General features: G+C 67.0%; 49 protein-coding genes, 1 tRNA gene and 1 pseudogene (2 of these 51 running past the window's edge). 32 read left to right on the top strand and 19 right to left on the bottom strand.

Going from position 1 to position 56,951, the window contains the following annotated elements:
* Positions 1-48 carry the beginning of a BLUF domain-containing protein gene (locus tag AC2A1N_RS09780; protein WP_242891441.1) on the bottom strand. 396 nt of this gene lie to the left of the window's left edge, so 48 of the gene's 444 nt are visible here — the first part of the coding sequence; its start codon is at positions 46-48; its stop codon lies off the left edge, out of view.
* Positions 49-143: 95 nt separating this feature from the next.
* Positions 144-1,145 (bottom strand): transcriptional regulator FtrA, encoded by a 1,002-nt coding sequence (ftrA, locus tag AC2A1N_RS09775; RefSeq protein ID WP_242891443.1) that lies wholly within the window; start codon positions 1,143-1,145, stop codon positions 144-146.
* A gap of 338 nt (positions 1,146-1,483) precedes the next feature.
* On the opposite strand from ftrA, the gene AC2A1N_RS09770 reads away from it, so the two are divergent.
* The 9 genes from AC2A1N_RS09770 (at position 1,484) to AC2A1N_RS09730 (ending at position 12,174) form a co-directional block, all read left to right on the top strand.
* Positions 1,484-4,060 carry a TonB-dependent receptor plug domain-containing protein gene (locus AC2A1N_RS09770; RefSeq protein ID WP_061477876.1) on the top strand — a complete coding sequence of 859 codons (2,577 nt, stop codon included), beginning with the start codon at positions 1,484-1,486 and terminating at the stop codon, positions 4,058-4,060.
* A gap of 149 nt (positions 4,061-4,209) precedes the next feature.
* Positions 4,210-4,791: an FMN reductase gene (gene msuE / locus AC2A1N_RS09765; protein ID WP_484372140.1), complete on the top strand. Its 582-nt coding sequence runs from the start codon at positions 4,210-4,212 to the stop codon at positions 4,789-4,791.
* A gap of 156 nt (positions 4,792-4,947) precedes the next feature.
* Positions 4,948-5,310, top strand: coding sequence for a DUF3088 family protein (locus tag AC2A1N_RS09760; RefSeq protein WP_061477874.1), 363 nt, complete (start codon positions 4,948-4,950; stop codon positions 5,308-5,310).
* A gap of 14 nt (positions 5,311-5,324) precedes the next feature.
* On the top strand, positions 5,325-6,302 hold the full coding sequence (locus AC2A1N_RS09755) for an MsnO8 family LLM class oxidoreductase (protein WP_061477873.1): 978 nt from the start codon (positions 5,325-5,327) through the stop codon (positions 6,300-6,302).
* A 19-nt stretch (positions 6,303-6,321) separates the two neighbouring features.
* Positions 6,322-7,665, top strand: a complete 1,344-nt coding sequence (locus AC2A1N_RS09750; protein WP_061477872.1) for an LLM class flavin-dependent oxidoreductase — start codon at positions 6,322-6,324, stop codon at positions 7,663-7,665.
* A 4-nt stretch (positions 7,666-7,669) separates the two neighbouring features.
* Positions 7,670-8,890, top strand: coding sequence for a M20 aminoacylase family protein (locus AC2A1N_RS09745; protein WP_082783258.1), 1,221 nt, complete (start codon positions 7,670-7,672; stop codon positions 8,888-8,890).
* Positions 8,887-9,438 carry a GNAT family N-acetyltransferase gene (locus AC2A1N_RS09740; RefSeq protein ID WP_061477871.1) on the top strand — a complete coding sequence of 184 codons (552 nt, stop codon included), beginning with the start codon at positions 8,887-8,889 and terminating at the stop codon, positions 9,436-9,438. Before AC2A1N_RS09745 ends, AC2A1N_RS09740 begins: the two co-directional genes overlap by 4 nt.
* Positions 9,435-11,180, top strand: coding sequence for an amino acid ABC transporter permease/ATP-binding protein (locus tag AC2A1N_RS09735; RefSeq protein WP_082783257.1), 1,746 nt, complete (start codon positions 9,435-9,437; stop codon positions 11,178-11,180). Before AC2A1N_RS09740 ends, AC2A1N_RS09735 begins: the two co-directional genes overlap by 4 nt.
* A 16-nt stretch (positions 11,181-11,196) precedes the next feature.
* On the top strand, positions 11,197-12,174 hold the full coding sequence (locus AC2A1N_RS09730; RefSeq protein WP_061477870.1) for an ABC transporter substrate-binding protein: 978 nt from the start codon (positions 11,197-11,199) through the stop codon (positions 12,172-12,174).
* Between the two features lie 174 nt (positions 12,175-12,348).
* Here the strand turns inward: AC2A1N_RS09730 and AC2A1N_RS09725 are convergent, their stop codons facing one another.
* Positions 12,349-15,468, bottom strand: a complete 3,120-nt coding sequence (locus AC2A1N_RS09725; protein WP_484372136.1) for a galactose-binding domain-containing protein — start codon at positions 15,466-15,468, stop codon at positions 12,349-12,351.
* Between the two features lie 225 nt (positions 15,469-15,693).
* Here AC2A1N_RS09725 and AC2A1N_RS09720 point away from each other — a divergent pair, with 225 nt between their 5' ends.
* A complete protein-coding gene (locus AC2A1N_RS09720; RefSeq protein ID WP_154350651.1) occupies positions 15,694-15,990 on the top strand; it encodes a hypothetical protein in 297 nt (98 codons plus the stop codon).
* 83 nt (positions 15,991-16,073) lie between these two features.
* On the opposite strand, the gene AC2A1N_RS09715 is transcribed toward AC2A1N_RS09720, so the two are convergent.
* Entirely contained in the window at positions 16,074-17,150 is a 1,077-nt protein-coding gene (locus AC2A1N_RS09715; protein WP_484372134.1) for an MBL fold metallo-hydrolase, read from the bottom strand.
* A 103-nt stretch (positions 17,151-17,253) separates the two neighbouring features.
* On the opposite strand from AC2A1N_RS09715, the gene AC2A1N_RS09710 reads away from it, so the two are divergent.
* A complete protein-coding gene (locus AC2A1N_RS09710; RefSeq protein ID WP_154350653.1) occupies positions 17,254-17,865 on the top strand; it encodes a TetR/AcrR family transcriptional regulator in 612 nt (203 codons plus the stop codon).
* On the opposite strand, the gene AC2A1N_RS09705 is transcribed toward AC2A1N_RS09710, so the two are convergent.
* Entirely contained in the window at positions 17,862-19,808 is a 1,947-nt protein-coding gene (locus tag AC2A1N_RS09705; RefSeq protein ID WP_484372131.1) for an EAL domain-containing protein, read from the bottom strand. The genes AC2A1N_RS09710 and AC2A1N_RS09705 overlap by 4 nt on opposite strands.
* 96 nt (positions 19,809-19,904) lie before the next feature.
* Positions 19,905-20,621, bottom strand: coding sequence for an SDR family NAD(P)-dependent oxidoreductase (locus AC2A1N_RS09700; protein ID WP_484372129.1), 717 nt, complete (start codon positions 20,619-20,621; stop codon positions 19,905-19,907).
* Between the two features lie 278 nt (positions 20,622-20,899).
* Here AC2A1N_RS09700 and AC2A1N_RS09695 point away from each other — a divergent pair, with 278 nt between their 5' ends.
* Positions 20,900-21,703, top strand: coding sequence for an APH(3')-II family aminoglycoside O-phosphotransferase (locus AC2A1N_RS09695; protein WP_484372127.1), 804 nt, complete (start codon positions 20,900-20,902; stop codon positions 21,701-21,703).
* Here the strand turns inward: AC2A1N_RS09695 and AC2A1N_RS09690 are convergent.
* Positions 21,676-22,101, bottom strand: coding sequence for a DoxX family protein (locus AC2A1N_RS09690; RefSeq protein ID WP_154350658.1), 426 nt, complete (start codon positions 22,099-22,101; stop codon positions 21,676-21,678). The two genes, AC2A1N_RS09695 and AC2A1N_RS09690, sit on opposite strands and share 28 nt — an antisense overlap.
* 144 nt (positions 22,102-22,245) lie before the next feature.
* Between AC2A1N_RS09690 and AC2A1N_RS09685 the strand changes: the two genes are divergently transcribed.
* The 3 genes from AC2A1N_RS09685 (at position 22,246) to AC2A1N_RS09675 (ending at position 24,971) form a co-directional block, all read left to right on the top strand.
* Positions 22,246-22,836 carry a TetR/AcrR family transcriptional regulator gene (locus AC2A1N_RS09685; protein WP_484372125.1) on the top strand — a complete coding sequence of 197 codons (591 nt, stop codon included), beginning with the start codon at positions 22,246-22,248 and terminating at the stop codon, positions 22,834-22,836.
* Complete coding sequence (locus AC2A1N_RS09680; protein WP_061477861.1) at positions 22,833-23,867, top strand: heparan-alpha-glucosaminide N-acetyltransferase domain-containing protein; 1,035 nt, start codon at positions 22,833-22,835, stop codon at positions 23,865-23,867. The genes AC2A1N_RS09685 and AC2A1N_RS09680 overlap by 4 nt, the downstream gene beginning before the upstream one ends.
* A 99-nt stretch (positions 23,868-23,966) precedes the next feature.
* Positions 23,967-24,971 carry a phosphotransferase gene (locus AC2A1N_RS09675; RefSeq protein WP_484372123.1) on the top strand — a complete coding sequence of 335 codons (1,005 nt, stop codon included), beginning with the start codon at positions 23,967-23,969 and terminating at the stop codon, positions 24,969-24,971.
* 19 nt (positions 24,972-24,990) lie between these two features.
* On the opposite strand, the gene AC2A1N_RS09670 is transcribed toward AC2A1N_RS09675, so the two are convergent.
* From AC2A1N_RS09670 to amaB, 7 genes are all read right to left on the bottom strand, one after another.
* On the bottom strand, positions 24,991-25,878 hold the full coding sequence (locus AC2A1N_RS09670) for a DMT family transporter (protein ID WP_005416295.1): 888 nt from the start codon (positions 25,876-25,878) through the stop codon (positions 24,991-24,993).
* Positions 25,879-25,907: 29 nt separating this feature from the next.
* Positions 25,908-26,969, bottom strand: coding sequence for a UDP-N-acetylmuramate dehydrogenase (gene murB, locus AC2A1N_RS09665; RefSeq protein ID WP_005416296.1), 1,062 nt, complete (start codon positions 26,967-26,969; stop codon positions 25,908-25,910).
* An 8-nt stretch (positions 26,970-26,977) separates the two neighbouring features.
* Positions 26,978-28,033 carry a quinone-dependent dihydroorotate dehydrogenase gene (locus AC2A1N_RS09660; protein ID WP_061477858.1) on the bottom strand — a complete coding sequence of 352 codons (1,056 nt, stop codon included), beginning with the start codon at positions 28,031-28,033 and terminating at the stop codon, positions 26,978-26,980.
* A gap of 8 nt (positions 28,034-28,041) precedes the next feature.
* Positions 28,042-28,812, bottom strand: coding sequence for a class I SAM-dependent methyltransferase (locus AC2A1N_RS09655; protein WP_061477857.1), 771 nt, complete (start codon positions 28,810-28,812; stop codon positions 28,042-28,044).
* A 4-nt stretch (positions 28,813-28,816) separates the two neighbouring features.
* A complete protein-coding gene (locus tag AC2A1N_RS09650; RefSeq protein ID WP_005413144.1) occupies positions 28,817-29,101 on the bottom strand; it encodes a DUF4190 domain-containing protein in 285 nt (94 codons plus the stop codon).
* A gap of 160 nt (positions 29,102-29,261) precedes the next feature.
* A complete protein-coding gene (locus tag AC2A1N_RS09645; protein WP_061477856.1) occupies positions 29,262-30,101 on the bottom strand; it encodes an SDR family NAD(P)-dependent oxidoreductase in 840 nt (279 codons plus the stop codon).
* Positions 30,101-31,633 carry an L-piperidine-6-carboxylate dehydrogenase gene (gene amaB, locus AC2A1N_RS09640; RefSeq protein WP_242891495.1) on the bottom strand — a complete coding sequence of 511 codons (1,533 nt, stop codon included), beginning with the start codon at positions 31,631-31,633 and terminating at the stop codon, positions 30,101-30,103. Before amaB ends, AC2A1N_RS09645 begins: the two co-directional genes overlap by 1 nt.
* A 183-nt stretch (positions 31,634-31,816) precedes the next feature.
* Between amaB and AC2A1N_RS09635 the strand changes: the two genes are divergently transcribed.
* Positions 31,817-31,893 (top strand) — tRNA-Arg (locus AC2A1N_RS09635).
* 91 nt (positions 31,894-31,984) lie between these two features.
* Here AC2A1N_RS09635 and AC2A1N_RS09630 read toward each other — a convergent pair.
* On the bottom strand, positions 31,985-32,245 hold the full coding sequence (locus AC2A1N_RS09630; protein ID WP_484372120.1) for a tyrosine-type recombinase/integrase: 261 nt from the start codon (positions 32,243-32,245) through the stop codon (positions 31,985-31,987).
* Between AC2A1N_RS09630 and AC2A1N_RS09625 the strand changes: the two genes are divergently transcribed.
* From AC2A1N_RS09625 to AC2A1N_RS09600, 6 genes are all read left to right on the top strand, one after another.
* Positions 32,244-32,600 (top strand): hypothetical protein, encoded by a 357-nt coding sequence (locus AC2A1N_RS09625; RefSeq protein WP_484372118.1) that lies wholly within the window; start codon positions 32,244-32,246, stop codon positions 32,598-32,600. The genes AC2A1N_RS09630 and AC2A1N_RS09625 overlap by 2 nt on opposite strands.
* Positions 32,601-32,623: 23 nt before the next feature.
* Complete coding sequence (locus tag AC2A1N_RS09620; protein ID WP_484372116.1) at positions 32,624-32,980, top strand: hypothetical protein; 357 nt, start codon at positions 32,624-32,626, stop codon at positions 32,978-32,980.
* Entirely contained in the window at positions 32,964-33,329 is a 366-nt protein-coding gene (locus AC2A1N_RS09615) for a hypothetical protein (protein WP_484372114.1), read from the top strand. Before AC2A1N_RS09620 ends, AC2A1N_RS09615 begins: the two co-directional genes overlap by 17 nt.
* A gap of 12 nt (positions 33,330-33,341) precedes the next feature.
* Positions 33,342-33,809, top strand: a complete 468-nt coding sequence (locus AC2A1N_RS09610) for a TetR/AcrR family transcriptional regulator (protein WP_484372112.1) — start codon at positions 33,342-33,344, stop codon at positions 33,807-33,809.
* Positions 33,810-34,180: 371 nt separating this feature from the next.
* Entirely contained in the window at positions 34,181-40,354 is a 6,174-nt protein-coding gene (locus AC2A1N_RS09605) for a CshA/CshB family fibrillar adhesin-related protein (RefSeq protein ID WP_484372110.1), read from the top strand.
* On the top strand, positions 40,351-44,040 hold the full coding sequence (locus tag AC2A1N_RS09600; protein ID WP_061477851.1) for a TonB-dependent receptor: 3,690 nt from the start codon (positions 40,351-40,353) through the stop codon (positions 44,038-44,040). The genes AC2A1N_RS09605 and AC2A1N_RS09600 overlap by 4 nt, the downstream gene beginning before the upstream one ends.
* A 66-nt stretch (positions 44,041-44,106) precedes the next feature.
* Here the strand turns inward: AC2A1N_RS09600 and AC2A1N_RS09595 are convergent, their stop codons facing one another.
* Together AC2A1N_RS09595 and AC2A1N_RS09590 are read right to left on the bottom strand one after the other, a co-directional pair.
* Positions 44,107-44,466, bottom strand: a complete 360-nt coding sequence (locus AC2A1N_RS09595; RefSeq protein ID WP_061477850.1) for a response regulator — start codon at positions 44,464-44,466, stop codon at positions 44,107-44,109.
* Positions 44,456-45,619 (bottom strand): two-component system sensor histidine kinase NtrB, encoded by a 1,164-nt coding sequence (locus AC2A1N_RS09590; RefSeq protein WP_484372107.1) that lies wholly within the window; start codon positions 45,617-45,619, stop codon positions 44,456-44,458. The genes AC2A1N_RS09595 and AC2A1N_RS09590 overlap by 11 nt, the downstream gene beginning before the upstream one ends.
* Before the next feature lie 151 nt (positions 45,620-45,770).
* Here AC2A1N_RS09590 and AC2A1N_RS09585 point away from each other — a divergent pair, with 151 nt between their 5' ends.
* The 5 genes from AC2A1N_RS09585 to AC2A1N_RS09565 all read left to right on the top strand — a co-directional run bounded on the left by AC2A1N_RS09585 (position 45,771) and on the right by AC2A1N_RS09565 (position 51,916).
* Positions 45,771-48,878: a response regulator gene (locus AC2A1N_RS09585; protein ID WP_061477848.1), complete on the top strand. Its 3,108-nt coding sequence runs from the start codon at positions 45,771-45,773 to the stop codon at positions 48,876-48,878.
* Positions 48,875-49,699, top strand: coding sequence for a CheR family methyltransferase (locus tag AC2A1N_RS09580; RefSeq protein ID WP_005416310.1), 825 nt, complete (start codon positions 48,875-48,877; stop codon positions 49,697-49,699). Before AC2A1N_RS09585 ends, AC2A1N_RS09580 begins: the two co-directional genes overlap by 4 nt.
* The gene (locus tag AC2A1N_RS09575; protein ID WP_049413816.1) at positions 49,699-50,274 is read left to right on the top strand and encodes a chemotaxis protein CheB; all 576 of its coding nucleotides are present in this window, start codon (positions 49,699-49,701) and stop codon (positions 50,272-50,274) included. Before AC2A1N_RS09580 ends, AC2A1N_RS09575 begins: the two co-directional genes overlap by 1 nt.
* Positions 50,271-51,404 carry a hybrid sensor histidine kinase/response regulator gene (locus AC2A1N_RS09570; protein WP_154350666.1) on the top strand — a complete coding sequence of 378 codons (1,134 nt, stop codon included), beginning with the start codon at positions 50,271-50,273 and terminating at the stop codon, positions 51,402-51,404. The genes AC2A1N_RS09575 and AC2A1N_RS09570 overlap by 4 nt, the downstream gene beginning before the upstream one ends.
* 83 nt (positions 51,405-51,487) lie before the next feature.
* Positions 51,488-51,916: a BLUF domain-containing protein gene (locus tag AC2A1N_RS09565; RefSeq protein ID WP_061477846.1), complete on the top strand. Its 429-nt coding sequence runs from the start codon at positions 51,488-51,490 to the stop codon at positions 51,914-51,916.
* A 15-nt stretch (positions 51,917-51,931) separates the two neighbouring features.
* On the opposite strand, the gene AC2A1N_RS09560 is transcribed toward AC2A1N_RS09565, so the two are convergent.
* On the bottom strand, positions 51,932-52,252 hold the full coding sequence (locus AC2A1N_RS09560) for an ArsR/SmtB family transcription factor (RefSeq protein ID WP_111201731.1): 321 nt from the start codon (positions 52,250-52,252) through the stop codon (positions 51,932-51,934).
* 83 nt (positions 52,253-52,335) lie between these two features.
* On the opposite strand from AC2A1N_RS09560, the pseudogene AC2A1N_RS09555 reads away from it, so the two are divergent.
* From AC2A1N_RS09555 to AC2A1N_RS09545, 3 genes and pseudogenes are all read left to right on the top strand, one after another.
* Positions 52,336-52,776: pseudogene (locus AC2A1N_RS09555) on the top strand (YeeE/YedE family protein); the annotation flags it as partial.
* On the top strand, positions 52,773-53,210 hold the full coding sequence (locus AC2A1N_RS09550; RefSeq protein ID WP_242891528.1) for a DUF6691 family protein: 438 nt from the start codon (positions 52,773-52,775) through the stop codon (positions 53,208-53,210). The pseudogene AC2A1N_RS09555 and the gene AC2A1N_RS09550, both read left to right, overlap by 4 nt.
* Positions 53,211-53,253: 43 nt before the next feature.
* Positions 53,254-54,306, top strand: coding sequence for a linear amide C-N hydrolase (locus tag AC2A1N_RS09545; RefSeq protein ID WP_049413806.1), 1,053 nt, complete (start codon positions 53,254-53,256; stop codon positions 54,304-54,306).
* On the opposite strand, the gene AC2A1N_RS09540 is transcribed toward AC2A1N_RS09545, so the two are convergent.
* On the bottom strand, positions 54,303-55,082 hold the full coding sequence (locus AC2A1N_RS09540) for a DUF6491 family protein (protein WP_242891530.1): 780 nt from the start codon (positions 55,080-55,082) through the stop codon (positions 54,303-54,305). The genes AC2A1N_RS09545 and AC2A1N_RS09540 overlap by 4 nt on opposite strands.
* Before the next feature lie 81 nt (positions 55,083-55,163).
* Here AC2A1N_RS09540 and AC2A1N_RS09535 point away from each other — a divergent pair, with 81 nt between their 5' ends.
* Positions 55,164-55,859, top strand: coding sequence for a helix-turn-helix transcriptional regulator (locus tag AC2A1N_RS09535; RefSeq protein ID WP_242891532.1), 696 nt, complete (start codon positions 55,164-55,166; stop codon positions 55,857-55,859).
* A 167-nt stretch (positions 55,860-56,026) separates the two neighbouring features.
* On the top strand, positions 56,027-56,951 hold the 5' portion of the coding sequence (locus tag AC2A1N_RS09530; RefSeq protein WP_005416320.1) for a DMT family transporter. It continues 26 nt past the right edge of the window; only the first 925 of its 951 coding nucleotides appear in the window; it begins with the start codon at positions 56,027-56,029; its stop codon lies beyond the right edge, outside the window.

The raw sequence follows: 56,951 nt of genomic DNA, 5'->3' as shown, positions 1-56,951 counted from the left end.
GGAAAGCCCAGCCGACATGTGGCTGGAGTAGGCAAATGCGTGGAGCATGGAAGGGGCTTCTTGTGACGCCCGTCACTATACGTGGGGCGCCGTAGCCTGCCGTGAGCCTTTCCTCACGCATCACCGGGGAGTGATGCGTTGGATCAGCAGCCCACCAGCCGGTCCGCGCCAATTCCGCCGCGATGCTGGCTGCGGTATTCGGTAGGACTGGCGTCCACCTGGCCGCGGAAGTGCCGGCGGAACGACTCCTGCGAACCAAAGCCGGCCTGCTCGGCAATCCACTGCAGCGGCCGGTCAGTGGTTTCCAGCAGCTCGCGGGCGAATGCCACGCGCTCGCGGATCAGCCAGTCGATGGGTGACAGGCCGGTGGCTTCCAGGAACTGCCGCTGCAGGGTGCGCTGGCTGAGGGCCGCCTGCTCGGCGAGGCTGCCGAGCGAGTGCGGCTCGCGCAGGTTGCGGCGCATCCATTCCATCAGTTTTGCCAGACGCGAGGGCTCGCCATGGGGAATGGCGCGGCTGACGCGCTGGCTGCGCCCGGCATCACGCCATGGCGCCAGTACCAGCCGCTCGGCCACCAGGTTGGCCACGCGCGCGCCGTAGTCCTTGCGCACCATGTGCAGCATCATGTCCATGCCGGTGGCCGAGCCGGCCGAGGTGATGACGTTGCCGGTATCGACGTACAGCACGTCTTCGCGCACATCGATGCGTGGGAAGTCGCGCGCCAGCGCTTCGGTGAGGCGCCAGTGGGTGGTGGCCTGGCGGCCATCGAGCAGCCCGGCCCAGGCCAGCACGAAGGCGCCAGAGCAGATCGAGGCGATGCGTGCGCCACGGACGTGGGCGCGGACGAGTGCATCGAGCAGTGCCTGCGGCGGGCGTTCGCTGGGTTCGCGCCATCCGGGAATGACGATGATGTCGGCGTCATCAACAGTGCTGAGATCGTAGGGCAGCTGCACCTGTGCATTGCCGAGCATGCGCAGTGCACCGGGTTCACCCGCGCACAGCTGGGTGCGGTACCAGGCCACGCCCAGTTCTGGCCGCACCGGTGCGAACAGGCCGACCGCACAACCGAATTCGAACAGCCCCTGGCCGTGGCAGGCAACGATGGCGACGAGCGGTGCGCTGGGATCGGCGGGTGGGCTGGGCATGGCTTGATGCTACGGGTGCAGATGCGTGGCGCTGCGTGGTGCGCGGGCATGAGGTGATGCCGGGCAGGCATATGGAGCGGTCGCTCCCTTCCTGTAGACCCGCGCCCACGCTCGGTTCAGTGCCGGCGGGGTGGATGCATCTGACGCCGTCGCGAAGAGCAGCCGAGCGTGGGCTCGGCTCTACAGGCAGCAGCGCACCGTTGCGGCCGCCTAACGTCATTACCAGCGGTCATGTGGGTGGCCGGATGTTACGGCTGGGTGACGCGATCGCGCCTGTCGCGGTGGGTGAACAGGCCCTTGAATGGAAGCGTGTTTCCGGCCCACCCCCACGAGCCCCCATGCCTGCTGCCCACGCCCCTGTGCTGAACACTCTCGCCGTCCTGATCGCCAGCGTTCTGGCCGCATCGCCTGGCCATGCGGCTGATGCCGATGCGGATCCTGCTGCCACCGCTGCAACGGCCAACGTGGCAGCGTCCACGCTGGATGCGGTGGTCGTCACCGGGTCGCGCACCAGCACGCGCACGGTGAAGAACAGTTCCACCCCGATCGATGTGATTTCCGCAGAGGACCTTGCTGCAACTGGCCAGGGCAACCTGCTGGAAGCGTTGCAACGTTCGCTGCCGTCGCTGAGCCAGATCGGCGGCTACCAGAGCGACCAGGAGAGCCTGATCCGTGGCTACCAGCTGCGCAATCTGTCGCCGGGTTACACGCTGGTGCTGGTGAACGGCAAGCGCCGCAATGCCAGTGCCTATGTGAGTGGTGCCAACGGCGGCGGTTTCCCCGGCCATGCCTGGGCTGACCTGGCGTTGATTCCAGTCTCGGCGATCGACCATGTGGAAGTGCTGCGCGATGGCGCGTCGGCCATCTATGGTTCGGACGCGATCACCGGCGTGGTCAACGTGATCCTGAAGTCGCAGGCGCATGGCGGTGACCTGTCGGTTGAGAGCGGGCAGAGCATTGATGGCGATGGCTCGCGCACCAGCGTGCGTGCCAACGTGGGCCTGCCATGGGGCGCCGATGGCTTCGTCAACCTGTCCGGTGAAACCACCCGCCAGCATCATGCCATCCGCAGCCGCCGCTACATCGACGGCTACCTGAGCTACCCGGCGGTGGATGCCAATGGCGATCGGGTAGCGTTGCGCCCGAACAACCGGTTGCCCGCGGGTGCGTCGCCGAACCCGGCCGAGGCCAACCGCGATGCCGAGGCCAACATCATCCTCAGTTCGCCATCGTATGCGCTGAAGGCGTTTGCGGTGAACGTGGGCCATGGCCTGGGCGAGAGCGCGCAGTTCTACGCCAATGCCACCGCCAGTGATCGCACCGCGCAGGCGATCCAGAACTTCCGCCTGCCGGCGACCATCTTCACCACCTACAAGGCGCCGGGTGTGCTGAGCGTGTTTCCCGATGGGTTCCTGCCCGTGCTGGAGACCAAGGAGAAGCAGTACACCGGTACCGCGGGCGTGAAGGGCCAGATCGCGGGCTGGGACTACGACGCAAGCCTGACCGGCAACCGCAGCACGGTACGCACCTATACCCGCAATTCGGTGAACTACTCGCTGCCGTACCCCGGTTCGCCCACCGACTTCTATGACGGCAAGCTGGACTACCAGCAGGGCATCGCCAACCTGGACCTGCGCCGTGGCTTCGAGGTGGCCGCCTTTGCGTCACCGCTGGAAGTGAGCGCCGGCGCCGAGTACCAGCATGAACAGTATGAGCGCGGCGCAGGGCAGTGGGAGTCCTACACCGGCTTCGGTGCCGCCGCGTTCGTGGGCTACTCCACCGCCGATGCGGTGAAGGCGACGCGCAACAGCAAGGCGGTCTATGTGGGTGCGGCCAGCAACATCACCGCGCGCTGGTATCTGGATGCCGCTGCACGCTGGGAAGATCATTCCGACTTCGGCAGCGTGTCCACGGGCCGCCTGACCACGCGCTTCGACTTCACCGACGCGTTGGGTGTACGCGCGACGGTCAGTAACGGCTTCCATGCGCCCAGCCTGGGCGCGCAGTTCTACCAGGCCACCGGCAGCTGCCCGTGCGGCACCACGCTGGTGGCACAGGTGTCTTCGCCGGCGGCGATTGCGTTGGGTGCTACGCCGCTGAAGCCCGAGAAAGCCACCAACTACAGCCTGGGCGTGACCTGGGACCCGAGCCCGGCGTTCCACCTGGCCGTGGATGCCTACCAGATCGACATCCGCGGCCAGCTCGGCCAGTCCAGCCAGATCGGTTACAACGCGCAGGATCCAGCGCGCATTACCGACAACAGCGGCACGGTGCTGAGTGCGGCGCAGAAGAACACCATCGATGCCTTGCTGGGTTCAGCCGGCATCAGCATCCTGCCGGGTGATGCGTTCTACGCCAGCTACTTCACCAATGTGGGCAATACCCGCACACGCGGTGTCGAGCTGACCCTGGAAGCGAACCAGGAAACGGCGTGGGGCAAGCTGCGCTGGAGCTATGCGGCCAACGTCGGCCGCACCACGATCCGGAAGGTCAGTGATATTCCGGCGGCGCTGCAGGGGCTGCCCAACATCAACCTGCTGACCAAATCCAGCGAGTACGCACTGCGCTTCCGCACGCCCAGCTACACCCAGGTGGCAGGCCTGGGCTGGCAGAACGGGCGCTGGCGCTCGAATGTCGACTTCACCTACTACGGCCCGATCAAGCGCCTGAACAACGGCGTGGAATACAGGCAGCCGCCGGTGCTGGTGACCAACCTTTCAGGTGCGGTGGAGCTGGGTGCGGGCTGGAGCGCGGCGCTGGGCATCAACAACGTGTTCGACAAGCGCACGCGCAAGGTGCCGGAGTACGCGCGCAGTGCTACCGATGTGGCCAGCATCGAGACGACGTGGGATTCGGGCGATGTGCTGAGCCGGATCGGGACGTTCTGGTACGGGCGGATCAATTACCGGTTCTGAGGTGGAGCAGCCGAGCATGGCTCGGCTCTACAAAGGCAACAGCAGCCGAGCATGGCTCGGCTCTACAAAGGCAACAGCAGCCGAGCATGGCTCGGCTACAAAAGGCGAAAGGCGGCCGGCGGTAGTCCGGCATCATCGAGGAGCAGTTCATGTCTTCTGCATTGAAGGTGGTTGCAGTGGTAGGGTCACCGACCAGCTCGGCGACGTCGCGCACGTTGCTGCTGATGCGGCACCTGTTGGCGTCGTTGCAGCAGCGGGTACACGCCAGCGTGGAGGTGGTGGAGCTGGCGCCGATCGCGCGCTCGTTGGGGCAGTCGTTGTCGCGCGATGAGGCGGAGCCTGCGGTGGAGCAGGCGCTGCAGACGATCGAGGCGGCCGAGCTGCTGGTGGTGGCCGCGCCGGTGTATCGGGGGTCGTATCCGGGGCTGTTCAAGCACCTGGTCGACTTCATCGGGCTGGAGGCGCTGGTGGATACACCGGTGCTGCTGGCGGCGACCGGTGGCAGCGAGCGCCATGCACTGGTGATCGACCATCAGTTGCGGCCGTTGTTCAGTTTCCTGCAGGCGCACACCCTGCCGATCGGAGTGTATGCCACGCCGGCCGACTTCGATGGCGAACACATCAACAGTGCAGCGTTGCAGGCCCGCATCGCGCTGGCGACCGAGCGTGCGGCCGGGCATCTGGCCGTGCAGGCGCCGGCGGTACCGGCGCCGCTACGACGCATTGCCTGACGGCATAACCGACGGCGCTTTGCTTATGGCCAAGGCGCATCTGCATGGCCGGATCTGACCGCCGATTGTCGCCTGGTATCGCCACCGCAAGCACCGGCATCCCTAGCATCGAGATCGAAGCGGCATCGCATTGCCGGCCCTGATGAGGACACTCCCGTGGCGTTGGACGCAGCAAGCAAACCCATCCTGTTCCTGCTCGACCGCGAGTTCGAGGATGGCCAGATTCCTGGCCAGCGTTTCTTCTGCCGGCACAGCCTGCTGCTGGAAGGGGCGCTGTCGAGCATCGACGGCCTCGACGCGCAGCTGGATGTGCGCCGCATCGGCTTCGCGCGGCCACGCCGCGAGGTGATCGCCGAGATCGGCGAGCAGGACCAGTCGTTGCCCAAGCTGGTGCTGCCGCAGGGTGTGCGCAGCGAGCTGGCCAGTGGCGTGCATCAGGACCGCCAGTACATCTCCGGTGCCGAGCCGATCCTGGCCGCGCTGAACGGATTGCTTGGCATTCCTGTGGCCCACCCCTGAGCGAGGACGCGACCGTGAGCTATCTCATCAGTGTGCTGGACAAGAGCCCGGTGGCCGAGGGTGCCTCGCCCGAACAGGCGCTGCGCAACAGCCTGCAGCTGGCGCAGCGTGCCGAGCAGCTGGGTTACCACCGGTACTGGTTCGCCGAGCACCATGCTGCCCCGGCGCTTGCCAGCCCTGCGCCGGAAGTGCTGGCAGCCTGGGTGCTGGCGCAGACGCGGCGCATGCGCATCGGCAGTGGCGGGGTGATGCTGCGCCACTATGCGCCGTACAAGGTTGCAGAGAGCTTCAACCTGCTGGCGGCGTTGGCGCCGGGGCGCGTGGATCTGGGGGTGGGCAAGGCGCCCGGTGGCCTGCCAGCATCGACCGCCGCGCTGGCGGCAGGACGCCCGGCATTCGCCGATTTCGACCAGCAGCTGCGCGACCTGGAGGGCTATCTGTCCGGTGCCACGACCGAGGCGCTGGCGCGCCCGATTCCACAGCAGGCGCCTGAGCGCTTCCTGCTCGGGGCCAGCCCACAGAGCGCGAAGCAAGCAGCCGAGCTGGGCTGGCGCTTCGTGTACGCCGCGCACTTCGATGGCGACCCGAAACATATCGAGGCTGCGTTCGACGCTTACCGCAGCGTCTCCTCGCAGCCCCCGCTGCTGGCCACGGTGGCCTTCGCCGCACCGACTGCCGAAGCAGCAGCGCGTCATATCGGCGCGCTGCGCGTCTACAAGCTGCACCTCGGTCCCGGGCAGGCGGTGAACCTGCCCAGCCCCGAGGCGGCTGCCGAGTACGCGCGCCAGGTGGGCGTGGCCGACTTCCGCATCGAGGAAACGCGCCCCAGCGTGCTGTCCGGTGATGCGCAGCATGTGCGCGGCGAACTGGACGCGCTGCACCGGCGTTTCGGCGTGGGCGAATTCATCCTCGACGCGCCGGTGGCCGACCTCGACGCACGCCTGACATCCCTCGAACTGCTGTCGCCTGCGCCGCGCGCGGCGGTGGCCTGACCTGCAGGAGCGATTCCCAATGAGCACGACCCCGCGCCACATTCCGTTCGGCATCATGCTGCAGGGCCCCGGCAGCCACATGCATGCCTGGAAGCATCCGTCCAATCCGGCTGATGCCAGCGTCAACCTGCAGTTCTACATCGACATCGCACGCACGGCCGAGGACAACGGTATCGCCTTCGGCTTCGTGGCCGACGGGTTGTATATCAACGAGAAGTCGATCCCGCATTTCCTCAACCGCTTCGAGCCGATCTCGCTGCTGTCGGCGCTGGCCACGGCAACGAAGAAGATCGGCCTGGCGGGTACGCTGTCGACGTCCTACAGCGATCCGTTCACCGTGGCCCGCCAGTTCGCCTCGCTGGATCTGCTCAGCGGCGGCCGTGCCGGCTGGAACGTGGTGACCTCGCCACTGGAGGGTTCGGGCCGCAACTATGGCCGGCCACACCCGGAACATGCGCTGCGCTACCAGATCGCCGACGAGTATCTGGAGGTGGTGCAGGGGCTGTGGGATTCCTGGGACGACGACGCCTTCGTGCGCGAGCGCGACAGCGGTATCTTCTTCGCGCCGGAAAAGTTCCGCCGCCTCGACCACAAGGGCCGCTTCTTCCAGGTGGAAGGGCCGCTCAACATCCAGCGTTCGCCGCAGGGCCAGCCGGTGATCTTCCAGGCCGGTTCGTCCGACGACGGCATCGCGCTGGCCGGCAAGTACGCCGACGCGGTGTTCACCCACTCGCCGTCGCTGGAGGAAACCCGCGCGTTCACCCAGAAGGTGAAGAATTCGGCGATCGCGCATGGCCGCAGCGGCAATGACGTGAAGATCTTTCCGGGCATCGGCCCCATCGTCGGCCGTACTGCCGAGGAGGCCGAAGCCAAGTACCAGGCGATCGCCGCACTGGCCACGCTGGAGGATGCGCTGGCCTATCTCGGCCGGTTCTTCGATCACCACGATTTCAGCCAGTACGACCCGGATGCACCGTTCCCGGAGCTGGGTGACATCGGCAGCAACTCGTTCCGTTCCACCACCGACCGCATCAAGCAGGATGCGCGTGAGAAGGGCTTGAGCCTGCGCCAGGTGGCGTTGGAAGCGGTGAGCCCGCGACCGAACTTCATCGGCACGCCGGAGCACGTGGCCGATGAGCTGATCCGCTGGTTCGATGCCGGTGCCAGCGATGGCTTCATTCTCGGCTTTGCCGCGCAGCGCGAGGGCCTGGACGATTTCGTGACCCAGGTATTGCCGATCCTGCAGGCGCGGGGCTACCACCAGCGCGCGCTGGAAGGGCAGACGCTGCGCGAGCATCTGGACCTGCCGTACAAGGCAAGCCGCCATGCGACCGATGCCGAGCCGGCACGGAAGGCGGGATAAGGCGATGAGCGGAGAAACCGCGGTAGCGCCGGGCCGCGCCCGGCGGACTTACCCAACCAGCGGCATATTGCCGGAGATCGCGGCACGCGCCGAGGCCACAATCGCGATCCGCCATGACCTGCACCGGCACCCGGAGCTGGCCTTCGAGGAGCATCGCACCAGTGCCCGCGTGGCCGAGCTGCTGCAGCAATGGGGCTATGAGGTCACCACCGGCCTCGGCGGCACCGGCGTAGTCGGCACGCTGCAGCGCGGGCAGGGCAGCCGTCGCCTGGGCCTGCGTGCCGACATCGATGCGCTGCCGATCCGCGAGGACTCCGGCCTGGCCTACGCCAGCCAGACCGAGGGCCTGATGCATGCCTGTGGTCACGATGGGCATACCGCGATCCTGCTGTCCGCCGCGCATTACCTCGCCCATCACGGCAATATCGACGGCACCCTGCAGCTGGTATTCCAGCCTGCAGAGGAGACGGGTTCGGGCGCGTCGAAGATGATGGCCGATGGCCTGTTCGAACGCTTCCCGGTGGATGCGATCTATGGGCTGCATAACTGGCCGGGCGTGCCGGTGGGGCACTTCGGCTTTGTCGATGGCCCGGCGATGGCGTCGGTGGACTGGGCGCGGCTGAAGGTGATCGGCAAGGGCGGCCACGGTGCCGAGCCACAAGGGAGTGTCGACCCGATCCTGGCGGCGGCGCATATCGTCACCGCATTGCAGAGTGTGGTGTCGCGCAATGTCGACCCGCGGCAGATGGGCGTGGTTACGGTTGGCTCGATTCACGGCGGGCAGGCCGCCAACGTGATTCCGGACGTGGTCGAGCTGAAGCTGACCGTGCGCGCCTATCTGCCGGAAGTGCGCGACACGCTGCGGCGGCGGGTCACGGAACTTGCCGAGCAGACCGCCGCCGCGTTCGGCGCGCGCGCCGAGATTGAATTCCCGCGCGGCTTCCCCAGCGTGATCAACCACCCGCAGCAGACTGCGTACATCCGCGAGGTGGCGCTGCAGGGCTTCGGCGCCGAACAGGTGGTGCCCGACTTCGCACCGCGCACCGCCAGTGAGGACTTTGCCTTCCTGCTGCAGGCGCGGCCCGGCAGCTTCGTGTTCGTCGGCAACGGCGACAGCGCACCGTTGCACAGCCCACGCTATGTGTTCAACGACGCCGCCATTGCACCCGCTGCCAGCCTGTGGGCACGGCTGGCCGAAGACTATCTGGTGAAGGACGTGGCATGAGCAGCAACGAACGCTTCCTCTACACCTCGGTGGATGACCCACTGGCGCGGCCGCTGTTCGACGGCCTGGAGCAGGAGTACGACAGCCGCTACGCCGACGTGCGTCGACGCATCGGTGGCAGCGCCCGCGAGGAGCTGCAGCGCTATCCGGCGCAGGCCTTTGCGGCCCCGGTGGGCGCCTTCGTGCTGCTGCTGCGCGACGGGGTGGCGATTTCCGGCGGTGCGTTCATGCCGCACCGTGATCCGGATACCGCCGAATTCAAGCGCATCTGGACGCTGCCCGGGCTGCGTCGCCAGGGCATTGCGCGGCGCGTGCTGCAGGAGCTGGAAGAGCAGGCGGCGCGGCAAGGGTATCGGCGGGTGTTCCTGACGACGGGCTTCCGCCAGCCTGAAGCTGTTGGCCTGTACCTCAGCCATGGTTACACCGCGCTGTTCGATCTGGATGCGGATCCCGAAACCATTGCGCACCTGCCGTTCGAAAAGCACCTGCGGGCACCGGCGCCCCCCATCCTGCCTGCGCAGATCCAGCTGCAAGGAGCCCACGCGTGAGCACGCCTTCGACCGCGCTGGATGGCATTGCAACCCGGCCGGCGCCAGCGCCGGCGCTGAAGATCGTGCCGGCCCGGCATCCGCTGCAGGTCTTCGGCACGGTGCTGGCACTGGCGCTGATCCTGATCGGGCTGCAGTCCGTGCTGGGCAATCCGCGCTGGGGCTGGGGCACCTTCGCCGAATGGTTCTTCGCGCGCCCGGTGCTGGAGGGGCTGGGCCGTACGCTGCTGCTGACCGCGCTTGGCACTGCGCTCGGCTTCGCGCTGGGTACGCTGCTCGCGCTGGCCCGGGTGTCCGGCTCGCCGCTGCTGTCGGCGGTGTCGTGGGGCTACGTGTGGCTGTTCCGCTCGATCCCGCTGCTGGTGCTGTTGCTGCTACTGAACAACCTGGGCTACCTGTACAGCACCATCGAGCTGGGCGTGCCGTTCACCGGCATCAACCTGTTCTCGTACCCGACCACGCAGCTGATCGGTGTGTTCACTGCCGCGGTGCTGGGCCTGACCCTGAACCAAGCCGCGTTCTCGGCCGAAGTGATCCGCGGCGGCATTCTGTCGGTTGACCACGGCCAGTACGAGGCCGCGGCCGCGCTGGGCCTGCCACGTGGCCGCCAGGTGCGCCGCATCATCCTGCCGCAGGCGATGCGCTCGATCCTGCCGGCCGCGTTCAACGATGTGATCGGCCTGGCCAAGAGCACGTCGGTGGTCTACGTGCTGGCGCTGCCTGAGCTGTTCTACACGGTGCAGGTGATCTACCGCCGCAACCTGGAGGTGGTGCCGCTGCTGATGGTGGCCACGGTCTGGTACCTGGTGATCCTGACCGTACTTTCACTGCTGCAGCGGCGCGTGGAGCAGCGTTTCGCGCGCGGCCAGCTGCAGCGCGAGCGCTCGGCATCGCACGTGTCATCGCTGCTGCGCGTGCAGAGTGATGCTGCTCCGCGCGTGATCCACCGACCGCGCATCGCCACCCAGGTCGAAGCGGGCGAGGGCGCGGCGGTGTCGCTGCACGGCGTAGGCAAGGTGTTTGGCGACCAGCCGGTGCTGGAGGATGTGAACCTGGACCTGCGCGCCGGCAGCGTGACGGTGCTGATCGGCCCATCGGGCGCCGGCAAGTCCACGCTGCTGCGGCTGATCAACCACCTGGAGCGTGCCGACAGCGGCTACGTGACCGTCGGCGGCCAGTTGATCGGCTACCGCCGTGACGGTGACACCCTGTACGAACTGCCCGAGCGTGAGATCCGCCGTCGGCGTGCCGAAGTGGGCATGGTGTTCCAGGGCTTCAACCTGTTCCCGCACCTGACCGCGCTGGAGAACATCATCGAAGCGCCGATCGCAGTACGCGGTGTGCCGCGCGCGCAGGCCGAGCAGCAGGCGCGCACGCTGCTGGAACGGGTCGGCCTGGCCGACAAGGCCGATGCCTTCCCGCGCCAGCTGTCCGGTGGCCAGCAGCAGCGCATCGCGATCGCCCGCGCGCTGGCGTTGCAGCCAAAGGTACTGCTGTTCGATGAGCCGACCTCGGCGCTGGACCCGGAGCTGGTGGCCGAAGTGCTCAGCGTGATCGAAGAGCTGGCCCGTTCCGGCACCACGCTGGTGATCGTCACCCATGAGCTGGGCTTCGCCCGCCGCGTGGCCGACCACGTGGTGATGATGGACCAGGGACGGGTGATCGAGCAGGGCACGCCCGAGGCCCTGTTCGAGCGCCCGCGCCAGCAACGCACCGCCGATTTCCTGGCCAAGACCCTGTAACCCCGGAAGGAACACCATGAGCCCTGCAGCACCGCGTCGCCCCTCGCGCAGCACCCTGTTGATCGTGGCGGTGCTGGTCATCGGCATTGCCGGCATCGTCTATTCGCGCGTACGCCAGGCACCGGATGCCGGCACCGTGGCCGCGACCAGCCTGGCCGGTGCGAACACGGCCGTGCTGAAGGGCACGTTTGACCCGAAGGCGCAGGCGTTGATCCCCGCCGGCTATCAGTTCGTCACCCCTGGTGCGTTTACCGTAGCCACCCATCCGGGGCAGCTACCGCTGGCCGACTACGGCGCCGACAGCAAGGACGTGGTCGGCATCGAGCCCGACATCGCGCGGCTGATTGCCGATGCGTTGGGCCTGAAGCTGGTGATCGTGCCGGTCGCGTGGGCGGACTGGCCGCTGGGGCTGGAATCGGGCAAGTACGATGCGGTGCTGTCGAACGTGACGGTGACCGAAGAGCGCAAGAAGAAGTTCGACTTCTCCAGCTACCGCTACGATCTTCTGGGCATCTACACGCGCAGCGATGGGCCCATCCAGAAGATCGAGAAACCCGCTGATGTGGCCGGGCTGAAGGTGGTGGTGGGTGCCAGCACCAACCAGGACCAGATCCTGCGGCAGTGGGACCGGCAGAACATTGCGGCCGGCCTGAAACCGGTGGAGTACCAGTACTTCGATGACGCCGTGGTCGGCCGCTTGGCGGTGATCACTGGCCGCGCCGATGTCTCGTTCGAGCCCAATGCCACCGGCGCCTACTCGGCACGCGATGGCAAGGTGCGGCGCGTGGGCCTGTTCCCCGGGGGCTGGCCGAACGCTGCGGCGATCTCGGTGACCACGCGCAAGGGCAGCGGCCTGGCCGATGCGGTGACGCAGGCGTTGAACACCCAGATCGGCAGCGGCACCTATGCGCAGGCATTGAAGCGCTGGAACGTGGCCGAGGAGGCGGTGCCGCAATCGCAGACCAATCCGCCGGGCTTGCCGACGCTGCAATGACACCGGGCGTGGCCCGGCGCTACCGCTGCTTCTGTAGAGCCGAGCCATGCTCGGCTGCAGTTCGCGCGGTGCGCGATGAGTCGAGCATGGCTCGACTCTACAGGAGCATCCACGCATGGCGTGGATCTACTGGCGGAGTCTGCTTTCTGTAGAGCCGAGCCATGCTCGGCTGCTCTACCAACGCGCTTCCAGCGTCTGGAACGGCTTCGCCAAGTGCATGCCCTCCGCATCGAACGCGGTAACGTCGCGCCCATCCACACGCACGGTCTTCGGCGTCGTCCGCGCCGGCCACCAGACCTTCACCGCCGTCCCACTGCGCAGGCCCTCGCCCAGCGTGATCGATAGCGTGCCGTCGCGTTGCCGTGCCTGCATCTGCAACGTGCCATACGCGGTGGGCAGGCCTTCCACCGCCAATCCATCGCCCGCCACCCACGAAGGCGGTGTGCCCGGTAGCAATGACAACGCATCATCGTCCTCGCGCATCAGCATGCCGAACAGCGTGCGGCCGTATTCGGCGCCGATCCAGGTGTGCGGCATGTCGCCCAGGTAGCGCGGGAAGCGCAGGCGTGAGTGCACGACCTCGGCCAGCACCTGCCACTGAAGCGGGCGCCGGTCATGCAGCAGCCCCTGCAGCAGCTCATCGGCGACCTGCGGCTGGCCCAGGTGCACATAGCTCAGCACGTTGCGGATCTCGTACGGGGTGTACGCATACAGCGCACCGGGCTGGCTGCGCTTGCGCACATCGTCCAGATAGCGCGCGAAGGTGGTCCGCAGCGCCTCGGCGGGCAACACGCTCTGTGCGCCGGTCGGGTCCAGTGCGATCGAAACGCCGGTGGGATCGCCATCGCCCAGATCGGCCGAGGAGGGAATGAAGTCGATGCCCTTCCACGCCATCGTCGCCCGGATCGAGGCATGCAGCGCGTCGTAAAGCAGTTTGTACTGTTCGCGTGCCCACGCTGCGGTCTCGTGGTCGCCCAGCGATTCGGCCAGCCACGCGCCGTCGTGCCAGCCCTTCAGGCCCCAATAGTCGTCCCAGTAGCTGTGGGTGGGCGAGGGGTAGCCCTCATGGCTGATCGACGGCGCAAGAATGCCCGCGAACCGTTCCGGCGAAGGCTGGTCAGCCTTGTAACCGGGCACCAGCGTACGTTCGCGCAGTTCCTGCAGGAAGCGCAGCGCTGCTTTCACTTTCGGCAGATAGCCACGCACCGACTCGGGGCCGCCGTCCAGGCGCGCGACATCGGCCACCAGCGCGACGTACTGGCCCTGACTGTCGTACTCGATGTCCGATCCAAAGCCGGTGTTGACGCTGCCATCGTCGTTGAGGATCGGCGAGACCAGGCCGTTGGGATGCACGCCGTGTTCGCTGTACCAGGCCAGGTAATCGCGCGCGACACGCGCTTCGCCCATGCGCAGCAGCACCGCCGAGGTGGCCATGCCGTCGCGGATGAAGGAGCGGTTGTAGTTGCGCGGGCCGGGCTGCATGGCTGGACCGGTCTGGTTGATCAGCATGTAGGCGGCCTGCGCGCGCAGCATGTCCACCAGCGACGGATCGGGCAGGCGCAGGCCGACCTGGCCCAGCCGTGCCTGCCAGTCCGCAGACGCCTGCGTGGCCAGTGAATCAAACGCCGCATTGGCATCGCGGGGCAGCGTGGCCAGATCCAGCGCAGGCGCTTCGGGCAGCACGCCATTGGCATCGGCGGCGGCGGTGCCCAACGGGAACGCGACCACGATGGCATCACTGGTTCCCGGCGCCAACGAGACGCGGTAGTTCAATGCAGCCGAGGCAAGCCCCTGGTCATCACGCGCCTGTTGCGTGGAAGGCAGCTGGCCGGCAGCGAGGGTCGCGGTGATCTCCGTTGCGCCATCCTTGCCGAATGGCGCCGCGCCCGACGCAGCCACCGGCGTGAGCGACTGCAGCAGCGTGCGCCCATTGATACGCAGGGCCTGCCCGTCGATGGTCACCTCGCGGATCGGGGACAGCCCGCCGTTCTGCCATGGCGGATTCATCTGCATCGGGCGCACGACCAGGCTGAGCGTGCCTTCGATCTTCGTGCTTCCCGTGTTCTGCAGGCGATGCCGCAGGAAGGTCACCGGCTGGCCATCGCGCTCGATGGCGAATACTTCACTGCGCAGCTGCAGGCCGGGTTGCGGTGACCAGGTGGCGGAGGGCATCGGCTTCCAGCCGTCGCGCAGGGCATGCTGCATGGCCTGCCCGGCGGCGCCGGCGGTTTGGCCATCGGCATTGCGCCAGATGGGCTGCACCAGCGGTGCGCCCTTGAAGGCTTCCAGGTTGCCGTACTCATCGAAGATCGACTTCTGTCGTCCTGCATGCACACCCACGGCCGTCCAGTAGGTCTGCTGCATCTGCAGCGAGGCCGGGAACAATGCGCGCTGGGCGCCGCTGGCGACGATCTGATACTGCTTCATCGGCGTCATCACGGCTTTCGGACCGAGCAGGCGCAGGCGTGCGATCTGCGGCGCAGCGCCGTCCACGCTCAGGCGGAAAGCACGCAATGGTTGTGCTGCAGTGGCGGCCAGCCAGCTTTGCCGGTGACTGGCCGCCTGTGCATCGTGTGCGAGGTCCTGCCAACGGCCCCGTGCATCCTGCGCCTGTAGTCGGGCAGCGCCTCGTGCGCCATCGGCCCAGTCGACCACCAGGCCAGCCGTTGATTGGGCCTGCGGCAGCGTGATCTCGAGCGCATGGGCGCCTGGCTTCCCGACGGGAATCGCGACGGCAGCGCCGCCCTGCCACAGCGCCGCTGCCTGCGTTGCATCGATACCGCTGATGCGTGCGCTGAGCGTGCTGTCCAGCGGCTCCATCTCGAAGATCGACACGCCCCAATCGGAAGTGCGCTGCGGGCTGGCCAGCCGCAGGTAGCGCGCCTGGCGCGGCGCGAAGTACAGCGTTTCCACGTCGCCCAGCGAATCGGCCATCGTGTACGCGGTCTGCCACTGCCTGCCGTCCAGTGAGGTCTGCAGCGAATAGCCTTCCGGATTGGAGACATCCCAGGTGAGGCGCGCGCCGGCCAGCGTTGCAGGCGTGCAGAGATCGATCTGGAACCAGTGGCCCGGACTGAATGCGCCGCCGGTAACGGTCTTCGGGTTGCCGTCGATCAGGTGGCTGATCGCCATCGCCGGCACCTGCTGCGAGGAACTGCTGGCCTGCCATTGGCTGCGCGGGGGAAGGGGCTGTGCCTGTGCGGCAGCGGCGAGGGCGGCCAACAGCAGGGTGGCGGCAGCTCGCCATGGAATGGCTGAGCGGGAGAGCTTGGAGCGTTCGGCGCGCAATGTCATTACGTACAGCCTCGCAGGTTCTGCCGGTATCGGGCGAGCGCTACGCTAGCAAGGGATGTAATCGGTTACATGACGCGCTGCAATAGGTTGCGGATGATCCCCGGTCGCCTCCTTCGTGGGCTTGAGTCACGATTCATCGATGGGACTGACGCATGTGGCTCTGGACGCCTGCCGGCTAGGTCATACGCTGATTGATAGCGACCTCAGGTCTGAAATGGATTGATGATGGAATTCAGCTTCACGCTGATGTATCGGGTGCCCGATACCGGAGAAGATCTCAGTGCATTTGAGCGATGTCTTGCAGAGTCGGGATGTGACGATGCATTGCTGGGCAGCGGTTTGCCGGGCATCTTGGCGTTGCGATTCTGGCGAGAGGGAACGGCCGCAAACGATGTCGCGCGTGACACATGCGCGCAGGTCCAGAAGGCGCTCCCGGAAGCCGAGTTGATAGCGGTGCATTTTGATGTCAGCAATGCTGCCAGCGTCTCTACCTGCAGTTTCGCCAGAGCTGAGCCTGCTTGACTTCCACTGAACACGTTTCAGAAGCAGCCGAGCATGGCTCGGCTCTACAGGGCCTTGGGATACATGACGCCCCGTCACGCCGGTTACAACTCCACCGTCTCCCACCAGCGCGTACCCGACTGCGGTGCCTGCATGTCCAGCGCTTCGCCCATCATCGGCGTGGCCACCGGTACATTTTTTGCGGCCGCCAATGCGGTGATGTGCTCGAACGGCTGCTGCCATGCATGCAGGGCAAGATCGAAGGTGCCGTTGTGGATCGGCAGCAGCCACTTGCCGCGCAGGTCCAGGTGCGCCTGCAGCGTCTGTTCCGGTTGCATGTGCACGAATGCCCAGCGCGGATCATAGGCGCCGGTCTCGATCATGGTCAGGTCGAACGGACCGTACTTCTCGCCGATGGCCTTGAAGCCGTCGAAGTAGCCGGTGTCGCCGCTGAAGAAAATGCGGAAGTCACCGTCCTGGATCACCCACGACGCCCAAAGGCTGCGGTCGCTGTCACCCAGCCCGCGGCCGGAGAAGTGCTGGCCCGGGGTCGCGGTCAGGCGCAGGCCGTTGGCTTCGGTGGATTGCCACCAGTCCAGCTGCTCGACCTTGCGCGCATCCACCCCCCACGCGACCAGCTGGTCGCCGACGCCGAGCGGTGCAATGAAGCGCGCGGTCTTGCCGGCCAGCTGCATGACCGCGGCATGGTCCAGGTGGTCATAGTGGTTGTGCGAGAGGATCACACCGGCGATCGGCGGCAGCGCGTCGATGCTGATCGGCGGTGCATGGAAGCGTGCCGGCCCCATCCACTGCACCGGCGAGGCCCGCTCGGAGAACACCGGATCGGTCAGCCAGTACTGGCCACGCAGCTTCAGCAGGATCGTGGAGTGCCCCAGCCGGAACAGGCTGCGATCCGGTGCGGCGTCCAGCGTGGCGCGGTCCAGCGGCTTCACCGGAATCGGGTGCGCGGGCACGGTGCCCTTGGGCTTGTTGAACAGGAACGTCCACCAGATCTCCGCGCCGTCGCGCAGGCCCATCGCCGGACGGGGCAGGGCATTGCGGAACTTGCCATCACGGTACTGCGGCGAATCGGGGAAGTCGGGAAGAGACCAGGACTTGCAGAAGGTGTAGGCGGTCACGGCGAGGATTCCGAGCAGGAGGACAAGGAGCAGGCGCTTCATGGGTGACGTCCGCTGAGTACACTGCACAGTGTAGTTTCGTGTTTTTCAAAAGTACACTGTCGAGTGTAAAATGGAGGCATCCGTTCAGTTATCCGGTTCCGCCATGTCCCGTGCCCCGCAACGCCTGACCGACCGCAAACGTGACGCCATCGTGCGCGCGGCGGTGGAGGAGTTCCGTGCATCAGGCTACGAGGCGACCAGCATGGACCGCATCGCCGAGGCGGCGGGGGTCTCCAAGCGCACCGTCTACAACCATTTCCCGAGCAAGGAAGCACTGTTCTCGATGATCCTGGAGGAGCTGTGGGAGCGCAGCGTGGCCAGCGACGCACTGCCATACCGCGCCGACCAGCCGCTGCAGACGCAGTTGCTGCAGTTGCTGGGCCAGAAGCTGGACCTGCTCAGCGATGGGAATTTCATCGATCTGGCGCGGGTCGCGATGGCCGAGATCATCCATTCACCGGAGCGCGCGCAGGCCATCGTCTGCCGCATGGGCGAGAAGGAAAGTGGCGAGAGTGCCTGGATCCGCGCAGCAATTGCCGATGGCCGCCTGCGCGAGGTGGATCCGGACTTTGCCGGCGCCCAGTTGCATGGGCTGGTGAAGAGCTTCGCGTTCTGGCCGCAGGTCACGATGGAGCAGCCACCGTTGACTGCGCAGGAACGTGCGCGCGTGGCCGAATCGGCGGTGGCGATGTTCCTGGGGTTCTACGCGGTCTAGCCGGCTGCGAAGCGACGGAACTCGTCGGCCGGCAGCGCCGCCGAGTACAGGTAGCCCTGGCCGACATCCACCCCGAGTGCGCGCAGCTTCTGTTCCTGGGCCAGGGTCTCGGTACCCTCGGCCACCACGATCGCGCCGCAGCGGTGCGCGACCTCGACGATGAAGCGCACGATCGACTGCGACTTGGCGTCGGACAGCGTGGCGATCAGCGCCTGCTCGATCTTGACCTCGGCGATGGCCAGCTGCGAAAGCAGGATCAGGGTTGAATAGCCGGCGCCGAAATCATCCAGCGACAGGGTGACCCCGGCTGCCAGCAGCTGTGCGAAGTTGGCATCGACCACGTCGCGCTCGACGATTTCGGTCCATTCGACGATCTCCAGGCGCAGCATCGCACCGGGGATGTCATGCAGCTGCAGCAACTCCTGCAGGCGCAGGCCGAAGTCGGGCAGGCGCAGCGATTCGGCTGAAACATTGACTGCAATGGTCAGCGCCGCGCCGTCCCGCCGGCAGTGCTGCAGGAAGTGCACCGCCGACCGCAGCGTGGCCCATTCCAGGTCTGCCAGCCGCCCCTGCCGGCGCAGCAGCGAGATCACCCGCATCGGGGCAATCGGCCGGCCTTCGCCGTCGCGCATGCGCAGCAGTGCTTCGGCGCCGACCAGTTGGCGGTCCTGCAGGCGATGCTTGGGCTGGTAGCACAGCGGCGCATTGCCCTGCTGCAGCCAGTGCTCAAGGGCAACCTCGATCAGGGTGTCGATCTCGCTGTCGCGCTGGATCGGGTCATCGAAAAACACCACGCCCGACTCGATCGCGCTCAGTGCCACGGTGATGGCGCGGAACGGAAGATGTCCTTCGTCGGCATCAGCAGGGGGCTTCAATTCAACCACTGCACAGCGGAACAGCGGCCGGAAGCCCGGCCAATCGCGGCCGACCCGATCAGCCAGGTTGCTGGCCAGCTCGGTGATCTGCGGTTGCGTGCGCAGTGTGGACAAGGTCAGGCCGCGCACCAGGATCGCCAGCGCGGCATCACCGAACTGGTAGATCTCCAGCTGCGCAGCCGGCAGCGAGGGCAGCAACCGATGCACCTCTTCGGTGCTGTCGCGCTGCCACAGGCCGTTGTCCTGCAACGGCCCGTAGCGCAGGCGCAGATCGCGCAGGTTGCCCATCTCGGCCACGATCAGGCAGGCCTTGCCGGTGCCGTCGTTATCCCGCCAGTACTGCTGCAGGCGTTCACCGAGCGCACGCATGTTGGGCAGCCCGCTGATCGGATCGATGCGCAGCCAGGCCTGTTCGCGCTGGCGTTGCGCATCGATCTGGGCATCGTTGTAGACCAGCGCGAATACGGCGCCGAGCACGAGCAGCGAGACCGGCAGTGCCAGCACGCGCTGGATCGCCAGCTCGGCCACCGGCAGTTGATCGGCGCCAATGATCGCCACACCCAGCGCCAAACCCAGAGCGGTTACCCCGATACGCACGGACCATGCCTGCAGGATCATGCGCGGCGAGAGCTCGTTGAGCATGCGCGGGTACAGGTGCCTGCGCAGCCAGACGCCCGCCACCATCTGCAACACGGCCTCAAGGCTGGCAGGCAGGAAGAACGGGATACCGACGAACTGGTAGCGGGCCAGCAGGGCGGCAGCCAGGCAGGCCAGGCCGCCGCGCCAGCCGCCCAGCAGGCCACTGACCAGCAGGATGTCGAAGCCCAGGTGCAGTTTGACGACACCCTGGGAATAACGGGCCACGAACCAGGAATTGAACAGGTAGATCAGGCCCAGCGCTACGCCGACATACAGGCGACGGCCTTCTATGGCGTGCCCGGCGCGACGGGTGGCGATCAGCAGCACGCCGATCATGCCGATCACTGCCGTGGCCTGCAGCAGATACAGCGGCAGGCTGGGCAGGGCGCTGTCCAGGACCTGGGCCGAGACCCGTGAAAGCGCATCCATAGCAGGTTCCCGCCTGTGACCGACGGCCAGTGACCAGCAGGGTAAACCACGACCGCGCGCGCGGCCACTGAGGGTGCTCTGCGGCGGCCGGCAAGGTCAGTAGCGCGGGTCGGCGATGGCGGTCAGCACCAGTTCGCGCACGAAGCCGGAGGATGACAGCTGCAACAGGGCGCTTACCATGGCCACGACATCGTGGACCGGCACCTGCTCACCGTCGCCGCGCGCTGCGGCCTCGGCCACCGGCACCGACAAGGCGTCATCGGTGTTGAGGTAGCCCAACTGCAGGCTGGTCACCGCCAGCCGGCGATCGCGGAAGCCCTCGCGCAGCGCATCGGCGATGCCGTTGAGGGCGAACTTCGAGGCGCCGAACGCCACTTCCGGGCGGCCACTGCGAGGCAGGGCCGAGGTCGAACCGGTCAGCACCAGCTGCGGGCGCGCTGCGCTCAGTACGCGGGGCAGCAGGCGTTGCAGCAGTACAAGGGTCGCGGTGATGTTGACGTCGACCAGCTTCGTGAGTGCAGCGTCGCTTTCATCGAGGAAGGCGTACTCGCCGCTGAAGGCCTTGTCTTCCCAGATGCCCAGGTTGTGGATCAGCACATCGATATCGGCCGGTGCCTGCGCTGCGATGTGGTCGGCAGCCACGGTCGGCCGGGACAGGTCTGCTTCGATCCACTGCAGGGTGACGCCGTCAGGGCAGGCGATGCCGCACGGGCGGTTGCGCGAGACACCAATCACAGTGTCACCCGTGGCACAGAGGCCTTCCACGAACGCGCGTCCCAGGCCCCTGCTGGCGCCGATGACCATCAATTTCATATTGCTTCCTCGTTGTACTGCGGCAGCCACGATCGGCTGCCAGAACGGTGCTCCACTTGGCGAACGCGCGCAGGCCGCCGCGTTCGGCGGTAAGGGTCGAGGCCGTGTCGTCGAACTGGCACCGGTATCGTGGCAGCAGCCGTCGCTGCTGCAGGCGCTGGGGCGTAGTGGCTGCCGGCCGCCCGGTCAGCGCGCTCAAGCTGACTGCCGCACGCGGGTCGATGTGCGCCAGCATGAGCGAGAATGCGCAGGGTCACCGGCAACAGGAATCTCCTGGCATGGACGAGCACAACGCCACCCCTGATGGCATGCCGCTGCCGTTGGCGTGGCAGAAGGCGTTGGCCGATGCGCGCATCGAGCGGCAGTCGATGGGTGTTTCGCGGGCCGACGTTGCCCGCGTGCTGCGGCAGGGCCGCCCCGATGCCTTTCTCAAGTCGGAACCGATCGACGCCTTCAGTGAGCTGGGCGATGAGATCGCGCGGCTGCGCTGGTTGCAGGCACAGGGACAACCGGCGCCAACGGTGATTGCCACGGCCGAAGAAGCGGGCCGGCGCTGGTTGCTGATGAGCGCGCTGCCTGGCCGCGATCTGGCCTCGTCGCCGGAACTCGCGCCGCAGCAACGGGTGGAGATACTGGCCGACGCGCTGCGCGGGCTGCATGCGTTGCCGGTAGCAGCCTGTCCGTTCGATCAGCGGCTGGCCTCGCGCCTGCCGGCCGCGCAGGCACGGGTCGAGGCGGGGCGCGTGGACGCCGATGACTTCGATGACGAACGCCTGGGACAGAGTCCACAGCAGGTCTTCGCCCAACTGTGCAGCACACGGCCCGATCATGAAGATCTGGTGGTCAGTCATGGCGATGCCTGCCTTCCGAATCTGATGGTGGCCGAGGGGCGTTTCAGCGGGTTCATCGACTGTGGGCGACTGGGCGTGGCCGACCGTTACCAGGACCTGGCGCTGGCCGCGCGCAGCCTGGCCCACAACTTCGGTGATACGCGCTGGGTCACACCGTTGTTCCAACGCTACGGCGCTGTGGCCGACGAGCGCCGGTTGGCTTTCTACCGGCTGCTCGACGAGTTCTTCTGAGCCCGCGCGCGGCTGGCGATGGCCGCGCAGATCAGGCCACCGACCACGCTCAGGTGTTCCAGTGCGAAGAACAGGGCCAGCTGCTGTTCCGTGCCGTGCTTGGTCCAGAAGGCATGCACGATGGCGATGGTCAGCAGCATGAATACCGCCAGCGCGCCGCTGCCCAGCCAGAGCAGGCGATCAAGCAGCAGGCACAGTGAGCCACCCAGCAGCACCACGGCGCTGGCGAGGTTGAACAGCACAGGCGGTTGCAGCCCGGCCGCCTGCATTTCGGCCACGCTGTTGTCCCACGCCAGCAGCTTGGCCAGACCCGATGACAGGAACACCACCGCCAGCAGCAGTCGGGCCAGGAACCACAGCAGGCGGCTGTCGAGCAGGGCGGTGATCATCCGTGGCATGAAGTCTCTCCGGTTTGGGCTTGGAACGGGCCGCGCAGCATCGGGCCTCAACCGCAGTTGAGGTCAAGGGCCGGCTGAACGGAGCTCGCTGATGAACGGGTTGCCATCTTCAAGTTGGACGAACGTTCGTTCACTATTGGCGCCATGAACCGAGCCGACCGCAACGCGCAACGCATCGAGCAGATCCTGCAGGCCGCCCTGCAGTGCTTCCTCGCCAAGGGATTCCACCAGACCAGCATGCGTGACATCGCGCAGGCGGCCGGCGTCAGCCTGGGCAATCTCTACAACCACTTCCCCGGCAAGGAAGCGATCATCCTTGCAGTGGCCGTGGCCGAAAGCGAGGAACTGGCGCCGTTGCTGCAGCGGCTGGCCGCGGCCGACGGTGATCGCACGCAGGTGCTGGCGTTCCTGCAGGACTTCCACGCACTGTGCAGCCAGCCGGAATGGGCGGCGCTCGCCGTCGAAGTGCTGGCCGAGAGCGCACGCAATCGGGCCGTGGCCGAGGCATTTGCGGCCAATCGCAGGCAATTGCAGGCTGTGCTGGCCGAAGCCCTGCAGCAGGTGGCACAGCGTGAACGCCGGCGTCCCGTACTGGCCCCGGCACTGCAGGCGCAGGTGCTGCTGGATGCCATCGAAAGCGATGCGCTGCGCCGGGGGCTGGGCGAAGCCGGTGGCACCGATGAGGCTCCGCTGGACCCTGGCCTGCTCGCGCTGCTGCTCGGTGCACGCGCATGAGCGCGGTTGAGCGGCGATTGCACGGCGTTGATCTGGCGCGTTACCTGGCCTTGGCCGGCATGGTGCTGGTCAACTTCCGCCTGGCGATGGCCGTGCCGGCAGAGGGTGAGGGTTGGCTGGCCGGCTTCTTCCATCTGCTGGAAGGCAAGGCCTCTGCGACCTTCGTCACCCTGGCCGGACTTGGCCTGGTACTGGCCACGCAGCGCCTTGGCTGGATGCCGGCCAGCGCGCAGACCTGGCGGCGCGCGCTGTTCCTGCTGGCGCTGGGCCTGCTCAACCTGACCCTGTTCCCGGCCGACATCCTGCACTACTACGCGGTGTATTTCGCGCTGGCGGTGCTGTGGCTGCGTGCGTCGCCACGGGTGCTGCTGGCCAGCATCGCCGGCCTCGCGGCCGGGTCGTTCTGGGCACTGCTGCACTGGAATTACAGCCAGGGCTGGAACTGGCAGACGCTGGAGTATGCCGGTCTCTGGCAATGGCCGGGTGCCGCGCGCAACCTGTTGTTCAACGGCTTCCATCCCTTGCTGCCCTGGATGTGCTTCTTCCTGCTGGGCATGCTGCTGGCGCACCTGCCGTTGTCACAACCGCGGGTGCAGCGTGCGTTGCTGCTGGTGGGCCTGCTGCTGATCGGCGCAGGCCAGGCCGTGCAGCACCTTGCACAGGGAACGCCCTGGCAGCCGTGGCTGGGAACGCAGCCGATGCCGCCGGGACCGGCCTACGTGTTGACCGGTGCGGGCGCAGCCTGCAGCGCGATTGCCGCATGCCTCTGGGTCAGCCGCCGGCATCCGGGGGATTGGCTGGAACCGCTGGCTGCAGCAGGGCGAATGACCCTGACCCTGTACGTCGGCCACATCCTGCTGGGCATGGGGACGCTGGAATGGTTGGGCCTGCTCGATGGCAGCGCGTCGCTACCGACCGTGCTGCTGTGGGCGCTGTTGTTCCTGATGCTGGCCACGGGCGCAGCGTGGCTGTGGTCGTGGCGGTTCACGCGGGGGCCATTGGAAGCAGTGATGCGACGCGTCGCCGGCTAGCACGTTGGTCGCGCGGGCACGATGTTGTGACGGACATGTCTGTGTCGTGGCGGGCACATCTGCGATAGTTGTCGCAGATAACACTTTCCGCTTGCATCCATGTCATCCGCTTCGGCGCAGCATCTCGGCGAAGTCCTCCAGCAGTCCTATGGCATCACCGCGACCGCTGTGGTGCCACGCCCGGTTGGCGCCGATGCCAACGCCAGCGTGTATCGCATCGATGCACGGCGCGGGCAGTGGTGGTTGAAATGCCGCAGCTACCAGGTGGCCCCAGCCGTCTGGGACACCCTGCATTGGCTGCGCGGCACGCTGGGGATCGAGGAAATCGTTGCGCCCTGGCCGGCGCTGGCCGGCGGGGCATCGGTGCAGCGCTGGGGCCTGCAGTTCACCCTGTTCCCGTATGTGGAAGGCCAGTCCGGTTTCGAGGCGGCATTGAGCCGCACGCAATGGCAACGGTTGGGCGAGGTGCTGCGGCGCCTGCACGAGGCGTGCCCGCCACCGGCGCTGCAGGAAGCGCTGCCGAGCATCCGGATGGAAACCGCGGCGCTGGAGACCGTCGGGCAGTGGCTGGCCGGCGAAGGCCTGGCGGCTGCCAAGGATGGGCTGGGCCGTGCCTTCGTCTCCGTCTGGGACCAGCAGCACGCGCGCATCGCGGCGCTGCACGCGCAGGCACTGCAGCTGCACGCGGCGTTGCAGGATGTGCCGGTGCGGCTGCACCTGTGCCACACCGACCTTCATGCCGGCAATCTGCTGATGGGCAATGACGGCGGCCTGCACCTGATCGACTGGGATGGCCTGTCGCTGGTACCGCGCGAGCGCGACCTGATGTTCATCGGTGGCGCTGTCGGCGGGCGCTGGGGCCGCGAGAACCCGGTGGGATTCGAGGAGGGCTATGGCGGTGACCGCGGCGACCCTCGCTGGATCGCCTGGTACCGTCACTGGCGCATCCTGCAGGACCTGATCGAGTTCCAGCAGGTCCTGCTGGGCAGCGATGGAGAGGACCGGTCGCCGCAGCTGCGCCGGCAGTCGCTGCATTTCCTCAGCGAACAGTTCGCCCCGGGCAATGTGTTCGACGCGGCCGAGCGGGTGTATCGCGCGCTGTAGATCCACGCGTGGCGCGGATCTACTCGGCGGGCTTCGCCGCTGACGAGGCGGCTGCGCTGGCGGCGCGGCGCGAAAGTACGGCCTCGCGGTGGGCAATGTAGGCGTTGGCGGCGAGGATGATGCCGGCGCCGATGATCGTCCAGCGGTCCACGCTTTCGTTGAACAGCAGCCAGCCGAACAGCGTTACCAGCGGCAGCTGCAGGAAGCTGATCGGGGTCAGCGCCGAGACTTCACCCAGGCGCAGCGCCCGCGTCCACAACAGCTGGCCGATGGTGCCGAGCACGCCGGTGGCCAGCAGCCACAGCCAGGCCATGCCGCTCGGCCAGACCCAGACGAACAGCGCCGGAACCAGCGACAGCGGCACCCAGAACACGTAGGTGTAGAGCACCACGGTATCGGCGCTGTCGACGCGGGTCAGCTGCTTGATCTGGATCGCCACCAGCGAACTGAGCACCGCTGCGGCCACGGCGACCAGGCTGCCCGCGGTGAAGCCGGCGGTACCGGGTCGCACGATCACCAGCACACCGATGAAGCCGACCACGACCGCGGCCCAGCGGCGCACGCGCACGGTTTCACCCAGCCACAGCACGGCGGCAATCGTGACGAACAGCGGCGTGGAGTACGACAGCGACACCGCCTGCGCCAACGGCAGGTGGCCCAGTGCCCAGAACGCGCACAGCATCGAGCCCAGGCCAATCGCACTGCGCACGAAATAGCGCGGCAGCTGTTGCGTCTTCAGCGGAGCACGGCCCGGCCGCAGCAGCATCGGCAGCAACGCCAGCAAGCCGAAGGCATTGCGGAAGAACGCCACTTCCTGGGTTGGCACGTACCGGGTGGCGTAGCGGATCGCGACCGCCATCAGGCCGAATGCCATCGTGCTGCCAAGCATCAGCAGCGCCGCCCGCATCGGGGCGCTTGGGGAAAGGGCGGGGGTGTTCACCACTGAGCGCCGAGCAGGCGGGGCTCCGGTTCGATCGGCACGCCGAACTTCTCCAGCACCGAGGCCGAAATGCGGCGCGCCAGCGCCAGCAGCTCAGCACCGCTGGCATTGCCGTGGTTGACCAGCACCAGCGCGTGGCTTGGCGCCACGCCGGCATCACCTTCGCGGAAGCCCTTCCAGCCGCAGGATTCGATCATCCAGGCAGCGGAGACCTTGCGCTTGTCGTCCTGCTCGGCCGGGAACACCGGCAGGTCGGGGAAATGCTGCAGCAGCACGTCGACCTGTTCCAGCGGCAGTACCGGGTTCTTGAAGAAGCTGCCGGCGTTTCCCAGTACATCCGGGTCGGGCAGCTTGCGGCGGCGGATCGCGATCACGGCATTGGCCACGTCCACTGCGCTCGGCAGCTCCACGCCCTGTGCCTGCAATTCCTCGCGGATGCCGGCGTAGTCCATGCGCAGATCATGCAGCAGTGGCAGCTTCAGTTCGATGGCGGTGATCAGATAGCGATCGGGTTGCTGCTTGAACACGCTGTCGCGGTAGGCGAAGCCACACTGTTCGTTGTCCAGCCGCACCCAGGCCTGCTCCTGGCAGTCCCACGCTTCGACCGCCTGGATGAACTCGCCGACCTGCGCGCCATAGGCACCGATGTTCTGGATCGGCGCGGCACCGGCCGTGCCGGGAATCAGGGCCAGGTTTTCGAGGCCAGACAGGCCTTCCTGCAGCGACCACATCACCAGGCCATGCCACGGCACGCCGGCACCGGCACGGATCACCGCATGGTCGGCGCGGTGTTCAAGGAAACTGATGTCACGGTTGCCGAACACCAGCACGGTGCCGGGCAGGTCCTCGGCGATCAGAACGTTGCTGCCGCTGCCCAGCACCAGCAGCGGGCCGCTGGCCACCTCGGGCAATGCCAGCACGTCCGGCAGCAGCGCGGCATCGTGCAGTTCCAGCAGCTGCGCGGCGCTGGCCTGCACATGGAAGGTATTCAGCGCCTGCAGCGGCGCATTGCGGGTGAGCGTCCAGCGCAGCGGGGCGTTGCCGTCGATGGTATCCATGGGCGCGCTCACAGCGGAGCCACCGCGCCGCGGCTCGGCGCTTCACGGCGGCGACGGATCGCCTCCACGCATTCGGAAACCAGCGCCGGTCCACGGAAGATCAGGCCGCTGTAGCACTGCACCAGTGCGGCACCGGCCGCCATCTTGGCTACCGCATCGGCGCCGGACAGGATGCCGCCGACGCCGACCAGCGGCACCGATTCGGGCAGGCGCGCGCGCAGGCGGCGCAGCACCAGGGTGGACTGCTCCAGCACCGGTGCACCGGACAGGCCGCCAGCCTCATTGGCCAGCGGGTCGCCGGCCACCTTGCTGTGGTCGATGGTGGTGTTGGTGGCGATCACGCCGTCCACCTGCAGTTCGCCCAGCACGCGGGCGGCGGCGTCGATATCGCGTTCGCTGAGGTCCGGCGCCACCTTCACCAGCATCGGCACGCGTCGGCCGTGGCGGGCAGCAAGGTCTTCCTGGCGGTCGCGCAGCTGGCTGACCAGCTGGCGCAGCGCGGTCTCTTCCTGCAGCTCACGCAGGCCGGCGGTGTTGGGCGAGGAGATGTTGACGGTGATGTAATCGGCCAGCGGGTACACCTTGTCCAGGCAGGCGATGTAATCGTCCACGGCCTGTTCGTTGGGGGTGTCCTTGTTCTTGCCGATGTTGATGCCGAGCAGGCCGCGGCGGTTGCGCGCGCGCTCGACGTTGCGCACCAGCGCGTCCACGCCCGCATTGTTGAAGCCCATGCGGTTGATGATCGCGTTGTGTTCCGGCAGGCGGAACAGGCGCGGTTGCGGATTGCCGGCCTGCGGGCGCGGGGTGATGGTGCCGATTTCGACGAAGCCGAAGCCGAGCGCGAACAGTGCATCGATGTGCTCGCCGTTCTTGTCCAGGCCGGCGGCCAGGCCGACCGGATTGGGGAAGGTCAGCCCGAACACCGTGCTGGGCATCGGCGCGATGCGTGCGGCCAGCAGCGGCGTGGTGCCGGTGCGATAGGCCAGGTCCAGTGCGGACAGGCCGAGGCCGTGGGCGCGCTCGGCGTCGAGCGAGAACAGGAAGGGGCGGGCAAGCGAATACATGCGTCGGTTCAGTCCAGCGTGCCGAGGAAGGCTCGGGTTCGATATTCAAAAGCGACCTGGCCGTCCACCGCATGGGCGGCGAACAGGTCCTGCAGAGCGTCGATCATCGCCGCGTGGCGAGGATGACCGGATTGGGGTGCGTAGGAGGAGGACAGCAGGCGCCCGCGCAGGGCGTCGAAATCCAGATGCTGCACGTTCGGCAGCTCCACCCTGCCGCGCAGGCCGGGGCCGAACCAGGCCTGCATGGTGGCATCGTCCTGGTAGCGCTCGGCCACAGCGGTGTAGTCGGTGCCGTAGTCCAGCAGCAACTGTTCGTAGCCGATCAGGAACGGGCTGGCATCGAGCAGGCGCGAGTTCCAGTAGATCAGTGCCTGGCCACCGGGGCGCAGGATGCGCTGCCACTCGGCGCGCACCGCGACGGTGTCGAACCAGTGGAAGGCCTGCGCGACGCTGACCAGATCGATGCTGGCATCGTCCAGTGTGGTGGCCTCGGCGCGGCCGTCCACCGCACGGAACTGCGGGTACTGCGGTGCCAGCCATTCCGCGGCCGCGCCCCGCATGGCGGCGTTGGGTTCAACCGCGACTACTGGATGGCCGCTGGCCAGGAACAGGCGACTGGAAATACCGGTGCCGGCGCCGATGTCGGCGACCACGGCCTTGCGGCTGACGCCCATCGGGCCATGCAGCCACTCCAACAGGGCGGGCGGATAATCGGGCCGGTAGCGGACGTAGTCGGCGACGCGGCTGCTGAAGCGTTCAGTGCTGTCGGAGGCGGTCATGGCGTCAGTTCGACACCGCCGCCAGCCATGCCAGGCCGCCGAAGAACAGGATGAAGACCAGGATGGCGGCAAGCACGGCGCCGACCATGACCCAGCCCAGCACCAGGCCGGTAACGGCCAGGCCGTCGCCTTCCAGTTCATGCGGGCGGCGGCGGATCTCGGCGCGGGCCATGTGGCCGGTGATGATGGCGACGATGCTGGCCACGAAGGGCAGGACGGTCCAGCTGGCGATGCCCATGACCAGGCTGACCACGGCCAGGGCGCTTGTCTGTCGGGGTGCCACGCTCATCGGGTCCTCCTTGGCAGTGTGCACATGATAGTGCCTCTGCCCGGGCAATCCCATGGGCAGTGCCCTGTAGAGCCGAGCCCATGCTCGGCTGCCCCCTTGGGCTGATGCGGGATCGACCGCGTCTTGCGTGCAAGCCCAGCATGGGCTCGGCTTTACAAATTCAGCCCATCAACACCTGGCCGCCATCCACGTTGAGCACGCTGCCGGTAACCCAGCGCGCCAGTGGCGAGCACAGGAACAGGGCGGCGTCGGCAATCTCGCGCGGATGGCCGAAGCGGCCGAACGGGATCTTCGCCAGGGTGCCGTGGTACAGCGCTGGATCCTCGATGCGGCGACGGTCCCAGAGCCCGTCATCGAACTCGATCGAGCCCGGTGCGATGGCGTTGACCCGGATCCGGTCCTTGGCCAGCGCCAGCGCCTGCGAGGTGGTGTAGTGCGAAAGCGCGGCCTTGGCAGCGGCGTAGGGCGCGCCGCCGGGACGCGGCTGCTGCGCGGCAATCGACGACAGATTGAGGATGCAGGCATCGCCGGACGCGCGCAGCCAGGGCAGGGCCAGGCGCGAGGCACGCACGGCCGCCATCAGGTCGATCTGCAGGCTGGCGGCCCAGCCCTCCTCATTGTCGGCCATGCCGTAGCCGGTGGCATTGTTGACGAGCACATCGATGCCGCCGAAGGCATCGGCGGCGGCCTGCAGCCAGGCCTGGATCTGGCCGATGTCGGCCAGATCGGTGGAAAACGCATGCAATGGCGTTCCCTGCGCCTGTGCGTCAGCGCACAGGGCCTCCAGGCCGGCCTGGCCGCGCGCGCAGACCGAGACCTGCGCACCGGCACCAGCAAAGGCCAGTGCCATTTCACGACCAATGCCCTTGCTGCCGCCGGCAACGAGCACGCGGCGGCCGCTGAAATCGAGGATCGGAGCCCCTGCGGGGATCCGACCCTGGGCATGGGTCAGATCCCCGGAGGGACTCTGACCCACAGACGTGTCCGCGTCGTTTGCCATCACAGGTCGAACTTGATGCCCTGCGCCAGCGGCAGCGAATCCGAATAGTTGATGGTGTTGGTCTGGCGGCGCATGTAGACCTTCCAGGCATCCGAACCGGACTCGCGGCCACCGCCGGTGTCCTTCTCGCCACCGAAGGCGCCGCCGATCTCCGCACCGGACGTGCCGATGTTGATGTTGGCGATGCCGCAGTCGCTGCCGGCGGCCGACAGGAACTTCTCGGCGGTCTTCAGGTTCTGGGTGAAGATCGAGGACGACAGGCCCTGCGGCACGCCGTTCTGCATGTCGATGGCTTCGTCGAGGGTGTCGTACGGCATCACGTACAGGATCGGTGCGAAGGTCTCGTGCTGGACCACGGCGTCGCTGTTCTTCAGGCCCGTGACGATTGCAGGCAGCACGAAGTTGCCGGCGCGGTCGATGCGGGTGCCGCCGGTCTCGATGGTGCCACCAGCTGCCTTGGCCTGGGCGATGGCATCGAGGAACTGCTGCACGGCGCCTTCGCTGTTCAGCGGGCCCATCAGGTTGGCGGCATCGGTCGGGTCGCCGATCTTGCCTTCCACCTGCTTGTAGGCCTTGACCAGGGTGGCCAGCACGTCGGCGTAGATCGAGCGGTGCACGATCAGGCGGCGGGTGGTGGTGCAGCGCTGGCCGGCGGTGCCGACAGCGCCGAACACGATGCCCGGCACGGCCAGCTTCAGGTCGGCGGTTTCGTCCAGGATGATCGCGTTGTTGCCGCCGAGCTCCAGCAGGCAGCGGCCGAGGCGGCGTGCGACCTTTTCGTTGACGGTGCGGCCGACCTGGGTCGAGCCGGTGAAGCTGATCAGCGGCACGCGGCGGTCATCGACCATCTTTTCCGACAGCGCGGTGCCGGCATCGTTGATCAGGAAGAAGATGTCCGGGAAGCCCGCTTCGCGCAGGGCGTCGTTGCAGATCTTCAGCGAGGCGATGGCGGTCAGCGGCGTCTTGTTGGACGGCTTCCAGATGCACACGTCGCCACAGATCGCCGCCAGGAACGAATTCCAGCTCCACACCGCGACCGGGAAGTTGAAGGCCGAGATGATGCCGACCAGGCCCAGCGGATGGTACTGCTCGTACATGCGGTGGCCGGGGCGCTCGGAATGCATGGTGTAGCCGTACAGCATGCGGCTCTGGCCCACGGCGAAATCGGCGATGTCGATCATCTCCTGCACCTCGCCATCGCCTTCCGGCTTGCTCTTGCCCATTTCCAGGGCAACCAGCGAACCCAGAGCGTCCTTGTGCCTGCGCAGTGCTTCACCGCACAGGCGCACGGCTTCACCGCGGCGAGGGGCCGGCGTGGTACGCCAGATCTTGAAGGCTTCCTGGGCGCGGGCGACGACGGTCTCGTACTCGGCCTCGGTGGTGGCGCGGACCTGCGCGATCGGCTCGCCGGTGGTCGGGTTGACCGGGGTGATCAGCTCACCGCTGGTCGCGCTCGACCACTCCCCGTTGCCCAGGTACGTGCCAGGGTTGATCGCGTCCAGGCCAAGGGACTTGAGCAGCTCGGAAGACATGCAGACTCCTGTGTTTCGTTACGTTGTTTGGTGCCATCGCGGGCAGGTGGGGGACGCGATGAACTGAATCGCCGATGGTAGCAGAGCGCCCCGACCGGCCATGGTGCAACGCGCCAGCGGAACCGGGTGGAACATGAATGCTTGGAGGGCAGGGCACGTTGCCTGTAAACTTCCCTGCTGCATGGCCCCGTAGCTCAGCTGGATAGAGCGTCCCCCTCCTAAGGGGAAGGTCGCCCGTTCGAATCGGGCCGGGGTCACCAGAATCAACGACTTGCGAAGCGCTCTAGATCTCAATAGGCCATATAAGGCCATCAAAAAGCACCACTTGGTCACAGTGGTCACGACGGCGAATCAATAGGTTAGTTTGGCCGCCGCGCCATCATCACCCTCAGGGATGAGGTGTGCGTGGTACTTCTCTGCCGTGGCGTAATCCGCGTGCCCGGCCAGAATCTGCACCCTTCGCAACGGAACGCCGGCCATCACCATGTGGGCGCAGAAGGTGTCCCGTAGCCGGTGGAGGCTGCCACCGATCCCCGCCCGCTTCGCATCGGCCGCGAACCAGTCAGACACGATTCCCTTGTGCACGGCCACCAGGGGATCGGGAAAGCACATGCCGCAAAAATTCATTGGCCAAACGACCATCCAGCCGGGTGGAAAGCCAGGCGACGACGCGTTCACCGCGTTCGCAGCCTGCAACGATAACTTAGCGGATCCCGGGCAGTGCCATTCGTCATTGGAGGCCGGTGGCCAGGATGTGGAGAACTTGAAGGTCGGCCTGCAGCAGGAGGCTCAGTTGCGAGCCACTGCACGCCAGAATGCGGACGCAGCAGTGGGTGCACGCATCCTCGGTAAGAACATCGTCAAAAGCGGTGACTTCCGGTTCTGGCAGCGAGGTACCGGCTTCACCGCTGCTGGTTACGGCGCAGATCGCTTCTTGAACAACATCAACGGCATCACCTGCTCTTGACTCGGCTGGCGTTGGAGCTCGCGTTGTGTCAGCGCTACTACGAAAAAAGCTACGATCTGGCAACCGTCCCCGGCACCGCAACAGCTATTGGCCAGAGCGCGTTCTTCATCCATGGCCTGCCAAGCAGCACCGGTAAGGAAGTCACTTTCAAGGTGACCAAGCGGGTGCCGCCTGCCATGACCGGATACAGCCCGCAGACTGGCGCAGCTGGTAAAACGTTCAGTGCGGCACTTGCAGCCGACATTCCCATTGCGTTTCAGGACATTGGCGTGTCGGCGGTGTTCTGCACGATCGGCCGTGCGCGACGGCGACCATCAATCTCAACTATCGGCACCACTTGGCTGCAGACGCGGAGCTCTAATCATGTATCAACTCACTGAAGATCCTGATGTGATTCGTTGCGTCGAAACCGGTGCGTTCATTCCGCGCGGCCACTATCTATGGTCGACCGAGTGGTTGCAGACCAATACGCCTCCGCTGGCGGTGTCGCCGGACCCAGGTTTCGAGCTGCACACGCCCGCGCACTACCGCTACATCCGGGATCAGGCGTTCGCGTGGATGCGCGCCGAGGCGGTAGAGCGTGGTTACGACAGCATCGAGTCGTGCGCCAGCTACTACAACAGCGGCGTGGCCCGATACCGCGCGGAGGCGCGGGCGATGGTGGCGTGGCGCGACGCTATGAACCAGGTGCTGGAGCAGCTGGTGCTGGCGCCGCCGGAAGGCATCTAGACCTGGGAGCACGTGCGCGCGCTGTTGCCGCAACCGGAGACGTTCGTGTGGCCGAAGAAGGCGGAGATTGACGAGGCCTTGTTCGTAGCGGGATTCGAACGCCTGGAAGGAGCGGGGAGCTCGTTCGATGGCAACGAGCCTGCGCAGTTGGTGCTGGAGCAGGTCACGGCGGCACTGCTGGCGGACTGGGAGCGGGTGACGCTGGTGTTCGCGCGGATGATGGAAGAACAGCAGCGCCAGGGTGACCTGCACCTGCTGCCGGAGCGCTGGGCCCCGATCGGTGAACGCTTCGAGGCGTTTTTCCTGCGCGGCCAGCGAGCGGGTGAGTTCAATGTCGAGTTCACCGCGGTGTGGTTGGCCGACTTCTACTGGACCTGCTTCTACGGCATCGCCTGGTCGCATGCGCGCGGCCGTCTGGCCCCGGCAATGGCTGCATCCACGCTGTTGGCCGCGTTCCAGCATGGGGCGATGAAGGGCTGATTCCCGATGGCGCGCATCGCGCGCCACCTTGTCGCTGGGCCCATTGTGCGCCGAATTCGCATGGCAACTTGCCGGAAAGGGCGTCGCAGCTGCCGGAATCGTGCACGGGCCGCCTGGGCCGTGTTGCTACAACTGTAGCCAGGCGATTGGCGCCAGATTTGGCAAATATGAATGTGATGAAGATCACATATTTGTTCGACATGTGTTAACTTGGTCACATATATATGTACCCAACCATCCGGGTGCAGGGACGAAGGCGGGTGCCACGGAGTCGGCAGAACACGTAGTTGCGTGCGTCGCCGGTGCCGGGATTTCGTCCCAGGTCACCCATTGAACTTCGGCCCGTCTGAGGGCTGAGCGGGGAAATCAACATGTGGCAGTCGACGACGTCGCGCATTCGCGCGGGCGGTGGATGCGTTCATCCCGGAGAAAACCTGCAGTACCTGCACCCCGGCCGCTGGATGGCGGCCGGCCTGTTGCTGCTGCTGGCAATGCTGGCACCCTCGCTGGCCTGGGCTGCGGCCTATGCCACCGGTGGTAGCAGCCCGTATCGCAACACCGTGCTGTGGTTGACCTGGGGCGGCGGTGCCAATGGCGTGAACAACGTCGCGCTCAACGACGGCGCGACGTCGTCCATCGATATGCCTGTGGCGGCAGGAGTGAACCTGCGCGTGGACTGCCGCCTGAACACCGCCGAGACCGGTGTGCTGCGCAGCTATCGGCCTGGCAACTTCGGCGGTGACAGTCTTGACGATCTGTACAACATCGGCGGCACTGGCACCAGCAACCAGCTGATTGCCGGCATCGCACGTGCGGGCGGCACCTCCAGTTTCAGCATCACCTGCACGTCGACCCTGGGGGGGACGCCCTACCGCCTGCGCGGCGTGGTGATGGCCGATGCCGAATCGATCAACAACAGTGGCGAATTCGTCGAAGCCAGCGCGCAGGGCACCTGGAACGTGGTAGAGGTTCGCAAGAACCTGGCCAATGCCACCCCCTATCTGGTGAACAAGTCGACCAGCGGCGCCAACCAGGTGATCCGCTTCGGTCCCGGCAACGACGACAACACCGCGGCCGTTACCTTCCTCAGTTTCGACAATGCCGCACACGCGCCGGGCGACTTGGCGGTGAACATGGGCTTCTCGATGCGCGGCGGCGGCACCACCGCCATCGCCATCGGCCTGCTGGTGCCGTATGCCGATTTCGGTGACGCACCGCAGAGCTACGGCGATGCCATGCATGTGGTGGACGATCTGCAGTTCCGTTCCGATGGTATTCCGCAGGGCGCCAGCAACTTCAACATCAATACCGCCGGTTATACGCCGGGTGGCCTGGCACCACCGTTGACTGATTTCCTCGGCAGCCTGGGCCCGGATACCGAACAGAAGAGCAGCTACAGCGCGGACGCACTGGGCGATGACAACTTCCCGCAGGTGGGGAGCCGTGAAGAAGATGCCTGGCCAACCAGCTACCGGTTGACGGTGATGCAGGCCGGTACGCTGATCACCCAGTCAGTAGCCTGCGTGGGCAATGGCAGCGTTGCCGGCTGGATCGACTTCAACCGTAATGGCACCTTCGATCTCAACGAGCGCAGCACGACCGCCGCCTGCAGCGGAGGCCAGGCGAACCTGGGCTGGACGGTACCCGGCGCGGTCAGCGCCGGCACGAGCTACGTGCGGCTGCGCTACTCCACCATCGCCGCGCAGATCCAGAACCCGACCGGCGTGGCTGATGACGGCGAGGTAGAAGACCACCGCATCACCATCGCCGCTCCCTCGCTGAAGGTGGTCAAGGGCAACAACGCCACCGGTGGCATCTGGAACTACGGGCAGGCCGGCACCCAGTACACGCTGACGGTGAGCAATACCAGTGATGTGCCCACCGGTAATCCACCGAATGTGCCGGTGGGCGCGATCATCGTGCGCGACCAGTTGCCGGCCGGGATCGTGCCGAACTGGACTGGTGCCCATGTGAGCGGCAGCTGGAGCTGTACGGCCAGTGGCCAGGATGTCACCTGCACCAGCAGCCAGCTGCTGGCTGCAGCCGGCAGCCCCGGCTCCAGCTCGGCCTTCACGTTGCCGGTGACGGTCACTGCGGCTGCTACCGGTGTGCTGACCAACCATGCCAGCGTGGGCGGCGGCTACGATCCCTTCAACAACGGCAATCCGCCGGTACCCGGCAGCAGCTGCACCGACGTTGACCACTGCACGCGCAGCGATGTGACCGTGCCGGTGACACGGGTGGGCTACGCCAAGCGTTCGAACACCGCCGGCCCGGTCGCGGTGGGTGCGACCGTGAACTATACGGTGGATGTCACCGTGGCCGACGGCAACACCCGCGATGTGCTGACCTTCACCGACACCCTGGGCACCGGCCTGGATTTCGCCAGCGTCAACAGCCCGGGTGCTTTCACCTGCAATGCGGCCAACCCGCTGGTGTGCACGCTGCCGGCAGGCACTGTGCCCGGCACCTACAGCCTGAGCTACACGGTCACCGTGAATGCCCAGGCCAGTGGCCAGGTGGTCAACACCGTGGTCGGCACGGGCACTGACACGCCTACCTGCAGCGGCAACTGCACCACCACCACGCCGGTGGCGGCGCCGCGCATCTCGGTGTCCAAGGCCAGCGGCACCGCCGGTCCGGTCGCGATAGGCGACAGTGTTGCCTATACCGTGACGGTGTTGGTGGCCGACGCGCGCACCACGGCGGTGACCACGCTGACCGACACGCTGGGTACCGGCCTGGACTTTGGCAGCGTCACCAATGCGGGTAGCTTCAGTTGCACGCCAGGCAATCCGCTGGTCTGCACGCTGCCGGCCGGCACCGTTCCGGGCAGCTATGCGTTTTCGTACACCGGCGTGGTCAATGCGCAGGCCAGCGGCCAGGTGCGCAATGCGGTGGTGCCGAGCGGCACCGACAACCCCTCCTGCGTGGGCAGCTGCGATACCACCACGCCGATGGCCGCCTCGCAGGTGGTCTATGCCAAGCAGGCCTCGACCGGCGGCCCGGTACGGGTGGGTGACCGCATCGATTACACCCTGACTGCCACCGTGACGCGTGCGCGCACCCGTGCCGTGGTCACCCTGACCGATACGCTGGGCAGCGGTCTCGACTTCGCTGGCGTCAGCAGTGCAGGCGCTTTCACCTGCAATGCCGCCAATCCGCTGGTGTGCACGCTGCCGGCCGGCACCGTGCCGGGTACCTACAGTCTGACCTATGGCGGCACCGTCAATGCGCAGGCGAGCGGCAGTGTGCGCAATGCCGTGCTTGGCAGCGGCACCGACAACCCGTCGTGCAGCGTGAATTGCGATACCACCACCCCGGTGGCGACACCGGGCGTCAGCTATGCCAAGTCGGTGAACAGCACTGGTCCGGTTTCAGTGGGCGATCGCCTGACCTACACCCTGACCACGGTCGTGACCAACTCGCGCACCACCGATGTGGTGACCCTGACCGATACGCCGGGCACCGGCCTCGACTTCGGTGCGGTAACCAGCGCGGGCGCCTATACCTGCAATGCCGCCAATCCGCTGGTGTGCACCTTGCCGGCGGGAACCGTGCCGGGCAGCTACAGCCTGACCTACACCGCGGTGGTGAACGCACAGGCTACCGGCCAGGTCACCAATGCCGTGCTCGGCAGCGGCGGCGACAATCCGTCGTGTACTGCCAACTGCGATACCAGCACGCCGGTGACCGGCAGTGCGATTGATTATCGCAAGACCTCGGCCGCGGCTGGTTCGGTGAAGGTGGGTGACAGCATCGCCTACACACTGACTGCAGTGGTCAGCAACTCGCGCACCACGGCGGTGTTCACTCTGACCGACACGATGGGACCCGGCCTGGACTTCGGTGCGGTGACCGCCAGCCAGGGCTTCAGCTGCAATGCCGCCAATCCGTTGGTGTGCACGCTGCCGGCCGGTACGGTGCCGGGCACCTACACGGTGGACTACAGCGCGCGGGTGAACGCGCAGGCCAAGGGCAGCGTCAGCAACGCGGTGCTCGGCAGTGGCACCGGCACCAACACGTGCACCAGCAACTGTGGCACCACCACACCCGTACTGTCGACGGTGGTGACCTACCGCAAGCAGTCGAGCACCGCTGCCCCGGTTGCCGTGGGCGATGCGGTGGACTACAGCGTGGAAGTGACGGTCGCCAACTCGCAGACCCTCGATACGCTGACTCTGACCGATACCCTGGGCACGGGCCTGGACCTGCCGTCGGTCACCCAGCCGGGACCGTTCACCTGCAATGCCAGCAATCCACTGGTCTGCACGCTGCCGGCCGGCACTGCGCCGGGGACCTATACGCTGGGCTACCGGGCGCTGGTGAATGCCCAGGCCAACGGCAGCGTGCGCAATGCGGTGCTCGGCGGTGGCGGTGATACGCCCACCTGCAGTGGCGACTGCAGCACCGAGCATGCGTTGGCCGAGCCGCGCGTCGTGCTGGAGAAGCAGGCCGGCCCGGCCAGTGGCACCGAAGTGCGACCGGGCGACCGCCTGCGCTACACGCTGGTGGCCACGGTCGAGCGCGCGGCATTGCGCCGCCCGCTGCAGCTGGTGGATACGCCCGATGCCGGCTTGAGCATCGAGAGTGTGCCGGCCGGGTGCGTCCAGCAGGGTTCTGACATCGTCTGCACGGTGCCTTCTGGCACCGCGATCGGTCGCCACGAATTCGTCTACCAGGCCGTGGTCAACCAGGAGGCCCGCACCGAGGTGCTGAACCGCTTGCGCGGGCAGTATCCGGATGGCTCGCCGCCGCCGGACTGCACGACCTGCGAGACGCGCCACAAGGTGGTGTCCGATTTTGCCCTGCGCATCACCAAGACCGCCAGCCCGCGCCGGGTGAAGGTGGGCGACCTGGTGCGCTACCAGCTGGTGGTGGAGAACGTGGGCGGCAGCCATTGGCGTGACGGCGTGGTGGTCGACACCCCGCCGCCGGGCTTCAGCTATGTGGACGGTTCGATGCGCGTGGCTGACGACGACGGTGCGTTCGCGCTGACCAGCAGCCAGTCGCCGTTGCGCATCGGTGCGGTGGACATCGCGGTGGGTCGCAGCGCGACCATCACCTACCTGTTGCGGGTGGGTGCCGGCGTGCGCGCGGGCAACCATGTGAACCAGGCCGTGGCCACGGCTGACGATGGCACGCCGTTGTCGAACATTGCCACCGCCGAGGTGGCCATGGATGCCGATCCGTTGCTGGAAGACAGCCTGGTGTTCGGCACCGTGTTCGATGACCGCGACGGTGATGGCTGGCAGGACAGTGCCGAGCTGAGCGGCGTGCGCGTGCAGGGCGGGTTCGCTGCTGCGGCCTACGTGCCGGGCTCGACCACGCTGGATCGTGGCGAAGGCCCGCAGCCGCTGGCCGATGCCAGCGCGCCGCTGCTGCACGGAGTGCAGATTGGCGTGGTGCATGGTCGCGCGTCGACGTCCGACACCGCCGAGGCCCACCAGGTGGTGCTGCGCCAGCGCCTGCGCGAACTCTCCTTCAGCGATGACTTCGTGCTGGAAAGCGCGCAGGGCCATCGCCTGCGGATGGACGCGCAGGGCGCCACGCGCGTGGAGCGCAGTGGTGACGCCGGCAAAGGCCTGACCGCGGCCGAGCCGAGCGTGCGCCGCGAGATCGCCCGTGTCGCCGAGGGCTACGAAGTGGCTTACGTGATCGGCAACGAAGGTATCCAGGAGCAGGGCATCGCCGGTGTGCGTCTGGCCACGGTGGAAGGCCTGCTGGTCGAGACCGATCCGTTCGGTCGCTACCACTTGGCTGACGTGCACGGTGGTGACGCGCGCCTCGGCCGCAACTTCATCATCAAGCTGGACCCGGCGACGGTGCCGGCCGGTGCTGAACTGACCACCGAGAATCCGCTGCTGCGGCGGGTGACGCAGGGCATGCCGACCCGCTTCAGCTTCGGTGTACGCCTACCGCGATCGCCGCAGGCCGCCGCCGAGCGCATGGAGATCGCGCTGGGCGAGGTGCTGTTTGCATCGGGCAGCCGCGAGCTGCAGGCCAGCTATCGCCCGGTGCTGAAGAAGATGGCCGAAGTGGTGGACCGCTACCAGGGCGGCGACGTGGTGATTGCTGCCAACGGCGAAAGTCAGGCGCTGGCCTTCGCCCGCGCAGCGGCGGTGCGCGACGCACTGCAGGCCGAGGTTGCGGAAAGTGCGCGTGCGGGCCTGACCGTGCAGCTGCGCACCGATGTACGTGATCCGCACTCGCTGCTGGCCGGAGTGGATGCCGGTGGCGCGCTGCTGGGCAACGTGCTGTTCGACACCGACAAGGCCACCGTACGCGACGAGTTCAAGCCGTTGCTGGCCGCCATCGCCGCGCGCCTGGAAAAACTGGGCGGCGGCCAGGTCAGCCTGGTTGGTCACACCGATGTGCGCGGCAGCCATGCCTACAACCAGGCGCTGGGCCTGCGCCGTGCCAACGCCGTGTTCGAGGTGCTGCGCAGCCAGCTCAGCCCCGCCGTGCAGCAGCGCCTGCGCGTCCGCAACGAGGAGAGCGCCGCCACCCGTGCGGCCGCCCGCCAACAGGAGGCACGCCGATGAGCGCGCATCACTCTGCCGCCCACCGTGCGGCCCGCCTGCCGCGCGCTGCGCTGTACCAGGCCCTGCTGCTCGGCCTGGCCGGTGCCGCCCAGGCCGCGCCGCCCGCCGTCGAGCCGGCGCCGATCCGTTGTGACGGCACCCAGTGCAACGCCGAGGGCAAACTGTTGTTCAGCCTGCGCTCGCGCAGTTACGACGAGCCGGTGACCAAGGGCACCTCGACGCGTTCCAGTTCGGAGGACCTGCAACCGGACCGCCGGGTCAGCCTGGCGATCGATGAGCCGGGCAAGGCCACCGTGCGCGGCGAGTTCATGATCCGCCTGCCGGAAGGCGGCGCGATCTGGGCCACCGAAGATCCGGCGATGGGCCAGCCGGAACTGTCGGTCTCCGCACCGGGCATGGTCGCCTTCGACGAAGGCCGGATCGTGCGGCCGGTCGAGTTCTACGTGCGTGGCAACTACACCGCCTTCATCCAGCGCCTGGAGGTCAGCGTCTACCGTGGCAGCGACACGGATCGCGTAGCAGCACTGGCGACGTTCGAACTGCCGGTGGCCGCCGTTGCCCAGGGCGTGTGGGATGGCGCGTTGCCGGCCTCGACACCGCTGCGTCGCGGCGACCGGCTGGTCTACGTGCTGCGCGCCTTTGATGCCGAGGGCAATGCCGATGAAACCACCGCGCAGTCGATGCAGCTGGTGACGCCGGCGGAATTCGAGCGCGGCAACCAGCAGTTGCGTGACGCGCTGGAAGACCGCCGCGGTACCTCGGTGGACGCCAACCAGGCCGCGTCGTTGTCACTGCTGCAGAAGGTGTTCGATGGCAATGGCCTGCGCCAGCAGAACATCCCGGTGTACGGCTCGCGGGTGCGCCTGCGCGGCCGCGACCTGCCGCTGGGGGCGTCGCTGAAGATCAACGGCGACAGCTATCCGCTGGACCAGGATCGCAAATTCGCCGCCGAGTACCTGATGCCGATCGGCCATCATGCGTTCGACGTACGCGTGGAGCGACCGGATGCGCCGGCCATCGCGCGCACGCTGGAAGTCGATGTCAGCGGCCAGTACCTGTTCGGCGTCGGCCTGGCCGACATCACCGTGTACCAGAACAAGGCCAGTGGGGCAGGGCAGGACCTCGCCCGCGGCGAGCGCAATGATGACGTGCTCAGCGATGGCCGCCTGGCCTTCTACCTGAAGGCCAAGACCCGTGGCCGCTACCTGCTGACCGCACAGGCCGATACCCAGAACCGTCCGCTGGACGAGCTGTTCACGGGGTTCACCACGGCCGATCCGCGCGACCTGTTCCGCAGCCTGGACCCGGACCTGTACTACCCGACCTACGGCGATGACTCGCTGACCCAGCGTGATGTCGACAGCATGGGCCGGTTCTACCTGCGCATGGACTGGGACAAGAACCAGGCGCTGTGGGGCAACTACAATACCGGCCTGACCGGCACCGAGTACGCGCAGTATGTGCGTTCGCTGTACGGTGCGGCGCTGTCGTGGCGTTCGCGTGGTGCCAACGCCTGGGGCGATGCGCGCAGCGAGCTGCGCCTCTTCGGCTCACAGGCCGAAACGGCGCCGGGCCACAGTGAGTTCATCGGTACCGGCGGCAGCCTGTACTACCTGCGGCATGCCAGCATCCTCAGTGGTTCGGACCAGGTGGTGCTGGAAATCCGTGACCGCACCACCGGGCGCGTGGAGCAGCGCGTGCCGATGGTGCGCGGTGCCGATTACGAGATCGACGCCCTGCAGGGCCGCATCCTGCTGACCCGGCCGCTGGCCCAGGTGAGCCGCGAGAACCTGCGCCGGATCAGCCGTGACGTGCCGCTGGATGGCTATGAGCAGCGCCTGATCGTCGACTACGAATGGGTGCCGACCGGCTTCGACAGTGATGACATCACCGCGGGCTTACGCGGCAAGCACTGGTTGGGTGATCACGTGGCCGTCGGTGCCACCTACGTGGACGAGCAGCGCTCCGGCCAAGACTATTCGCTGAAGGGCGCGGACCTGACCCTGCAGGCCGGCCGTGGCACCTACCTGAAGGTCGAGCACAGCCGCAGCGAAGCGACCAGTGCGCCGGTGTTCTTCTCCGACAACGGTGGCCTGAGCTTCAGCCGGCTCAATCCGGAGGGGCCGCGCGAAGGCGAGGCGACCGCAGTTGAAGCGCGCATCAACCTTCGCGAACTGGGCTGGACCCAGCGCGACTGGAGCGCTGGCGCCTGGTGGCGCCAGGTGGACGGCGGCTATTCGGTGGGCCGCTTCGACACCGGGCAGCGGGTGCGCGAGCAGGGCGCCGAGCTGCTCGGCTACGTGACCGACGACTTCAGCCTGTATGCGCGGTACAGCGAGGCGCGGCGGGGCAACGAATCGTTGATCCAAGCCCAGGCGACGGCCGAATGGCGGATCGGCGAGAACGACCGACTGTCGGCCGAACTGCGTCGCGTGCAGGAAGACCGCGGTGCGGGCGGCAACGTGGCCGGCGTGCTGGCTGCGGCGCGCTACACGCACCGCATCGGTACGTCGCTGGATGTGTACGGCGGCGGCCAGCTGACCGTCGACGACGACCATGGCCGCTACGCCGACAACGACGCGGTGGTGGCCGGTGGCACCTGGACCTTCGCCAACCTGTCCACCATCGGTGCGGAAGTCTCGGACGGCGACCGTGGCACCGCCGCGCAGGTCAACGCCGAGTACCGGCTGACCCCGCAGCACAGCTTCTATGGTGCCTTCACCCAGTCCACCGACCGCAGCGAGTACGACCCGCTGTTCAGCCCCAACGCGCAGGATGGCTGGACGCTGGGCCAGCGCTGGCGCCTGTCTGATCAGGTCAACGTGTTCAACGAAAGCCAGTTCCTGAAATCCGGGCAGGAGTCCGGCCTGGCGCACACCTTCGGCATGGACTTCTATCCAGCGGTGGGCTGGAACGCGGGCTTCACCCTGAGCAACGGCAAGCTTGATGCCAGCAGTGGCCAGGTGGATCGCAAGGCGGTCAGCCTGTCCGGGGGCCGCACCGCGCCGGGCACCGAGTGGCAGAGCAAGCTGGAATGGCGTCGCGATACGGGCGCCGAGCGGCGCACGCAGTGGGTGAGCACCAACCGCCTCAGCCACCGCCTCAACGACAGCTGGCGCATCGCGGCGCGCTTCAACTATGCCGACACCGACGACGCGATCAATCCGGTGGCGGGCGCGCGCTTCGTCGAAGGCAATCTGGGCTTCGCCTACCGGCCGTGGGACAACGACCGCTGGGCGTTGTTCGGTCGCTACAGTTACCTGTACGACCTGTCGACGATGGGCCAAGTGAACGGCGTGGACTACGATCAGCGCACGCAGATCCTGTCGCTGGAAGGCGTGTACCGCATCGACCAGCGCTGGGAGGTGGCGGCCAAGGCGGCGCGGCGCGAAGGCGAGGTGCGTTATGGGCGCGGCACCGGCCCCTGGTTCGATTCGGCTACCAACTTTGCTTCGGGCCAGCTGCGCTATGACCTGTACTACCAGTGGCACGGCCTGCTGGAGTATCGCCTGCTGGATGTCCGCGACGGCGGCAGCAGGCAGGGTTGGCTGGCCGGTGTCGATCGCGATATCGGCCGCAACTTCCGCGTGGGTGTGGGCTACAACTTCACCGACTTCAGCGATGACCTGACCAGGTTCGATTACACCCATCGCGGGTGGTACCTGAACCTGGTGGGACGCTATTGAGGAGCGCAGCCGGGCATGGGCCCGGCTCTACAGGAACGGATACGCCGGGCCACGCCCGGCGACGGATCATTCCTGCCTGAGCAGTTCAACCAGCTGGCGCAGGCGATAGGGCTTGGGCAGGAACTCCACCTGCTCCGGAAGCGGCGGCAGCTGCGAACGTGCGTAGCCGGATGACAGGATCATCCGCGCCTGTGGTTGTTCGCGGGCGACGTGCTCGCTCAGCTCGATTCCGGACATGCCATTGGGCATGCTGACATCGCTGAACACCACGTCGAAGCGTGCGTCGCCCTTCAGCAACGCAGCGGCTTCATGCCCGTCGGCGGTGGTGGACACCTCGATGCCGAAATCGCGCAGGGCCATGCCGATCATCTCGCGCAGATCGTTCTGGTCCTCCACCATCAGTACGCGGATCGGGTCATCGGTCATGGGTAAATTCCTCGGTTGCGGGTAGCAGCAGGCTGACCGTGGTGCCGACACCGGGCGTGGTGGACACATCGACGAAGCCGCCGCTCTGGGTAGTGAATCCGAACACCTGGCTCAGGCCCAGGCCGCTGCCCTTGCCGATGTCCTTGGTGGTGAAGAAGGGCTCGCTGGCCCGCTCGGCGATGTCGGCGGCCATGCCGTGGCCTTCGTCGCAGACGCTGAGGGTGACATAGCCGCGTTGCAGCGTGGTGTCCGCATCCGGGTCGAGGCGATGTTCCAACGCGGTGCCGATCAGGATGCGGCCGCCATCGGCGGTGGCCTCCACGGCATTGGCCACCAGGTTCGCCAGGGCGGTCTGGAGCTGCATCGCATCGGTGCTCACCTGCGGCAGGCCCGGGGTGAGATGGGCATCCAGTACCACCGTGGGCGGGCAGGCGCGTTGCAGGTCCGGCAGCCACTGCCGTACCAGCGCATTGATGTCCACCGATTCCCGGATCAGGGTCTGGCCGGTGCTGAAGGCCAGCAGCTGGCGGGTCAGCAGCGCGCCGCGGTCGGTGGCTGCCTGCGCGGCATCCAGCAGCTCGGCTGCGCGTGCATCGTCACTGCTGACACGCAGCGACAGCAGGTCCAGGGCGTTGCCGATGGTGGTCAGCAGGTTGTTGAACTCATGTGAGAGGCCGCGGCTGAGCCGGCCAACCGTCTCGAACTGCTGGGTATTGCGCAGCGCACGCTGGGCATCGCGCAGCAGCCGCTGCGCTTGCCACTGCTCGGTGATGTCACGGGTGATCTTGACGAAGCCGAGCAGTTCGCCGGCTTCCACGACCGGTTCGATGACCACGCTGGCGCGGAACGACGAGCCATCGCGGCGAACGCGCCAGCCCTCACTGGCGACATGCCCCTGCTGCGCTGCGACGCGAAGCAGGCGCTGCGGTTCGCCGGCCTCGCGGTCGGCGGCCAGGTAGAAGCGGCTGAAGTGCGTTCCCACCACTTCATCGGCTGAATAGCCTTTGATACGTTCGGCGCCCGGGTTCCAGCTGCACACGATGCCTTCAGGATCAAGCAGGTACAGCGCATGGTCGCGCACGCTGTCGATCAGCAGTCGCAGTTGTCGGGAAGGGTCCGTCAGCACGGACGTCGTAGAGGCGGCTGCGTCCACGTGTAAATAAGTGTTACCCCTGTGAGGGACGTGAAGCTAGGCACTCAAGTGTGAAGGATGCGTGCACACCTGACACGTGCCATTTGTCCTGTGCGGCTGAATGCGACACGGAGTACCATCTTCCACCCTTTGCCTTCTGGAACCGACCTGCATGCGTCCTGGTGCGACTACGCGTGACCGCTGGATCTGGATGACGTCCGCCGTGCTGCTGGCCGCGACCATCGCGTTGGAACTGGTCGTTCCGCTCGGCTACGCGGTATGGCTGGCCTACTTCCTCGCGGTCGGCGTGACGGTATTCCAGCGCAGTGCACGCGCGCCGTTCGTGGTCGCGGTGATCGCCTGTGTCCTGCTGGTGATCGGCTTCAACGTTGCGCCAGCCAGCAACAATTCGTCGTTCTCGCTTGTCAACCGTACCGTCGGTGGCTGCGCCTTCCTGATGATCGCACTGATCGTCTCGCGCGCGATCCAGGCCCGGCGCCAGGCGATGCGCGCGCTCTGGCTGCAGGAGGCCGAGAACGCCGTGGCGATGAGCCTGCGCGGTGACCTCGGGCCGGAGCAGATCGCCGAGGCGGCAGCAGTAAGCCTGGCCGGGCAGCTGGATGCAGAGGTCGGTGCGGTCTATCGCCTGGACGGCGGCCGCCTGCAGCTGACCGGTGGCGTGGCGCTGCCCTCCGGGACGCCGGCCTCCCTGGCCCTGCACGAAGGACTTGCCGGGCAGGTTGCCCGGGACGAACGCATCCGCCACCTGCACGGCGAAGATGCTGCCGTGCTTGAACTGCAGACCAGCCTGGGCCGGCTGCCGGTGCGCGAGCGCATCCTGGCGCCGATCAACAGCGATGGTGCGGTGGTCGGTGTGATCGAGCTGGGCCGCGCGCGGGCGGGTGAACAGCGTGATCTGGACCGTGAGCTGCTGGAGCGCTGCGCCGACACCATCGGCATGGCACTGCGCGCATCGCTGCTGCGTGCGCAGCTGGTGGTGCTGCTGGAAGAGTCGCAGCGCCAGGGCGAGGAGCTACAGGCCCAGCAGGAAGAGCTGCGCGTGGCCAACGAGGAACTGGAAGAGCAGAGCCGCAGCCTGTTGCAGTCGCAGAGCCACCTGGAAGAACAGCAGGCTGAGCTGGAACAGAGCAACGTGCAGCTGGAAGAGCGCACCCACGAGCTGGAGGCGCAGAAGCAGGCGCTGCTGGTCGCGCAGAGCCAGCTGGTGCGCAACAGCAACGAACTGGCCGCCACCTCGCGCTACAAGTCCGAGTTCCTGGCCAACATGTCGCATGAACTGCGTACGCCGCTGAACAGCTCGCTGATCCTGGCCAAGCTGCTGGCCGACAACAAGGACGGCACGCTGACCGAGGAACAGGTGAAGTACGCGCGTGCGATCCTGTCGTCCAACAACGACCTGCTGGCGCTGATCAACGACATCCTCGACCTGTCGCGCATCGAGGCCGGCCATGTCGAACTGTCCGATGAAGTGGTGGTGGTCGAGAGCGCGCTGCAGCGCCTGCGCGAGACGTTCGAGCCGATGGCGCGGCAGAAGGGCCTGGCCCTGCAGATCGAAGCCGACGCCCTGGCACCGACCCAGATGGTGGTTGACAGCCAGCGGCTGCAGCAGATCCTGAAGAACCTGCTGGCCAACGCGGTGAAGTTCACCGAGCATGGCAAGGTCAGCCTGCACGTGCGTGCCGGCGGCAACGGCCGCATCCGGTTCGAGGTCTGTGACACCGGCATCGGCATTGCCCGCGAGCAGCTGGACGTCATCTTCGAAGCGTTCCGCCAGGCCGATGGCAGCACCCGCCGTCGCTACGGCGGCACCGGCCTGGGCCTGTCGATCTCGCGCGATCTGGCCGAGCGCATGGGCGGCGGCATCCAGGTCGACAGTGAGCCCGGGCGCGGCAGCTGCTTCATCCTGGAGCTGCCGTTGCAGGGGGCGCCCGCGGCGAGCGCAGCCGACGCTGCCGAGGTCCCCGTGGCAGCGCCGCCGACGGCGCCGGCCGTGCTGCCGGCCGCGCCCGTACGCGCTGCGACCGCAGCAGCGCCGGTTACTGCGATGGCCGGCGTAGCCGACGACCGCGGTCGCCGCCAGCGTGCCGGGCGCCTTATCCTGGCGGTCGAGGACGATGCCACGTTCGCCGAAGCGCTGGTGGCGCTGGCCCATGAACTGGACTTCGACTGCGTGGTGGCGGGCACGGCGGAAGAGGCGCTGGCCCTGGCCAGCGAACTGCGCCCGAACGGCATCCTGCTCGATATCGGCCTGCCGGACGTGTCGGGCCTGAGCGTGCTGGAACGCCTGAAGCGCAACCCGGACACCCGCCACATCCCGGTGCATGTGGTCTCGGCCACGGACCGCAGCCAGGTAGCGCGCGAGCTCGGCGCGATCGGTTTTGCGATCAAGCCGACCACGCGCGAGCGGCTGGTGACGGCCATCGAACAGCTGGAACAGACCAGCCAGCGCGACATGCGGCGGCTGCTGATCGTGGAGGACGACAACGAGCTGCGCCACAACCTGGAACTGTTGCTGGGCCGCGACCAGCTGCAGATCGTCGCCGTAGGCACTCTGGCCGGCGCACTGGAACAGCTCAGTACGGTCACGTTCGACTGCATGGTGATGGACCTGTCGCTGCCCGACGGCAGTGGCTACGACCTGCTCGAGCACATGGCCGGCAACGACGATGTCGGTTTCCCGCCGGTGATCGTCTATACCGGCCGCGCACTCAGTCGCGAGGAAGAGCAGCGCCTGCGCCGCTATTCCAAGAGCATCATCATCAAGGGCGCACGTTCGCCCGAGCGCCTGCTGGACGAGGTGACCCTGTTCCTGCACAGCGTTGAGGCCAGCCTGCCCAGCGACCAGCAGCGCCTGCTGCGCGAGGCCCGCCGTCGCGACACCGTGCTCGACGGTCGGACGGTGCTGCTGGCCGAGGACGACGTGCGCAACATCTTCGCACTGTCCAGCGTGCTCGAACCCCTCGGCGTCACGCTGGAGATCGCGCGCAATGGACAGGAAGCGGTGGATCGGCTGGCCGAGCGCGAGGTCGACCTGGTGCTGATGGACATCATGATGCCGGAGAAGGATGGCCTTGCTGCGATGCGCGAAATCCGCGCGCAGCGCCACCTGCAGGACCTGCCGATCATCGCGCTGACCGCCAAGGCCATGCCGGACGACCGTGAGCGCTGCCTGCAGGCCGGCGCCAACGACTACATCGCCAAACCCATCGACGTCGACAAGCTGGTCTCGCTGTGCCGGGTCTGGTGCTCGCGGCAATGAACGAGCAGGCCCTGTTCGACCTGGAGCTGAAGGTGCTGCTGGAAGCGCTGTACCAGCGCTACCACTACGATTTCCGCAGTTATGCGGTGTCGTCGCTGCGCCGGCGGATCCGCCAGGCCATGCAGCGCTATGAGTGCGAGCGGCTGGCCGACCTGCAGCACCGCCTGCTGCACGAGCCGGACCTGTTCGCGCAGGCGATGCAGTTCTTCACCGTGCAGGTCTCGGAGATGTTCCGTGACCCGGCCTATTTCCGCGAGCTGCGCGAGCAGGTGGTGCCGGTGCTGCGCACCTACCCGTCGGTGAAGCTGTGGGTGGCCGGTTGCAGTACCGGCGAGGAAGTGTGGTCGCTGGCGATCCTGTTGCACGAGGAAGGCCTGCTGGAGCGCAGCATCGTCTACGCCACCGACATCAATCCGGCAGCCCTGGCCACCGCCGAGGCCGGCGCCTATGGCATCGACCGGATGGCTCAGTTCAGCCGGAACTACCTGGCGGCCGGTGGCACCGCCTCGCTGTCCGACTACTACGCCACGGCCTACGATGGCGCGGTGTTCGATCGCCAGCTGCGCCGCAACGTGGTGTTCGCCGACCACAGCCTGGCCACCGACACCGTGTTCTCCGAAGTGCATCTGGTGTCGTGCCGCAACGTGCTGATCTATTTCAACCGCGATCTGCAGGACCGCGCGGTAGGCCTGTTCCGTGAAGCGCTGGTGCATCGCGGCTTCCTTGGCCTGGGCAGCAAGGAGTCGCTGCAGTTCGGGCGCCACCACGGCGCGTTCGAGACCTGCTCGCGGGAGCATCGCCTGTACCGGAAGGTTGCCTGATGGCACTGCCGACACGACCGGCGGTGCTGGTGATCGGGGCCTCGGCGGGTGGGGTCGCGGCGCTGCAGGCGGTGCTCGGCGCGCTGCCCGCGGCTCTACCGGCGCCGGTGCTGGCGGTGCTGCACCTTCCGCGCGATCGCAGCAGCCGCATCGCCGAAGTGCTGGCGCCGTACTGTGCGCTGCCGGTGCGCGAGGCCGAAGACAAGCAGCCGCTGCAGCCTGGCACGGTGACCTTTGCGCCACCGGACTATCACCTGCTGGTGGAAGACGCCGGTTCGCTGGCGTTGTCGGTGGACGCACCGGTGCTGTTTTCGCGCCCGGCGATCGATCCATTGTTCGAGTCGGCTGCGGCCGTGTTCGGCGCGCAGGTGCTGGCCCTGCTGCTGACCGGTGCCAGCAGCGATGGTAGTGAAGGGGTGGCCGCGGTGCGCGCCGCCGGCGGCCGCGCCTGGCTGCAATGTCCCGAGGAGGCCGAGGCATCGATGATGCCGGCCTCCGCCCTGCAGCACGCCGGCGCCGATGCCGTGCTGCCCCTCGAACTGATGTGCCGTCGCCTGAAGGAGCTGTTTGCATGAACCTGTTGCCGCCGGACCCTGCGCAGTCGCAGACCCCGGTCAACCTGCTGATCGTCGATGACGTGCCGCAGAACCTGGTGGCCATGCAGGCGCTGCTGCAGCGCGAGGGCGTGAACCTGCTGCTGGCCGGCTCGGGCGCACAGGCGCTGGAACTGCTGCTCGAGCATGAGGTGGCGCTGGCCCTGCTGGACGTGCACATGCCGGAGATCGATGGCTTCACCCTTGCCGAGCTGATGCGCGGTTCACACCGCAGCCGGGATGTGCCGATCATCTTCCTGACCGCCTCGCCGGATGACCCGCTGCGCGCGTTCAAGGGCTACGAAACCGGCGCGGTCGACTTCCTGCACAAGCCGGTGGCGCCGCAGGTGATCCTGAGCAAGGTCAATGTCTTCATCGAGCTGTACCAGCAGCGGCAGCTGCTGAAGGCGCGCAACGAGGCGCTGGAGCGCTCGCTCAAGCTCAACGAGACGATGGCGGCGGTGCTCACCCATGATCTGCGCACGCCGCTGTCGGCGATCCTGCTGTGTGCCGACAAGCTGGCGCTGGAGCTTCCTGCGGGCAATGACGGCGCGCAGCAGACCTTGAAGCACCTGGAGGCCAGCACGCTGCGCATGGCGCGCATGGTCGAGCAGCTGCTGGACTTTTCGCGGATCCGCAGCGGCGGGCTGCGCCTGCAGGCCAGCGTCTGTGATCTTGCCGAGGTCACGCGTGCGGTGGTGGCCGAAGCGGGCAGCGCCCACGGCCACGCACGGCTGCATCTGGATATGCAGGGCGATACCCGCCTGCAGGGTGATCTGGATCGGCTGGGTCAGGTTGCCGCCAACCTGATCGGCAATGCGCTCACCCATGGCAGCGAGGCGAGGGTGGAGGTGGACGGCCGTGATCCGCGCAGCGTGCTGCTGCGGGTGAGCAACGCGGGACGGATCGACGACGCGCTGCTGCCGCGCCTGTTCGAGCCGTTCAAGGCCAGCTTCCATCCCAGCAATGGCCTGGGGTTGGGCCTGTATATCGTCGATCAGTTCGTGCGCGCGCACGGCGGGCACATCGCAGCGCGAAATGAAGCCGGTCAGGTGGTGTTCGAAGCCCGGTTGCCGAGGCGCACAGAGGGGCTGCCGGCGGCCGCTACCTGAATTCTTCAGGAAACACCCGCGGGCACTGAGACGGACTCGTCTGCAGCTGCTACCGTGGGTGTACATCTTGTCAAGGAAGCGCCATGCCACTGCGTGCCATCGCCTACGTCAGCCAGGCGCTGCCGGATCTTTCCGCTGAACGGCTGCGGGCGCTGGTCGATGATGCAGCCCGTTTCAACAAGATGGCGGGCGTGACCGGTGTGCTGCTGCATGACGGTGGGCGATTCCTGCAGTACATCGAAGGGCCGCCGGATGGTATCGATTCGGTGTACGAACGCATCCTGCAGGCCGGTAGCCATATCGACATCATCGAACTGGCGCGTGGCCGCCTCGGCCAGCGCCAGTTTCCGTACTGGTCGATGCGCGCGTTGCCGGTGGAGGAGGCGCTGCTGCGGCAACTGTCTTCCAGTGACTGGTCAGGTTTCACCCGCGCGTTGCAGGGTGACCTGTCGGCGCCGACCCCGGTGGATCTGCTCGATCAGGTCGTGCAACCGGTGCTGCACGCAGGTTGAACCCGCGTGGAAGGTTCAGCGCGCTGCATTTCCGCAGTAGGCGGCGTGCAACGCCTGCAATACGCCCAGCGCCGGCCCTTCCACCACCCGGTAGTGGATCGCCTGCGCTTCGCGCCGGGTCGCGACGATGCCAAGTCCGCGCAGCACCGCCAGATGTTGGGACAGCGCTGATGCGCTGAGCCCGGTCAGTGCCTGCAGTTCCGGTACTGGCGCCTCGCCTTCGACCAGCCGGCACAGCACGCGCAGCCGTGCAGGATGGGCCAGGCTTTTGAGCAGCGCAGCGGCCTGGGCGGCATGCCCGGCCATCGCGGCACTGTCGAACTCGATGCGGGCCATGGTTGACCTTTTGATTTAGAAGACGCTAATTTAGAAAAAGCTAATTCAAAAGGCAAGCGAATGAACGGGACAACTGGAGGCAGGTCATGACCGTGCCGTGGGCCGCCGTCGCGGGGGGCGCGTTGATCGGTGCGGCGGCGGTGGTGTTGCTGGCAACCACGGGCCGGGTAGCCGGCATCAGCGGCATTGCCGCTGGCAGCGTGCGCGCAACGCCGGGCGATCGCGGCTGGCGCTGGGCATTCCTGCTCGGCCTGCTTACCGCTGCCGGGGGTGTGCTGTACTGGCAGGCCGTGCCAGGCCAAGCGCCCCGCGACCTGTTGCGTGACGCCTTGCCGGCGTGGCAGCTGGTTGGCGCCGGCCTGCTGGTCGGATTCGGTACGCGGTTGGGCAACGGCTGCACCAGTGGTCATGGGGTGTGCGGCGTGGCCCGCGGCTCAATGCGGTCACTGCTGGCGGTGGTGGTGTTCATGGCCTGCGCAATGTTGACCACATTCCTGATCCGTCATGGCGGGGGGGGCGCATGAGCCGCGCGATGGTGGCCGCCGGTGCGGCAGGCGCGCTTTTCGGCGCAGGCCTGGCGTTGGCCGGCATGACCGATCCGCGCCGCATCCTCGGTTTCCTCGATATCGCTGGCGATTTCGATCCCACCCTGGCCTGGGTGCTGGCCTCTGCATTGCTGGTCAGCGCGGTTGGCCAGCGCTGGGTGCTGCGGCGCCCGCGGCCGTCATGCGCAACGCGCTTCCAATTGCCCGCCGCGCGCGCTGTCGATGTGCGCCTGGTGCTGGGCGCGGCATTGTTCGGAATGGGTTGGGGCTGGGCAGGCTATTGCCCGGGCCCTGCCATCGCCGGGCTGGCGGTGGGATCGCGCGAAGCGCTTTGGTTCGTGCCGGCGATGCTTGCAGGTTTCTCGCTGCACGATCGCCTGGTTCGCCGGGGCTTCACCGCTGTATCACCCTGAATCGCGTCATATCCACGGATCACGGGGAAAGGAGGGCAACAACATGGCACGGATGAAGTGGAAGGAAAGGGCACTGCTGGCGGTCGCGCTGGCTGCCGCAGTGGCACCGGCGCTGGCCTGCACGCGCGCGGTCTACCTGGGCGACAACGGTGATGTGATCACCGCTCGCTCCATGGACTGGAAGGTCGATGTGGCGACCAACCTCTACGTGCTGCCGCGCGGCATCGCGCGCACCGGCCAGGCCGGGCCGAAGTCGCTGGCCTGGACGGCGCGCTACGGCTCGGTGGTGGCCACCGGTTATGACGTATCGACCACCGATGGCATGAACGAGAAAGGCCTGGTGGCCAACCTGCTGTGGCTGGTCGAATCGGAGTATCCCAAGCAGCGCGGCAACAAGCCGGGCCTGGCCATCTCACTATGGGCGCAGTATGTGCTGGACAACTTCGCCACCGTAGACGAGGCGGTCGCGGCGCTGCAGCGCGAGCCGTACTCGATCGTCACCGACAAGGTGCCGGGCGAAGACCGCCAGGCCACGCTGCATCTGTCGCTGTCAGATGCCAGTGGCGACAGCGCCATCGTCGAATACATCGGCGGTCGCCAGGTGATCCACCATGACCGGCGCTACCAGGTGATGACCAACTCACCGATCTTCGAGCAGCAGCTGGCACTCAACAGCTATTGGCAGCAGATCGGCGGCACGGTGATGCTGCCAGGCACCAACCGCTCAGCCGACCGTTTCGCTCGCGCCTCGTTCTACATCAACGCCATTCCCAAGGCGGAAGACCCGGTGGTGGCGCTGGCCAGTGTGTTCAGCGTGATCCGCAACGCCTCGGTACCGTATGGCATCACCACCCCGGGCGAACCGAATATTTCATCCACGCGCTGGCGCACCGTGGCCGACCACAAGCGGCGGTTGTACTTCTTCGAATCGGCACTGACACCGAACACCTTCTGGGTCGACCTGAACAAGGTCGATTTCGGCGGCAAGGTGCTCAAGCTCGATCTCGGTCCGGACCAGCGCAATACCTTTTCCGGCGACGCGCTGGGCCACTTCGTGCCCAGCGCACCGTTTGCGTTCCTCGGCGTCGACGGTTAGTTCGACGCCTGGCTGGACGCCGGATAGACCGCCTGGATCGTGCAGCCGCCGCGGGTGTACTGCGGCAGCGGCGCCAGCGCGTCGTTGCGCAGGTCACCATTCTCGAATCCGGCGGTGAGGATGCGATCGCCCGGATTGCCACAGATCAGGCCGTTCTGCATGCCGGAGTGGAAGCTCAGCTGTGGCGCACGGTCGAGCTGGCGGCAGTGGCTGCCAAGCTCCACGCGATAGTAGCGGTGACCCCCATTGCGATGCGGATTGGTCTCCACCAGCATGCCCTGCGGGTCGGACGACCACGCGCGCACGTTGCGCGTGGCAAAGCAGTACGACGGCGAACCACCGAAACTGCGGCGGATGTCCCTGCGCTCGCGGATGGTCAGGGCGGGCAGGGTGGCCATGCGCAGGCGGTCGCTGTCGCGGGCCACGCTGGCGTAGTCGCTATCCTGCACGGGGGTCACCGCGCTGATCGCGCAGTTGCGGCCATCGACCACCACACGCTCGCTGGGGCGACCGCAGGCCCAGCCGGCGGGTGCTTCAAGTTTCAGCGTGGTAGCACTGCAGACGCCGGGACACTCTTCGCTGAAGTCGATCCGATAGGCCTGGCCGGAGGCGGCTCGCAGGGCGATTGAACGCGATGACGCCTGCTCCACTTCCTGGACGCCGACCGCGTCCATGCAGTGCGGGGCCGGTGGCGTACGTTCCTGCGCGGAGGCCGAGGCGGTGAGCGCCAGGCCGAGGCTGATGGCAAGCACCAGGGACAGCCGCTGATGGGTCATGACCTGCACTCCCTGCGTTGGATGACGGATCGACTATAGCAGCGGTTTGCACGGCCGTTGTTACACGCGCACACTGCCCGGATGGGCGCCATCTTCCATCTGCGGCACTACGGGCAGGCCACCGGCCTGGACCGCCATGACTACGCGCAGTGGGTGCTGCCGCTGCAGGGCGAACTGCAGTTCGAGATGGAAGGGCGCGGCGGCCGGCTGGACCTGCTGCAGGGGGCATTTGTCGCCGCCGGCGAAGCACATGATCAGATGGCGGACGGCCCCAATGGTTTCGTGATCGTTGATTGTCCTCCAGGCGTGCTTGATGACGGCACGCAGGAGCATCTGTGCCGCCAGCGCTGGCTGCATCTGCCGCTGGCATTGCGTCAGCGTCTGGCCGACGTGCAGGCAGGGCAGCCGATGCCGGCGCTGCTGCCGCAGTTGCTGCAGGTATTTGCACCGGCGGGCAGTGGGGCGCGCATGCAGGGCCTGTGCGCGGCGGTGCAGGCCGATCCCGGCCGGGCCTGGCCGGTTGCCCGGATGGCCGGATTTGTCGGTGTCAGCGAGGGCCGGTTGCACGCATTGTTCCAGCGTGAGTTCGGGCTGAGCCCGCAGGCCTGGCTCAGTGCGTGCCGCTTGCGTTGGGCCAAGCATCAGCTGCGCACCACTGCCGCGCCGATCAGCGATATCGCACTGGCTGCAGGTTATTCCGAGCAGAGCGCACTGACCCGTGCGCTGCGCCGCGAATGTGGCCAGACCCCCGCTGCGTGGCGCAAGGGTGCCGGCTGAGTTGTAGAGCCGAGCCGATGCTCGGCTGCCCTTGTCTGCACAACGGCGAATCGCAGCCGAGCATGGGTTCGGCTCTACAGAGGTGACAAGGCAGTAGCCTCGGTCAAGAGTGCCCACCGGCCAGCGCTTACACTGCGCGGCCCGTTCCATCCCCCCGGACAACCCGAATGCGCAACAACCCGATGGCCGTGGGCATCGCCAATGGCGTGGCCGCTGGCGCGCTGTGGGGCGTGGTTTTCCTCGCGCCTGCCGTGCTTCAGTCGTTCAATGCGCTGCAACTGTCCGCCGGCCGCTACCTGGTCTATGGCCTGATGGCAGTCGCCCTGCTGCTGCCGCGATGGAAGCGGCTGGCACCGCGGCTGGGCCGTGCCGAATGGATCGGCCTGCTGTGGCTGAGCCTGGCAGGCAACCTGGTGTATTTCCTGCTGCTGGCGACCGCCGTGCAGTGGGCCGGTGGCGCTGCGGCATCGCTGATCGTCGGCCTGATACCGGTGGTGGTCACCCTGGTTGGCGTGCGCGAGCAGGGCGCTGTACCACTGAAACAGCTGCTGCCGGCACTGGGGCTGTGCGTGCTGGGGGTCGCCCTGGTGGGTTGGGAAGCGCTGATGTCCGAGCACCTGGCCACCCCGTGGCGGCAGCGCCTGATCGGGCTGCTGTGCGCGTTCGGTGCGCTGTTCTCGTGGGCGCTGTATTCGATCGGCAACAGCCGCTGGCTGGCGCGCCGACCGGATCTGTCCAGCCACGACTGGTCGCTGCTGACCGGCGTCACCACCGGCGGCCTGGCCCTGCTGCTGGTGCCGATGGCCTTCATCGGGCACACCGGCAGCCATACGGCGGCGCAATGGAGCGGGTTCTGGGCGATCAGCGCCGGCGTGGCAGTGGTGGCCTCGATCCTCGGCAACGCATTCTGGAACCGTGCCAGCCGTCTGCTGCCACTGACCCTGACCGGCCAGATGATCGTGTTCGAGACCCTGTTCGCGCTGCTGTACGCCTTTGCATGGCAGCAGCGCTGGCCCTCGCTGCTGGAAGCCCTGGCAATCGTGTTCCTGGTGGCCGGTGTGATGCTGTGCGCGCATGCCCACCGCACACCAC

Source organism: Stenotrophomonas maltophilia group sp. SKK55, from assembly GCF_057179845.1.
Note: the sequence above shows the minus strand (reverse complement) of the source record. Positions and strands in the feature narration are given on the sequence as shown.

Bases quoted from the DNA above. Each gene is read 5' to 3' on its own strand.
- AC2A1N_RS09560 (WP_111201731.1), bottom strand. From the start codon at position 52,252: ATGGCCCGCATCGAGTTCGACAGTGCCGCGATGGCCGGGCATGCCGCC.
- AC2A1N_RS09575 (WP_049413816.1), top strand. From the start codon at position 49,699: ATGGCACTGCCGACACGACCGGCGGTGCTGGTGATCGGGGCCTCGGCG.
- AC2A1N_RS09770 (WP_061477876.1), top strand. From the start codon at position 1,484: ATGCCTGCTGCCCACGCCCCTGTGCTGAACACTCTCGCCGTCCTGATC.
- murB (WP_005416296.1), bottom strand. From the start codon at position 26,969: ATGGATACCATCGACGGCAACGCCCCGCTGCGCTGGACGCTCACCCGC.
- AC2A1N_RS09625 (WP_484372118.1), top strand. From the start codon at position 32,244: ATGCCGCAAAAATTCATTGGCCAAACGACCATCCAGCCGGGTGGAAAG.
- AC2A1N_RS09565 (WP_061477846.1), top strand. From the start codon at position 51,488: ATGCCACTGCGTGCCATCGCCTACGTCAGCCAGGCGCTGCCGGATCTT.
- AC2A1N_RS09730 (WP_061477870.1), top strand. From the start codon at position 11,197: ATGAGCCCTGCAGCACCGCGTCGCCCCTCGCGCAGCACCCTGTTGATC.
- AC2A1N_RS09725 (WP_484372136.1), bottom strand. From the start codon at position 15,468: ATGACATTGCGCGCCGAACGCTCCAAGCTCTCCCGCTCAGCCATTCCA.
- AC2A1N_RS09750 (WP_061477872.1), top strand. From the start codon at position 6,322: ATGAGCACGACCCCGCGCCACATTCCGTTCGGCATCATGCTGCAGGGC.
- AC2A1N_RS09600 (WP_061477851.1), top strand. From the start codon at position 40,351: ATGAGCGCGCATCACTCTGCCGCCCACCGTGCGGCCCGCCTGCCGCGC.
- AC2A1N_RS09685 (WP_484372125.1), top strand. From the start codon at position 22,246: ATGAACCGAGCCGACCGCAACGCGCAACGCATCGAGCAGATCCTGCAG.
- AC2A1N_RS09695 (WP_484372127.1), top strand. From the start codon at position 20,900: ATGGACGAGCACAACGCCACCCCTGATGGCATGCCGCTGCCGTTGGCG.
- AC2A1N_RS09675 (WP_484372123.1), top strand. From the start codon at position 23,967: ATGTCATCCGCTTCGGCGCAGCATCTCGGCGAAGTCCTCCAGCAGTCC.
- msuE (WP_484372140.1), top strand. From the start codon at position 4,210: ATGTCTTCTGCATTGAAGGTGGTTGCAGTGGTAGGGTCACCGACCAGC.
- AC2A1N_RS09540 (WP_242891530.1), bottom strand. From the start codon at position 55,082: ATGACCCATCAGCGGCTGTCCCTGGTGCTTGCCATCAGCCTCGGCCTG.
- AC2A1N_RS09670 (WP_005416295.1), bottom strand. From the start codon at position 25,878: ATGCGGGCGGCGCTGCTGATGCTTGGCAGCACGATGGCATTCGGCCTG.
- AC2A1N_RS09605 (WP_484372110.1), top strand. From the start codon at position 34,181: ATGTGGCAGTCGACGACGTCGCGCATTCGCGCGGGCGGTGGATGCGTT.
- AC2A1N_RS09700 (WP_484372129.1), bottom strand. From the start codon at position 20,621: ATGAAATTGATGGTCATCGGCGCCAGCAGGGGCCTGGGACGCGCGTTC.
- AC2A1N_RS09535 (WP_242891532.1), top strand. From the start codon at position 55,164: ATGGGCGCCATCTTCCATCTGCGGCACTACGGGCAGGCCACCGGCCTG.
- AC2A1N_RS09660 (WP_061477858.1), bottom strand. From the start codon at position 28,033: ATGTATTCGCTTGCCCGCCCCTTCCTGTTCTCGCTCGACGCCGAGCGC.
- AC2A1N_RS09595 (WP_061477850.1), bottom strand. From the start codon at position 44,466: ATGACCGATGACCCGATCCGCGTACTGATGGTGGAGGACCAGAACGAT.
- AC2A1N_RS09655 (WP_061477857.1), bottom strand. From the start codon at position 28,812: ATGACCGCCTCCGACAGCACTGAACGCTTCAGCAGCCGCGTCGCCGAC.
- AC2A1N_RS09550 (WP_242891528.1), top strand. From the start codon at position 52,773: ATGAGCCGCGCGATGGTGGCCGCCGGTGCGGCAGGCGCGCTTTTCGGC.
- AC2A1N_RS09645 (WP_061477856.1), bottom strand. From the start codon at position 30,101: ATGGCAAACGACGCGGACACGTCTGTGGGTCAGAGTCCCTCCGGGGAT.
- AC2A1N_RS09690 (WP_154350658.1), bottom strand. From the start codon at position 22,101: ATGCCACGGATGATCACCGCCCTGCTCGACAGCCGCCTGCTGTGGTTC.
- amaB (WP_242891495.1), bottom strand. From the start codon at position 31,633: ATGTCTTCCGAGCTGCTCAAGTCCCTTGGCCTGGACGCGATCAACCCT.
- AC2A1N_RS09545 (WP_049413806.1), top strand. From the start codon at position 53,254: ATGGCACGGATGAAGTGGAAGGAAAGGGCACTGCTGGCGGTCGCGCTG.
- AC2A1N_RS09740 (WP_061477871.1), top strand. From the start codon at position 8,887: ATGAGCAGCAACGAACGCTTCCTCTACACCTCGGTGGATGACCCACTG.
- AC2A1N_RS09585 (WP_061477848.1), top strand. From the start codon at position 45,771: ATGCGTCCTGGTGCGACTACGCGTGACCGCTGGATCTGGATGACGTCC.
- AC2A1N_RS09745 (WP_082783258.1), top strand. From the start codon at position 7,670: ATGAGCGGAGAAACCGCGGTAGCGCCGGGCCGCGCCCGGCGGACTTAC.
- ftrA (WP_242891443.1), bottom strand. From the start codon at position 1,145: ATGCCCAGCCCACCCGCCGATCCCAGCGCACCGCTCGTCGCCATCGTT.
- AC2A1N_RS09650 (WP_005413144.1), bottom strand. From the start codon at position 29,101: ATGAGCGTGGCACCCCGACAGACAAGCGCCCTGGCCGTGGTCAGCCTG.
- AC2A1N_RS09570 (WP_154350666.1), top strand. From the start codon at position 50,271: ATGAACCTGTTGCCGCCGGACCCTGCGCAGTCGCAGACCCCGGTCAAC.
- AC2A1N_RS09720 (WP_154350651.1), top strand. From the start codon at position 15,694: ATGGAATTCAGCTTCACGCTGATGTATCGGGTGCCCGATACCGGAGAA.
- AC2A1N_RS09680 (WP_061477861.1), top strand. From the start codon at position 22,833: ATGAGCGCGGTTGAGCGGCGATTGCACGGCGTTGATCTGGCGCGTTAC.
- AC2A1N_RS09580 (WP_005416310.1), top strand. From the start codon at position 48,875: ATGAACGAGCAGGCCCTGTTCGACCTGGAGCTGAAGGTGCTGCTGGAA.
- AC2A1N_RS09710 (WP_154350653.1), top strand. From the start codon at position 17,254: ATGTCCCGTGCCCCGCAACGCCTGACCGACCGCAAACGTGACGCCATC.
- AC2A1N_RS09715 (WP_484372134.1), bottom strand. From the start codon at position 17,150: ATGAAGCGCCTGCTCCTTGTCCTCCTGCTCGGAATCCTCGCCGTGACC.
- AC2A1N_RS09630 (WP_484372120.1), bottom strand. From the start codon at position 32,245: ATGTGCTTTCCCGATCCCCTGGTGGCCGTGCACAAGGGAATCGTGTCT.
- AC2A1N_RS09705 (WP_484372131.1), bottom strand. From the start codon at position 19,808: ATGGATGCGCTTTCACGGGTCTCGGCCCAGGTCCTGGACAGCGCCCTG.
- AC2A1N_RS09615 (WP_484372114.1), top strand. From the start codon at position 32,964: ATGTATCAACTCACTGAAGATCCTGATGTGATTCGTTGCGTCGAAACC.